The 40,671-nt window shown below is 38.3% G+C and carries 39 protein-coding genes (1 of these 39 running past the window's edge); 18 read left to right on the plus strand and 21 right to left on the minus strand.

Features of this window, described 5'->3' with window-relative positions; translation table 11 throughout:
* Positions 1-1,290, plus strand: partial view of a TlpA disulfide reductase family protein gene (locus IM793_RS04580; protein WP_193419922.1) — the 3' portion only. Its footprint begins 624 nt before the window's first position; 1,290 of the gene's 1,914 nt are visible here — the last part of the coding sequence; its start codon lies off the left edge, out of view; the stop codon is at positions 1,288-1,290.
* Between the two features lie 478 nt (positions 1,291-1,768).
* Here IM793_RS04580 and IM793_RS04585 read toward each other — a convergent pair whose 3' ends face one another.
* Both IM793_RS04585 and IM793_RS04590 read right to left on the minus strand, forming a co-directional pair.
* Positions 1,769-2,245: a nucleoside deaminase gene (locus tag IM793_RS04585; protein WP_193419923.1), complete on the minus strand. Its 477-nt coding sequence runs from the start codon at positions 2,243-2,245 to the stop codon at positions 1,769-1,771.
* 103 nt (positions 2,246-2,348) lie between these two features.
* The gene (locus IM793_RS04590; RefSeq protein ID WP_132394949.1) at positions 2,349-2,948 is read right to left on the minus strand and encodes an OmpH family outer membrane protein; all 600 of its coding nucleotides are present in this window, start codon (positions 2,946-2,948) and stop codon (positions 2,349-2,351) included.
* 170 nt (positions 2,949-3,118) lie between these two features.
* Here IM793_RS04590 and IM793_RS04595 point away from each other — a divergent pair, with 170 nt between their 5' ends.
* The 4 genes from IM793_RS04595 to IM793_RS04610 all read left to right on the plus strand — a co-directional run bounded on the left by IM793_RS04595 (position 3,119) and on the right by IM793_RS04610 (position 6,968).
* Complete coding sequence (locus IM793_RS04595) at positions 3,119-3,328, plus strand: hypothetical protein (RefSeq protein WP_193419924.1); 210 nt, start codon at positions 3,119-3,121, stop codon at positions 3,326-3,328.
* A 507-nt stretch (positions 3,329-3,835) separates the two neighbouring features.
* Positions 3,836-5,794 (plus strand): DNA topoisomerase (ATP-hydrolyzing) subunit B, encoded by a 1,959-nt coding sequence (gyrB, locus tag IM793_RS04600; protein WP_193419925.1) that lies wholly within the window; start codon positions 3,836-3,838, stop codon positions 5,792-5,794.
* A gap of 151 nt (positions 5,795-5,945) precedes the next feature.
* On the plus strand, positions 5,946-6,284 hold the full coding sequence (locus IM793_RS04605; protein ID WP_193419926.1) for a PadR family transcriptional regulator: 339 nt from the start codon (positions 5,946-5,948) through the stop codon (positions 6,282-6,284).
* A complete protein-coding gene (locus IM793_RS04610) occupies positions 6,285-6,968 on the plus strand; it encodes a hypothetical protein (RefSeq protein ID WP_193419927.1) in 684 nt (227 codons plus the stop codon).
* Positions 6,969-7,114: 146 nt separating this feature from the next.
* Here the strand turns inward: IM793_RS04610 and IM793_RS04615 are convergent, their stop codons facing one another.
* The 9 genes from IM793_RS04615 to mdh form a co-directional block, all read right to left on the minus strand.
* Positions 7,115-8,041, minus strand: a complete 927-nt coding sequence (locus tag IM793_RS04615) for a bestrophin family protein (RefSeq protein WP_193419928.1) — start codon at positions 8,039-8,041, stop codon at positions 7,115-7,117.
* A 23-nt stretch (positions 8,042-8,064) separates the two neighbouring features.
* The gene (locus IM793_RS04620; RefSeq protein WP_193419929.1) at positions 8,065-8,562 is read right to left on the minus strand and encodes a hypothetical protein; all 498 of its coding nucleotides are present in this window, start codon (positions 8,560-8,562) and stop codon (positions 8,065-8,067) included.
* Between the two features lie 417 nt (positions 8,563-8,979).
* Positions 8,980-10,332, minus strand: a complete 1,353-nt coding sequence (locus tag IM793_RS04625; protein WP_193419930.1) for a cell wall metabolism sensor histidine kinase WalK — start codon at positions 10,330-10,332, stop codon at positions 8,980-8,982.
* On the minus strand, positions 10,333-11,010 hold the full coding sequence (locus IM793_RS04630) for a response regulator transcription factor (protein ID WP_193419931.1): 678 nt from the start codon (positions 11,008-11,010) through the stop codon (positions 10,333-10,335).
* 649 nt (positions 11,011-11,659) lie between these two features.
* Positions 11,660-12,193 carry an SRPBCC family protein gene (locus tag IM793_RS04635; RefSeq protein WP_193419932.1) on the minus strand — a complete coding sequence of 178 codons (534 nt, stop codon included), beginning with the start codon at positions 12,191-12,193 and terminating at the stop codon, positions 11,660-11,662.
* Between the two features lie 64 nt (positions 12,194-12,257).
* A complete protein-coding gene (locus tag IM793_RS04640; RefSeq protein WP_193419933.1) occupies positions 12,258-12,653 on the minus strand; it encodes a group III truncated hemoglobin in 396 nt (131 codons plus the stop codon).
* Positions 12,634-13,077 carry a hypothetical protein gene (locus tag IM793_RS04645; protein ID WP_193419934.1) on the minus strand — a complete coding sequence of 148 codons (444 nt, stop codon included), beginning with the start codon at positions 13,075-13,077 and terminating at the stop codon, positions 12,634-12,636. Before IM793_RS04645 ends, IM793_RS04640 begins: the two co-directional genes overlap by 20 nt.
* A 63-nt stretch (positions 13,078-13,140) precedes the next feature.
* Positions 13,141-13,566: an aspartyl protease family protein gene (locus IM793_RS04650; RefSeq protein WP_193419935.1), complete on the minus strand. Its 426-nt coding sequence runs from the start codon at positions 13,564-13,566 to the stop codon at positions 13,141-13,143.
* Between the two features lie 207 nt (positions 13,567-13,773).
* Positions 13,774-14,712: a malate dehydrogenase gene (gene mdh / locus IM793_RS04655; protein ID WP_121282564.1), complete on the minus strand. Its 939-nt coding sequence runs from the start codon at positions 14,710-14,712 to the stop codon at positions 13,774-13,776.
* Positions 14,713-14,859: 147 nt separating this feature from the next.
* On the opposite strand from mdh, the gene IM793_RS04660 reads away from it, so the two are divergent.
* On the plus strand, positions 14,860-15,312 hold the full coding sequence (locus tag IM793_RS04660; protein ID WP_193419936.1) for a lipocalin family protein: 453 nt from the start codon (positions 14,860-14,862) through the stop codon (positions 15,310-15,312).
* A gap of 393 nt (positions 15,313-15,705) precedes the next feature.
* On the opposite strand, the gene IM793_RS04665 is transcribed toward IM793_RS04660, so the two are convergent.
* Positions 15,706-16,401 (minus strand): DUF6624 domain-containing protein, encoded by a 696-nt coding sequence (locus IM793_RS04665; RefSeq protein ID WP_193419937.1) that lies wholly within the window; start codon positions 16,399-16,401, stop codon positions 15,706-15,708.
* Between the two features lie 555 nt (positions 16,402-16,956).
* Between IM793_RS04665 and dnaE the strand changes: the two genes are divergently transcribed.
* From dnaE to IM793_RS04710, 9 genes are all read left to right on the plus strand, one after another.
* Complete coding sequence (gene dnaE / locus IM793_RS04670) at positions 16,957-21,390, plus strand: DNA polymerase III subunit alpha (protein WP_193419976.1); 4,434 nt, start codon at positions 16,957-16,959, stop codon at positions 21,388-21,390.
* 167 nt (positions 21,391-21,557) lie between these two features.
* Complete coding sequence (gene trxA, locus IM793_RS04675) at positions 21,558-21,878, plus strand: thioredoxin (protein ID WP_029275428.1); 321 nt, start codon at positions 21,558-21,560, stop codon at positions 21,876-21,878.
* A 129-nt stretch (positions 21,879-22,007) separates the two neighbouring features.
* Positions 22,008-23,225, plus strand: a complete 1,218-nt coding sequence (locus tag IM793_RS04680) for a PQQ-dependent sugar dehydrogenase (RefSeq protein ID WP_193419938.1) — start codon at positions 22,008-22,010, stop codon at positions 23,223-23,225.
* A 244-nt stretch (positions 23,226-23,469) separates the two neighbouring features.
* Positions 23,470-24,186: a M15 family metallopeptidase gene (locus IM793_RS04685; RefSeq protein WP_193419939.1), complete on the plus strand. Its 717-nt coding sequence runs from the start codon at positions 23,470-23,472 to the stop codon at positions 24,184-24,186.
* Positions 24,176-24,703 (plus strand): hypothetical protein, encoded by a 528-nt coding sequence (locus IM793_RS04690; protein ID WP_193419940.1) that lies wholly within the window; start codon positions 24,176-24,178, stop codon positions 24,701-24,703. The genes IM793_RS04685 and IM793_RS04690 overlap by 11 nt, the downstream gene beginning before the upstream one ends.
* Positions 24,704-24,978: 275 nt before the next feature.
* Positions 24,979-25,896, plus strand: a complete 918-nt coding sequence (locus IM793_RS04695; RefSeq protein WP_193419941.1) for a DUF58 domain-containing protein — start codon at positions 24,979-24,981, stop codon at positions 25,894-25,896.
* A 66-nt stretch (positions 25,897-25,962) separates the two neighbouring features.
* Positions 25,963-26,424 (plus strand): redoxin domain-containing protein, encoded by a 462-nt coding sequence (locus tag IM793_RS04700; protein WP_193419942.1) that lies wholly within the window; start codon positions 25,963-25,965, stop codon positions 26,422-26,424.
* Between the two features lie 4 nt (positions 26,425-26,428).
* The gene (locus IM793_RS04705) at positions 26,429-26,947 is read left to right on the plus strand and encodes a thioredoxin domain-containing protein (RefSeq protein ID WP_193419943.1); all 519 of its coding nucleotides are present in this window, start codon (positions 26,429-26,431) and stop codon (positions 26,945-26,947) included.
* 804 nt (positions 26,948-27,751) lie between these two features.
* On the plus strand, positions 27,752-29,488 hold the full coding sequence (locus IM793_RS04710; protein ID WP_193419944.1) for a thiamine pyrophosphate-dependent enzyme: 1,737 nt from the start codon (positions 27,752-27,754) through the stop codon (positions 29,486-29,488).
* A gap of 231 nt (positions 29,489-29,719) precedes the next feature.
* On the opposite strand, the gene IM793_RS04715 is transcribed toward IM793_RS04710, so the two are convergent.
* The 3 genes from IM793_RS04715 to IM793_RS04725 form a co-directional block, all read right to left on the minus strand.
* Complete coding sequence (locus tag IM793_RS04715; RefSeq protein ID WP_193419945.1) at positions 29,720-30,190, minus strand: hypothetical protein; 471 nt, start codon at positions 30,188-30,190, stop codon at positions 29,720-29,722.
* A gap of 132 nt (positions 30,191-30,322) precedes the next feature.
* Entirely contained in the window at positions 30,323-31,453 is a 1,131-nt protein-coding gene (gene hppD, locus IM793_RS04720; RefSeq protein ID WP_193419946.1) for a 4-hydroxyphenylpyruvate dioxygenase, read from the minus strand.
* A 160-nt stretch (positions 31,454-31,613) separates the two neighbouring features.
* Positions 31,614-32,780 carry a homogentisate 1,2-dioxygenase gene (locus IM793_RS04725; RefSeq protein WP_193419947.1) on the minus strand — a complete coding sequence of 389 codons (1,167 nt, stop codon included), beginning with the start codon at positions 32,778-32,780 and terminating at the stop codon, positions 31,614-31,616.
* Between the two features lie 511 nt (positions 32,781-33,291).
* On the opposite strand from IM793_RS04725, the gene IM793_RS04730 reads away from it, so the two are divergent.
* From IM793_RS04730 to IM793_RS04740, 3 genes are all read left to right on the plus strand, one after another.
* Positions 33,292-34,290, plus strand: coding sequence for a fumarylacetoacetate hydrolase family protein (locus IM793_RS04730; RefSeq protein WP_193419948.1), 999 nt, complete (start codon positions 33,292-33,294; stop codon positions 34,288-34,290).
* A gap of 198 nt (positions 34,291-34,488) precedes the next feature.
* On the plus strand, positions 34,489-35,376 hold the full coding sequence (locus tag IM793_RS04735) for a flavin reductase family protein (protein WP_193419949.1): 888 nt from the start codon (positions 34,489-34,491) through the stop codon (positions 35,374-35,376).
* Between the two features lie 24 nt (positions 35,377-35,400).
* Positions 35,401-36,006 carry a YdeI family protein gene (locus IM793_RS04740; protein ID WP_193419950.1) on the plus strand — a complete coding sequence of 202 codons (606 nt, stop codon included), beginning with the start codon at positions 35,401-35,403 and terminating at the stop codon, positions 36,004-36,006.
* Here IM793_RS04740 and IM793_RS04745 read toward each other — a convergent pair whose 3' ends face one another.
* The 6 genes from IM793_RS04745 to IM793_RS04770 form a co-directional block, all read right to left on the minus strand.
* Entirely contained in the window at positions 36,007-36,552 is a 546-nt protein-coding gene (locus IM793_RS04745; protein WP_193419951.1) for a C40 family peptidase, read from the minus strand.
* Positions 36,553-36,667: 115 nt separating this feature from the next.
* Entirely contained in the window at positions 36,668-37,030 is a 363-nt protein-coding gene (locus IM793_RS04750; protein ID WP_193419952.1) for a DUF4870 domain-containing protein, read from the minus strand.
* Between the two features lie 51 nt (positions 37,031-37,081).
* Positions 37,082-37,783 carry an SDR family oxidoreductase gene (locus IM793_RS04755; protein ID WP_193419953.1) on the minus strand — a complete coding sequence of 234 codons (702 nt, stop codon included), beginning with the start codon at positions 37,781-37,783 and terminating at the stop codon, positions 37,082-37,084.
* Between the two features lie 60 nt (positions 37,784-37,843).
* A complete protein-coding gene (locus IM793_RS04760) occupies positions 37,844-38,224 on the minus strand; it encodes a type II toxin-antitoxin system VapC family toxin (protein WP_193419954.1) in 381 nt (126 codons plus the stop codon).
* Positions 38,202-38,456, minus strand: coding sequence for a hypothetical protein (locus IM793_RS04765; protein ID WP_132394920.1), 255 nt, complete (start codon positions 38,454-38,456; stop codon positions 38,202-38,204). Before IM793_RS04765 ends, IM793_RS04760 begins: the two co-directional genes overlap by 23 nt.
* Before the next feature lie 31 nt (positions 38,457-38,487).
* Entirely contained in the window at positions 38,488-40,269 is a 1,782-nt protein-coding gene (locus tag IM793_RS04770) for an aromatic amino acid hydroxylase (RefSeq protein WP_193419955.1), read from the minus strand.
* Positions 40,270-40,671 lie beyond the last annotated feature (402 nt).

Consider the following 40,671-nt stretch of genomic DNA (forward strand, 5'->3'; position numbering starts at 1 on the left):
GGGCTGTATTCATTGTTAAAGAAAAAAGCTCAGGCAGACTCGGTAAAAATAATCCTGTTGAAAAAATATCCGACAGGAAATTATGCCTGGGGAGATAATATGAATGTGCTATATGGTACAAAAGATTTTGAAACACAGGAGAAAAAAGCAGCAGACATGATTGCCAAATTTAAATTCGATGCCAGCAGAAAAGCAGATGCCGATAAGTTAAATTCAATTTATGGCATTTTGGCAAACGCAAGTATACAGGCAAAAAATGCCGATAAATTTGAATTTTATGCTGGTAAAGTAACTAATAAACAAAGCAAGGCTAATTTGTATAATTCTTTTGCCTGGCCATTGGCTGAGAAGAAAGAAAACCTGGAGCTAGCAACACAACTCTCTAAAAAATCGCTCGATTTGATAGAAGAGGCTAAAAATGGTGAAGTACCAGTTTATTTCTCTTCAAAAGATGAGTACATAAAATCGCTTGATCGGGCTTATGCCATGTATGCCGATACCTATGCACTATTGCTGCATCATCAGGGTAATAATAAAGAAGCATTGGCTTATCAGGAAAAAGCTAAGGCTTATAATGATGCTAGTGGAAACGAACGGTACATCATGTATTTAAATTTAACGGGTAATAAGGATAAAGCCTATGCTGAAGCCGAAAAGATCATAAAAGAAGGGAAAGCTACTGACTCTTTGAAAACAATCTTCAAAACGCTTTACACTTCATTAAAGAAAGAAGGAACTTACGAAACCTATATCGCCAACTTAGAAAAAGCAGCACTTGAAAAAGAAAGAGCGGAGTGGACCAAAAAAATGATCAATATCCCTGCGCCTGGGTTTTCTTTAACTAATCTTAAAGGGGAAAAGGTAAGTCTAGCAAGTTTAAAGGGGAAGATTGTGATTTTAGATTATTGGGCAACCTGGTGCGGCCCTTGTGTTGCTTCTTTTCCGGGGATGCAAAAAGCCATGGCTAAATATTCAGGTAACCCTAATGTGGTATTCTTGTTTGTAAACACCTGGCAAAATGAAGAAAATAGAGAAAAACTTGTTACCGATTTTATTGCCGAAAAGAAATATAACTTTAATGTGCTTTACGATACCAAAAATGCAAAAGACCCCTCAAAATTTGATGTGGTAAGTGCTTATAAAGTTGATGGAATCCCTACCAAATTTGTAATAGATGGTGATGGAAATATCAGGTTTAAAGCCGTTGGTTTCTCAGGCTCTGATGATGGTGTAGTGAAAGAAATAGATGCCATGGTCGGATTACTGGCTTCTAAAGAATCGAGTAAATAAACGCCTCAATTTAACAACAAAAGGTGCTGAATTATCGGCACCTTTTGTTGTTTAATAATCTACCCGCATTGAAGAAGTTTCTATAATTGATTTTTTGTCCGACTGCACAATCTTGCCTCGGCTCTCCGCCGCCGAAGGACTCTTTCTTTTTGGCATCAAAAAGACCAGCGAAGCTAGCTTGAATGCCATTGAAAATATAAAGACACATGAAAAAACAAAAAATGCCGACTGAAAATTTTTCTTTGGAAGCCGGTAGGTTGGCTGAGGCAGTGGAATCCGAAAAATTTGTTAGGTCGGAACTGAGTGGAACGGAGATACCGTGCTATGGCCTAGCTAGGTGGAAATGCAAGTAGCAAATAAAGTGCTCAACGAAGCTAAATAGATCTCCCTCCTAACTTAATGTTGGGCTTGCACTTCATGCGATTGCCATCGGATCTAGATGGCAATTTTTCTTTTTGGATCTATCAATAATAACTTCTTAATAATCAATCCGCATTGCAGAAGTTTCCCATAATTTGAAAGCTGCCAAAGCTTCATCCCGCATTAGTTGGATTACCGGAAGGCTCCTTTTTTCCATAGGTTTATCTAATTCTTCATAAATAAACTTATCACTAAAACCAATGTTTTCGGCATCTGCCTTGGTATTTGCATAATAAATGGTATCAATCTTCGCCCAATAAATAGCACCCAAACACATGGGGCAAGGTTCGCAACTGGTGTAAATTACACAGCCACTTAAATCGAATGTATTCAATTCGGTACAGGCTAACCTAATGGCCGAAACCTCGGCATGCGCTGTAGGATCATTGGTTGAGGTTACCTTATTGGCTGATTTAGCAATCAATTTACCATCTTTCACCACCACTGCACCGAAAGGACCTCCTATGCTTTCACTTACATTCTGTAAAGATAAATCTATTGCCATCTGCATATATTCCTGATGTTGATTCTCCATTTTATATTCTAATTAGCTCCTCTGTCGTTAAAATTCTAAAATAACAGTACAAAAAAAATGCCCCGATTTATGCGGGGCATTCTGGTTGAAATATATTTTTAGCTTATTTTTTGCTGTATTCAGCGTTTAAGCCTTTAATTACTTCCGAAGTAACATCTAAACTTTCATCAGCAAATAAAATAGAGCTGTTACCTTTTGAGTAAGTTAAAACCATTTTATAACCTTTTCCTTTAGCGTAACCTTTTAAATATTCTGCAACTTTATCATACAATTTTTCGTTTTCAGCAGCTTGCTCATTCTGTAAAGCACCACCAGCATTTTGTTGGTAAGTTTGCAATTCCTGTTGCTTACGCGCTAAACGCTCTTCAGTACTTTTACGCTGATCGGCAGATAAAGTTTGTGCCGATTGTTGGTATTGTGCCACCTCTCTTTGGAAAGCCTGACCTTTAGCCTGCATATCAGCCTGAGCATTTTTGCTCTTGCCTTCAAATTTCACTTTAAGATCTTTGAAGTATTCATATTTTGTAAGTAACGAGTCGGAGTTTACATACACAATTTTCTCAGTTGGAGAAACCGCTGCAGTAGTACCCTCTGTTTTTTTAGTTTCAGTAGTTTTTGTGTCTTTGTTCTGGCATGCAGAGAAAGCAGTTATCAAAGTTGCTGTTGCAAGTAAACCAAAGGTTTTAAAGGTTCTTCTTTCCATTCTTGTTTAATAAATTTTAGCAAACTTATATAAATTAGTTTTGATATGCAATTTAAAGAAACGCCTATTGCGGTACAAGGATGCTTTTGCATTTGGCACAGTGCACAAACGTTTAATTTACTCAACGCTTGCCACTCAATCTGATAGAGGTGATTTGAAAAGCAAAGCCTGTGTTTCAAACGGCTGTTTGCCCCGCTGTCCGCTTTATTTCATGCCCGCTTCCATCGGGTTTAGGTGGCATGGCAGGTACTACTATTTGGGGCTGTAGGGAGGATAGCAAATTTAAAAATACCAAACGTTCCTACGGAACGAAAACACCAATTAAACAATTGGCTACCGATGAATCGTCCCTAACGGGACGGCAGACAAGTATTGGTTAAAAACACCATGGCATGTCGTTAAGTTAGGCTCCGGCGCAGGTAACATCATTTAACCACAGATAAAAAGGATGCACACAGATATAAAAATCTGTGTTTATCTGTGTACATCTGTGGTTAAAACCCTCATCATAATGACACTATGCAGTGACGCGTTGGGCAATTGTTGCTATTGTGAAAAAAGCGTCCCGTAGGGACGCATGCCCGGTAGAAAAAAAATGTAATGTTTTTTCGTTCCGTAGGAACGTTTGGTGAATAATCCGTTCATATTCAGTATTGTTTTGTCCACCTAAACCCGATTGAAATGAAAAGCACCCGCTTCTTCAGCGGGACTTGTAATGGAAAGCGGGAAGAGACACGGATTGGAACGCAGGTTTTGCTTTCTAAACCTGATTTAAACCTGTTTCAATCGCTTTAACAGTAATCTTTTAACAGCTCAAAACTTATCCACATATTAGTTTAAATGCCAAAATTTCCGTATTTTTGATACTTATTGTTTTTAATTAAAATATGAGCGAAGAACAGGATTTAAAGTCAAATTATTCGGCAGATAATATACAGGTTTTAGAAGGTTTAGAAGCGGTGCGTAAGCGCCCTTCAATGTATATAGGTGATACTGGTGTTAAAGGTTTACACCATTTGGTTTACGAGGTTGTGGATAACTCTATTGATGAGGCTTTGGCCGGTCATGCAGATACTATCGACGTTCGGATTTTGGAAGGTAACTCCATCAGGGTTGAAGATAATGGTCGTGGTATTCCGACCGGGATCAATACAAAAGAAAATAAATCGGCTTTAGAAATCGTAATGACGGTTTTACACGCCGGTGGTAAATTTGATAAAGATACTTACAAGGTTTCGGGTGGTTTGCATGGTGTGGGGGTAAGTTGCGTTAACGCATTATCTACCGATTTAAAAGCAGAAGTACACCGCGAAGGTAAGATCTGGATGCAGGAGTATAAAATTGGCGTTCCGCAGTATGATGTTAAAGAAGTTGGGACTACCGATAAACGCGGTACAATTGTAACATTCACTCCGGATGAAACTATTTTTACCCAAACTACTGAATACAAATACGATACTTTAGCCAGTCGTTTACGCGAGTTATCTTTCTTAAATAAAGGAATTAAATTAACGTTAACCGATGAACGTGAGAAACTGGATGATGGTTCTTATTTTTCGGAAACTTTTCTTTCAGAGGGTGGTTTAAAAGAGTTCGTAGCCTTTTTAGATGATACCCGTACTTCGATTTTGGCAGAGCCGATTTATATTGAAGGTATTAAAAATGGTGTTCCGGTTGAGCTGGCTTTCCAGTATAACGATAGTTACTCGGAAAATGTGCACTCTTATGTAAACAACATCAATACCCACGAGGGCGGTACACACATTGCTGGTTTCCGTAGGGGTTTAACCCGTACTTTAAAAAACTATGCCGATAAGGAAGGTTTATTAAAGAACGTAAAAATGGAAATTACCGGTGATGACTTCAGGGAAGGATTAACAGCAGTAGTTTCGGTAAAAGTACAGGAACCACAATTTGAGGGACAAACCAAAACCAAACTGGGTAACAGTGAGGTAATGGGATCGGTTGATATTGCAGTAGGAGAGGCTTTGGGTAATTACCTGGAGGAAAATCCGAAAGAGGCCAAAATGATTATCAATAAGGTAATCTTAGCGGCTACAGCACGTGCAGCGGCCCGTAAAGCCCGCGAGATGGTACAGCGTAAGAGTGTAATGGGTGGTTCAGGTTTGCCTGGTAAATTGGCCGATTGCTCAGACAGTGATCCGGAAAGATGTGAGATTTACCTGGTAGAGGGTGACTCGGCGGGTGGTACCGCTAAACAAGGTCGCGATCGGAACATTCAGGCCATTTTACCATTAAAAGGTAAAATCCTGAACGTAGAGAAAGCGATGGAGCATAAGATCTACGAAAACGACGAGATCAAAAATATGTTTACTGCTATTGGGGTAAGTATTGGTACGCCAGAGGATAACAAAGCATTAAACATGACTAAACTGCGTTACCACAAGATTGTAATCATGACGGATGCGGATATCGACGGTTCGCACATTACTACGTTGATCTTAACTTTCTTTTACCGTTACATGAGGGCATTAATCGAAGCAGGTTATGTTTATATTGCTTCGCCTCCACTTTATCAGGTTAAAAAAGGTAAAGAATTTGAATATTGCTGGAATGACGTTCAGCGCGATGCTGCTGTACAACGTTTAAAAGGTGCAGGTAAAGAAGACAGTGTGCATATTCAACGTTATAAAGGTTTGGGTGAGATGAACGCAGATCAATTGTGGGAAACTACTTTAAACCCGGCTACACGTACTTTATTACAGGCCACTATCGAAAGTGCTGCAGAGTGCGATCATACTTTCTCTATGTTAATGGGCGATGAAGTTGCTCCACGCAGGGAATTTATCGAACGTAATGCAAAATATGCGAAGATTGATGCTTAACCCATTAATCCCGTAAAGGGAAATTTAAAATACCAACCCTCTTCAAGTTTAATCTTGGAGAGGGTTTTTTGTTGCCTGGAATTTAATTTTATTATATAAAAATTATATACATAGATTTCTTATGTATATAATTTTGCTATATATTTGTTTCATGGCGATCAATAACGAATTGTTTAAAGGTACTTTACAAACTATTATTTTGAATCTGTTATCTGAAAATGAAAGGATGTACGGGTATGAAATTACGCAAAAGGTGAAATCGATAACTCAAGGCGAATTATTGCTGAAAGAAGGTGCTTTATATCCTGCTTTGCATAAACTGGAGGCTGATGGATTGTTGGATACTGCTACAGAAGTTGTCGGTAACCGTCTTCGTAAATACTATTCTCTATCTAAAAGTGGAGAAAAAGAAGTGGTAAATAAACTACAGGAAGCAAAAGATTTTATTGCTCATTTACAAGTATTATTAAACTTAAAACCTTCTTTCTAGATGAATCTCAATCAAGAACAATTGCATCAAATTAAAGACCTTATAGCGCAGAGCGGTTTTAAAGAGGTTGATGTGCAGATGGAAATTTTGGATCATGTTGCCTCATCAGTAGAAGATAAAATGGAAGAAAACCCATTGTTAACTATTGATGATGCGGTAAGTGAAGCGCATCAGTCGTTTGGCATAATGGGATTCAGTGCTTTTGCAGATGGAATAGCCAATTCAATTCGCGCAAAATACAGCCGTTTGTTCTGGAGATTTTTTTTCTCGGCTTTCGGATATAAATATGTGTTACTGCTTGGTTTCTCAATATTTGGTATTTACAAAATGCAGGACTTACTTACAGCAAATATTTTTTATATATTTTTAGTTATTGGTCTGCTCTGTGTATTTGGAATTATGGTGTTTTCTAATATTAAACCTGCTGTTTATAAGATGTTTGTGTCTTTTAAGTCCGGAACTTCTTTCCTACCTTTTTTAGGATATATTTTACTTTTAACCAATTTTGCCATGAACGATATACCAGCCGAATACACCATTTTTTCTGTTAATGTACAGCAATTAACGGTGTCACTTTCTATCATTTTATTTATGCTCTATTTTAATGCTGCTATTAGAACAGCTAAGGTTAGTATTAAGGAAACTAAGTCATTAATTAAGAAATATAGACTCTTATATAATTAATTGTAAAAGCAAAGGCCATTCAAAAAAATGAATGGCCTTTGTCTTATTTATACACTATGAACCATCGATTCTTTTTATCCAAAAAGAAAGCTAATGGTATTTAACTAACCACCTCAAATTAATGAGATTTATCTTAAGAAGGGGTATTACAAAATGTAATACGACCCAACCGGAGCCAGTTCTGTTTGAGGTTTGTCCTCATATATTTTATTATCATCTAACATCTGGCAAAGATCGCGTTCAATAGTTCTGCAGATGGTTGTAGTTGGGGTATCCGTCGGTTTATTCTCGAAAGGATCCTGAAGATGAACGGCCATTTTTTCCACCAATAAAAAGAATGCTGCAATAGCAACCACTAAAGGAACTTCCATGTAACCAAAGTATTCGATCAATCCGAAAGGCAACAATACGATGAATAAATGGATAGACATATTGATATACTTGCTATACGTAACGGGGAAAACGGTGTTTTTAATTCTTTCCGATCCACCCATGTGGTTACATAAACCTGTTATCGTTTTGTCTATTTCTATCTGCTGGTATTTATTGATCCAGCCTTCCTGTAATGCCTTTTTTAAATCCATGGCATGTAACTCCAATATGGTTGTGGTTACATTTTTACGTTTCTTAACGAAGGCGACTTCTTCTGCAGAAAGGTATTCTTCCAAACCTTTTCGTGCATTAAAACCTCTAAGCGATTGACTTAAGGCATAACACCAGGCAATCTGTCGTTTAATAAACCTGGCTTTAAACTCCTCAATTTCGTCTAATCCATAAGGATTCTCAGTGAACGACAATATCTGGCGGGAGAGGGTTCTCGAATCGTTAACTATGGCGCCCCAAAGAATCCTAGCCTCCCACCATCTATCGTATGCCTGGTTAGACCGAAATGCCAATAGAAGCGAAATAATTGTTCCTAGTAAAGCTGGTACAGCAACAGGAATGGAAATGCGGGTAACGTGAAAATTCTCGTACAATACCACAATACCTATAGAGTAACCAATAACAAACAGGAGTTCTTTTTTGATCTTTCCGAATATATAGGTGAGCGGAATATTATTTCGTAATAGCATAATATAAAGTTTGAAGGTGATAATTAAGAATTTACTTCTTGCAACTGTGTTTCGTGTATTTTTGTGTCAATTAAGTTTTCGCTGGCGTGAACTGTCAATGCGTTTAATTGAATTACTGCACAGCCTGCACGTTCCGTTAATATTTTTGGGTCGATGCTATATTTGTTGATTGGCGTGAAATTGTATTCTTTTAAATAAGCAATGCATTCTACATCAAAAGCTTCGATAAAGTTTTTGAAAGCCGCAACTGTACTTCCGTAAAAATATTCTATCCCAATTGTATTGATCTGAGTAGGATACTTTGTTTTGGCTTGATTTATTTGCTGATAAAATTCGTCACTCACATTTTCATAATCGCGGCTGCGGCGACTCAACATTAACATATCAGTGATCGAATCTGATAGTTTAAAGGCATGTACGAAAATGATGTTCAGACTTTCATTTTTTTGATGTTGAACCAATGCATCAATAATTTTAATACTATCTAATTTAAAGTCTGTTGGAACTAATACTGTTTTCATCGCTATATCTTGTTTAAATGAAGTGAAATATTATTTATACAAGTTTAGCGCGATGTTATTATAGCGAAATAAGAGCGAGATTAGAATGAGATTAGAGCGTACTCTTTTTTGGAGTTAACGGTTTATTGGTTCATTCGTCAATAGTTCATTTTTGCAATAGAGACGCACATGATTTTTATGATGATTGCTCTATTGATAAATTGTTCAATTGTGAGGGAGTGTGTACTTAAATACTGCTGTGCGGCTATCAGAACTAAAAAAAACTTAACATTCTTAATTTCTCAATGATCAAAGAATGTAGGGTGAAAGGGGAATAATAACCATGAGTAACATCGAATTAAGCAATGGGCTGAAAACTAAGCTATCAACCATGAACTGGTTACAAGTGGAAAATAAACTAAAGAGCCATTAAACAAACTAACTCTTAATTGGCAATAAAACCTTAATCTCTGTGCCAACACCTTCTTGTGATTTAATGCCGATACTGCCTCTGTGCAAACGGATGATATTGAGTGAAAGTGGTAAGCCAACGCCATAACCTTTAAAATCGGAAGTGTTCGATGCCCGGTAGAAAGGTTCAAATATGTGTTGAATATCGGTTTGTGGAATACCGATACCCCGATCGGTTACAGCGATAGAAAGCATATTCGCATTACTTTCTATACTAATGCTCACCAAATTCTCATTAGAATATTTGCAGGCATTATTTACAATATTGCTGATGGCCAGTTTCATCAGGTTTTTATTTACCCTAAGCGAAAGCAGTTCCTCATCATCTGGAAGTTTGCTGAAATCGATCTCTATTTTACTGTTGGGATGTACCTGGTTTACGGAATCTTTAATTTCCCATAAAAGTTCGTCCATTCTCACTTCTTCCCAGGGCTGGTTTTTTCCGTTGAAACCCGATTGTGCCAAACCTAATAAACTGGTTAAGATATGTTCCAGCCTTTCTGCCTCATCTTTAATTTTTGATAATGCTTTTTCCTGTTTAGCCTTATCTTCTATGGTTTTCATGGCCAGTTCTACCTCTCCGCTAATGATGGTTAAAGGTGTTCTCAGTTCGTGTGAGGCATTACTGATAAAATTATTCTGCGTTTCGAAAGCTGTTTCCAAACGGTTGAGCATATTGTTGAAGGTTTGGGCCAATTGCGACATTTCATCATTTCCTTTTTTAACATCTAACCTTAAATGTAAATTTTCGGCCTTTATTTTTTTTACACTCTTAATGATGTTTCGAAGCGGCATTAACATGTAATTGGAAAATTTCCATCCCACCACAAATGATAATATTACAGAAAGAAAAAAGCCAATAATTAAAATTCTTTGCAGATCTTTTAACTCCCGGAAGCCGACAGGATCATTTGCAGAAACGATAACGAGATAGCCTCCGTTCGAATTTTTAAAGAATTTACCGGCATAGAAGTGATTTTCGGTGCGGTAGCGGGCTACATAACCGGCTTTTATCCGATTATAAAAACTTGCGGGTAATTCGCGGTCTAGTTTATTGGTTGGTTTGCCTGCTTCAATGATATACTCTTTTTCAGATGGCAAACGCTCCAGATACCTATTGCGCATTTTCGCATAAACTTTGTTGTTGTCATCTTCGTATAGTTTAATCTGAGCGGCAATGTTAACCCTGGCTTCCAGGCGTTTATAAAAATCTTCGAAGGCGAAGTCGTTAGAAAAATACCAAACAAAACCACTTAATAGGGAGATAATAATTGCCGATAGAATGGCAAAGAGTAAAGTGATTTTTTTTGCTATCTCCATTTATTTTTCCCTTAATATATAACCTAAGCCTACAGCAGTATGGATAAGTTTTTGATCGGCATTTTTATCTATTTTTTTGCGAAGGTAATTAACATAAACATCGACCACATTGGTGCCAAGGTTAAAATCTATATCCCAAACGTTTTCTAAAATGTCTATCCTGGATAAAATTTTAGATTTGTTTTTGGCCATGTACTCAATTAGCCGATATTCTGTTGCTGTAAGTACAATTTCCTGTTGGTTTCGTTTTACTGTTTTTGCACTCAAATTAATCTGGAGATCTCCTACCGAAATAATCTGATCTTGTGAAGCCGAGCCCTGATATCGCCTCAATAACATTCTGACCCGCGCAAAAAGTTCAGCAAATTTAAATGGCTTTATTAAATAATCATCTGCACCATTATCCAGTCCGTTTACCACATTTTCGGTCGTACCCAAAGCCGTAAGCATAATAATGGGCGTATTTGGCTTTTGTTCTTTAATAATTTTACAAAGTTCCAATCCATTTATTCCAGGTAGCATGATATCAAGAATAATCAGGTCGAACTGATTTTCTAAAGCCATCTGTTTCCCGATTAAACCATCAGGGGAAATACTTACGGTAAAGCCCTCATCAGTTAAACCTCTCGAAATTACAGATACAACGCTCGGTTCATCTTCTACTAGTAATAAATTCATTTGTTAGCAAGTAATCTAAAAAATAGGGAATTACAAAATCTTAATAGGTAGTTAGTCGGTTTTTAATGTTTTTTAACGCAAAGCCGACACAATTGTTTGAATTATTGCAAATTGAAGCAAAAATAATCTCTCTTCGAGAGACTAGGAATATTATTTCTTTTTTTTAACCACAAAGATCACAGAGTGTAGGCACAGAGGGCACAAAGTTTTTATGATTTATTCGTCATCTTGATCCGATAGCTATTGGATCAAGTGAAGCGTAATGGAGAGATCTATCAAGGCAGATTTTGCTTAGCAGAGCCTTCGCGTCTCGACTGGGTTGTACATTGACAGCATCCAATACCGAGGTCGTCATTCCCGCGCAGGCGGGAATCTTAAGGCGCTTGTATTAAGATTATTCATGAGTTTTATTTTTCAGAGCATTCATGAGCACTTCGTGGTTCCCAATCGACCCGATATCGGGTTGGGAATGATGATTCCTCGCAGCCTATTGATTTTTATGAAATCAATTATCTCTCAGCATGACAAGTATTTCTTCAAAAATGCTACGTGTTTTTCCGTGCTTCCGTGGCTAAAAAATAAAAGTATTTGACTCATAAGTCTTCGACTTCGCTCAGACTGACAATGCTATATTACCGTGGTTAAAACTCTAAACTCCTTTCTCCGATTTTTCTTTCAGAGATTTTAACCCATATTCAAAATCTTTACCGATCATTTGATCCATAAATAAGCCAAACCATTTATTGATTATTCCTTTGCTTTCTCCGCTCATTGTCCAGGTTACTTTATTTCCATTTCCGGCTTTCTCTATATCGAAGCGGGTATCTGCAATACTCTCCATAGGTTTGATAAATTTTAATTCCATATCAACCATTTTATTAATTTCTACTTTATTAATCAGCATTTGTCCGGTGCCGTTTTTTTCTCCATTCCATTGATAAAGGTGACCAGGCTGAGCCGTAGTTCCCGTAATGGTGATCTTAGCTTGTGGATCCATTTTTGACCAGGCGTTCCACTTGTAGAATTCATTATAATTGGCAATGTTTTTATAAATAACACTGTCTGGTGCAAGAATCGTGATCGTCCGATTAACGGAGTAACTTTTTGGTAGAAAAAAACTGCCTCCAATAATGATTATTGCCAATACAGCAATAATGCCAACAAAGATTTTCAGGAATTTCATAATTGATTTAAGTTTGGTTACTTAAATTTATAAAGAAACCAGGCTAAATCAAAACAAAATTTTCTTACACGATTTTGATCTTCGACGGCGGAGAATTGATTTTAAAATGCATCAAATCAGCAATAGACTGCGCTTTTTGTTTAATCAGCTCTGCATTGGAGCCTTCAAACAAATCGTCGACCGTATTGAAGAATATCGTCTTCCAGGTTTCAAATTCTGCTGTTTGCAGTGATGTCTTATCATTTAATGCAAAATGAACCAGCATGGGGTTGCCTTTGTAAATGGCCTTTCCAAAAAGGATACTTTCCCAGAAATCGTACATCTTAGGTAAATGGTGCACCCAGTCTACTTTGGCAACCTCGGTAAATATGGGGCCGATTTTATTATTCTCTTGAACCATCCCATAAAAGGTATCGACCAGTTGTATGATATCTTCCCTGTTATGAATGTCTTTTTTCATTGTGCAATGATTTTAAATTTAAAAAACCGAGAATAACCAAGGATAGAAACTTCACCATGTCGATAATGATGTACAGAATATGATGATAGCTTTTGATCGGAGCATTGCCTGCCAAAACCAGTTTTGCCCTTTCATCGAGCACTGGTAATAGCCAAAAAGTGTCTGCCATTAAAAGGATGGTAACCAGGAAAAGTAAAATGCTCTTCATATTGTTTAAAGGCGTTGGTAGTGAGCAGCCTAAAATAACTACCAGCAAGACGATCTCAACTTTATTAAGGGCCTGGAAAACCAATTGACCGATGCCTAAACCAAGTGGAATTGTAATGCCCGGAGCCTGAAATTTTAAAGGCGCTTCCAAAAAACTAATTCCGGCGAGGTGCCCCGCCCAGAAAATAATGCAGAAAATTCCAATTAACTTTTTCATTTGATTGCAAATATCAGTTAAAGTGACACTTCAAAAATGACTAGCGTCATAAAAGTGGGGATTTTACCTGTAAAGCCGCAATTGAAGTTTATTGTAATCTATAATCGCTTTGTATTGCATTAAAATATCGCCGCCAATAATACCCATAATAGGCGGGTGACCGAACTGTTGGTAGGTGTCGCTAACCGATTGCAGATCGAAAGCAACGGTTTCGTAGGCTTTGATTTTTAAGGTGCCGATTTTCACCTCGGGTATAGTGGCCTGGATGGTGGTTGTCGTGGTGAAAAGGGTGGCTGCGTTTATCTCGTCTGATACCTGAAGCGTTTCAGATAAATGTTGTTCAATTATAGATTTATCGAACACGCTCCGCGATGCACCGGTATCCACAACAGCGAGGTGTTTTTCTTTAAAAACAATAATTTCCACCAAAAGGTGGAAGCCGTCATCCTGTAGGTTTATTAGTTTAAGCGGGATTGAAATTGATCTCATTGTTTTTTGTGTGCTTTTATGCTTAGGTACGAAGATGCTTATATATCCTCATAAATAGATGAATATAAAAGGATGGTCGTCATTCCCGCGCAGGCGGGAATCTTAATACAGTAGGCTTTAAGATTCCCAATCGAGTTGGGAATGACGAATCGAGGAAGGCTATTATTGTAATTTAATGTTCGCTAAAAACTAATTTCCAGAATGATGTTAAACCAGTTTCATTTCAGCCAGTACACTATTCATATTTCTTACTGCATCGGCACTTTTATTAAATGCGGCCTGCTCATCTTCTGTTAGTTTAAAATCAATAATTTTTTCCCAGCCGCTACGGCCAATAATTACCGGCACACCTAAGCAGATATCTTGTTGTCCGTATTCTCCTTCAAGCGAAACGCAACAGGTGAACAATTTTTTCTCATCACGTAAAATGGCTTCAACCAATGCAGCACCTGCAGCACCAGGTGCATACCATGCCGAAGTTCCGATTAAACCCGTTAAAGTAGCACCGCCAACCATAGTGTCAGCCGCAACCTGATCGAGCGTAGCTTTATCCAACAAATTGCTTACTGGTAAACTTTGGTAAGTGGCTAAACGGGTTAGCGGAATCATGGTGGTATCGCCGTGACCGCCGATTACAAAACCCTGTAAATCGTTCGGGTTGCAGTTTAAAGCCTGCGATAAGTAAAATTTGAAACGTGAACTATCCAAGGTTCCACCCATACCGATAATGCGGTGTTTAGGTAAACCTAACGATTTTAAGGCGAGATAAGTCATGGTATCCATCGGATTACTGATCACGATAAAGATCGCCTCTGGAGAGAATTTTAAAATATTTTCGGCAACGCCTTTAACAATACCTGCATTAATGCCGATCAGTTCTTCGCGGGTCATTCCTGGTTTACGTGGCAAACCCGAAGTAATAACTACCACATCAGAACCAGCGGTTTTGCTGTAATCGGCAGTTACCCCTGTAATTTTCGTGTCGAAGCCCAAAAGGGTAGCAGTTTGCATCATGTCGATTGCTTTACCTTCGGCAAAACCTTCTTTAATATCCAATAAAATAAGTTCGTTCGCTAATTCTTTGCGGGCAATATTATCTGCACAAGTGGCACCAACTGCGCCTGCGCCAACAACCGTTACTTTCATATATTTATATTTTTAGTGGTTTGCTATCGTTAATCTCTATCGAAGGTAGAAATAAATATAAGGTTTAAAAACGCTTTTCAAAACTTTATAATTTAATCGCGGTTTACTTAGTAAATACAAAACAGCGATTTTTTGTTCTAACAAATTATGGAAAACAAACCCATTTCTAATATCGATTACAAAGCCTTTGAGGGTAAATGGTATTCTTTATATTCTATCCCCACCTTAATGGATAAACATTGGAAGCAAACCACCGAAACTTATACGTTGGCGGACGATGATCATTTTGATGTGTACACCACTTACCATAAAGATGGAAAATCCGAAGAAAAATCGATTACTTCAAAGCTATTTTTTGACGAGGAAAAAGCTAATGGTGACATGAAAGCCCAGTTTTTATGGCCTTTTAAGATTGGTTATTGGATTATAGAACTGGCTGATGATTATAGTTATGTAGTGGTTGGGCATCCCGATGAAAAATACCTCTTTATCATGGCCCGTGAACCTAAAATGGAAGCCGATTTATTGGTGCATATTATAGAAAGGTGCAGGCAGAAAGGATACGAGGTGAGTGAGTTGGTGAGCCAGGAGCATTTTTAAACAGTTTTCAGTTGGCGGTTTTCAGTTTCGCTTTACTAAAATGTTTGTCATTCTGAGCACAGCGAAGAATCTCATCATTATTTTAAGATTTATTAATTCAGTATGGAAAGCAGTTGCCGCAGCATTTAGGTTAATTCAATCCCGCCCCCGCTTCTGCCGATTGAAAAAATCGGCATCCCGCTACGGTCGGGTTTAGGTGGCACCGACTGTGCTACTATCCGTAATAAATAAACCCGGTTGCAATGGTAGCTGCCGACTTCACGCCGGCACTATAAACGGAGCGGAACTGAAAGCCCGATGAAAAACCGAACCACTCATTTCCAAAAAATAAGAGGATAAAAAAAGGTCAAAATGATGATGAGTTCGGTACTAATGCTTTGAAAAGCCCTATCTTTAATTGGATGGTTTTGTAATTTTCTTGATCTCGTCCAGCGTATATACTTTATAAACAAAACCAAATCGCCTGGTGTTCTCTTCAACTGTTGTATCGAAACCTGCCTTCTTACGTCTTTGGTTTACATTTTTAGCATCTCTGATAGGGATAACATATTGGAAAAACTCCTTTTTACCTGTTTTGGAGTTAACAATCTGCAGAGAATAAACTTGTGTGCCATAAATCTGTTCCTTCCCTTCATTGCTTAGTTTTCTATCCAGCATCATGGCGGCATATTTAAAAGGTAATTCCCCACTCTTGCCCGCTTTTTCAATCAGCGGGTAATATTTTGGAATATTGCCAGGATTATGCTGTATTACATAAAATACTGCTGTATTTGTTGGCTCGCCAACAAGTGTTTTTCCTGGATAACCATACTTTGCAACAATGGCTTCAACTTTTTTAAGATGAATGGAATCTATTTCCTTCATTATCATCCATTGACTTTTTTTAAGTACCTCTTTCGAATAATTAAATAATGCTGCAATAGTGTCTTTTCTTTTTTCAGAGGTTTCTGTATCTCCAAATTCTCTAATACCTTGATCAAGTTGTAAAATAGAATCGAGTTGCTTTTTTAATTCTACATTAATCTGCTTTTGCGCAGATGCCATTGAGATCGTTCCAAAGATGAAGATAGAAAGTAAAATGAATTTCATGGCGTATGTTGGCAATTTTGACTTTTAGTATATTCCTAAAATAATAGTTTTTTGATTGATATCTTTCTTGTTAAGCAAGTTTAACTTAATTTAACAAGCCGCTGGCATATCTTCCTCATTAAAAATGTTAAATACGAGATTAATTAACGGCCCCACTTAGATGCATTCAGGTGACTCAGGTGGTCAATATTATTTAGAAAAGACGGGTTCGGTGCTTTTAGGTTATGAAAGTCCCGCTATCCGCTTCAAAGCCTTGGCTCGTTCCTCACCTGCGGGTTTTACGCTGCTATCGGGTTTATTAAACAAAAGTCATTTGTTTTTAACATCCAGACTTCTCAGGGTTTTCAAAACCTGCGAGGTTTGTTGCCTAATCCTCGTTTGCAAACGAAGACTATTTTAAGTTCTGTGTACATACTTTTGCATTGCAATAACGGAATATGTTTTCTTCTTTTTTACCACATTTTGTTGATAAAACGATGACAGCATCAACCCTCAAATTCCCTATTTTTGAAGAACCGTTATTATTCTACAACGGTTAATTCTTTGCCGCACAATATGTACTTAATTTTTGATACTGAAACCACGGGTTTGCCCCGCAATTACAATGCACCGATTACCGATACGGATAACTGGCCGCGTTGTATACAAATTGCCTGGCAATTGCACGATGAGATGGGGAGATTGGTTGAACATCAGGATTATCTGGTTAAACCAGAGGGATTTAATATCCCGTATGATGCTGAACGAATCCACGGTATTTCGACCGAACTGGCTGCAGAGCAGGGTATCAGTTTTGACGAAATGCTGGCCAAGTTTAACGAAGTTTTAAACAAAGCCAAATTTGTTGTAGGCCAGAATGTTGGCTTTGATGTGAACATTATGGGTTGCGAATTTCACCGTTTTGGTGTAGCCAACCGCCTGGCCGAAATGCCTGTTTTAGATACCTGTACAGAAGTTACCGCGCAGCTTTTACAATTGCCTGGAGGTAGGGGAGGTAAATTTAAACTGCCAACTTTAACTGAGCTGCACGCTTATTTGTTTGGTGCTCCTTTTAACGAAGCCCACAATGCTACTGCCGATGTGGAGGCAACCACGCGTTGTTTCCTGGAGCTGGTAAAAAGAGAGGTTTTCAAAAAAGAAGAACTGCTTGTTGATGTTGAATATTTCCCGCGTTTCAGGGAAGTAAATCCTGGCACTATTGAAGGTGTTGGTTTAAAACACATCAACCTAAAAGCTGCATCTGATGAAATCCGCAAACGCCAGCAAAAAACGGAAGGCAGCGGAATTTCTAAACAAACGCTGGCAGGTAATAAACAAGAACTTGCGGCGGCCACTTTTGTGCATTTGCATAACCACACCCAGTTTTCGGTTTTGCAAAGTACCATCAGTATTCCCGATCTGGTAAAAGCGGCAGCTGCACAAAAGATGCCTGCGGTAGCCATGACCGATCATGCGAATATGATGGGGGCTTTTCACTTTGTGAACAATGTTTTAAACCATAACAAAGCTGCCGAAGCTAAAAACGCAGCCGCTATTGAAGCGGGCGAGCGCCCAACTGAAGTGGTAATGACGCCTATCGTTGGGGTAGAATTTTTTGTTTGTAATAATCATTTAGACCGCACAGCAAAAGACAACGGTTACCAGATGGTATTGTTGGCGAAGAACAAAAAAGGCTATCATAATTTAGCTAAAATGTCGTCTATTGCCTATACCAAAGGTTTTTATTACGTTCCGCGTATCGATAGGCAGGTAATTGAACAGTACAAAGAAGATATTATTGTGCTTTCGGGAAACCTTTCGGGAGAGATTTCGAATAAAATATTAAACCTCGGCGAAAATCAGGCAGAAGAGGCTTTACTTTGGTGGAAAGCTCAATTTGGTGATGATTTTTACGTAGAGGTAATGCGCCACAACCAGGAAGATGAAGATCGTGTAAACGAAACTTTGATTGCCCTGGCCAATAAACATGAGGTTAAACTGGTAGCCACCAATAACACCTATTACATAAATAAAAAGGATGCAAACGCGCACGATATTTTACTTTGTGTAAAAGACGGTGAAAAACAGGCTACGCCGATCGGTCGCGGTCGCGGTTACCGTTATGGATTGCCAAACCAAGAATACTATTTCAAATCGGGCGATGAAATGAAGGCGCTTTTTGCCGACCTGCCCGAAGCGATCACAAATATTCAGGAAATTCTTGATAAAATTGAAATTTACAAACTTGCCCGCGAAGTACTCTTACCGAAATTCGATATTCCTGAAGAATTTTTGGTTGCCGAGGATGAAGCCGATGGTGGAAAGCGCGGGGAGAATAAATTTTTACGCCATCTCACTTACGAGGGTGCCAAAAAACGTTATGGCACGTTAACCCCCGAAGTAACCGAACGTTTAGATTTTGAATTACAAACCATTGAAAAAACAGGGTATCCGGGTTATTTCCTGATCGTACAGGATTTTATTGCTGAAGCCCGCCGGAGAGACGTTTCTGTAGGTCCGGGGCGTGGTTCTGCTGCCGGTTCGGTGGTTGCCTACTGCCTGTGGATTACCAATATCGATCCGATTAAATATGATCTCCTTTTTGAGCGTTTCTTAAATCCCGATCGTGTATCCATGCCCGATATCGATATCGATTTTGATGACGAGGGCCGGGGCCGCGTAATGGAATACGTAATCAATAAATACGGTTCCAGCCAGGTAGCGCAGATTATTACCTACGGAACCATGGCGGCAAAGTCTTCTATCCGTGATACGGCCCGTGTATTGGATCTGCCACTTTTCGAGGCCGATAAAATTGCCAAGCTGATTCCGAATATGAAGCTGGCCAAAATCTTTACCCTCGATGAAAAGAGTTTAAAAGATGCTTTGCGCCCGGATGAATACGAACGTGTAGTAGAGCTAAAAAACTTAGGCAGTTTAAAAGATTTAAGTGCCGAAACCATACAACAGGCACAGATTTTAGAAGGATCGTTAAGAAATACCGGTATCCATGCCTGCGGGGTAATTATTACGCCGAGCGATATTACCAATTTTGTTCCCGTATCGGTAGCCAAAGATTCTGATCTATATGTTACGCAGTTTGATAACTCCGTTGTAGAAAGCGCGGGTTTATTAAAAATGGACTTCCTGGGGTTAAAAACCTTAACCCTGATTAAGGATACTGTAAAACTGGTAAAGAAACGACATGGCATTGACCTTAATCCGGATGATTTCCCGATTGATGATGTAATGACTTACGAGCTTTTCCAGCGTGGCGAAACTATCGGTATCTTCCAGTACGAGAGTCCGGGTATGCAGAAGTACATGAAAGAGCTTAAGCCAACGGTTTTCGACGATTTAATTGCCATGAACGCACTATATCGCCCGGGACCAATGGAGTATATTCCAAGTTTCGTTCGCCGTAAAAATGGTGAGGAAGAAATTAAATACGATTTGGATGCCTGCGAAGAATACCTGAAAGAAACTTATGGTATTACCGTTTACCAGGAACAGGTAATGCTTTTATCGCAGAAACTGGCCGGATTTACAAAAGGTGAGGCCGACGTACTGCGTAAGGCGATGGGTAAGAAACAAAAAGACGTTCTGGATAAAATGAAACCTAAATTTGTGAAACAAGCAGCCGAAAAAGGTCATGATGCCACAACTTTAGAAAAAATATGGAAAGATTGGGAAGCTTTTGCATCCTATGCTTTCAACAAATCGCACTCTACCTGTTATGCCTGGATTGCCTATCAAACGGCCTACTTAAAAGCACATTATCCTGCTGAATATATGGCTGCGGTACTTTCCAATAACATGAGTGATATTAAACAGGTGGCTTTCTTTATGGAAGAATGTCGCCAGATGAGTGTTACCGTATTAGGTCCGGATGTGAACGAATCTGATCTTAAATTTTCAGTAAATGCCAAAGGCGAAGTTCGTTTTGGAATGTCGGCAGTAAAAGGTGTTGGCGAAAAAGCGGTAGAAAGTATTATCGAAGAAAGACTGGCAAATGGACCTTACAGTACTGTTTACGACTTTGCCAAGCGTTCTAATACCCGCATTGTAAATAAAAAGGCTTACGAGAGTTTTGTATACAGCGGCGCTTTCGATGCATTTGGCGGACACAGGGCGCAGTATTTCTATATCGGCCCTAATGATAAAATGAATGGCATTGAAAAGATTATTAAATATGCCAACGATTTTCAGAACAATGAAAGCACTTCGCAGGCTTCGCTTTTCGGTGGATCAAAAGCCGATCTGATTTTAGAGCCAAGTTTGCCTGTTTCTCCGGAGTGGGCTTTAATGGACAGGTTGAAATATGAAAAAGATGCGATCGGGATTTTCCTTTCCGGTCACCCATTGGATAACTATAAACTCGAACTCGATAAATTCTGCACCCATGGTGTCAGGCAGCTTAGTATCATTAACAAGGTACGCATGGGAGATAACAATGAAGAGGTTCTGGCCGAATTCGAAAAACTTAAAAACCGTGAGCTTTGCGTAGGTGGCTTAGTGGTAGTGGCATCGCAACGCATTACCAAAACAGGTAAACCTTTCGGAACTTTTGTTTTCGAAGACTATGAAGACGCCAGCGAAATGGCCTTGTTTGGTGAAGATTTTCTAAAATTTAAATCGTTTTTAACCGAAGGGTATTTCCTGCAAATCAGGGGAAGGGTAGGTGAACGTTTCGGAAAAGCAGGCGATTGGGAGTTTAAAATTACTGCAATCAACCTGATGTCCGAACTGCGGGATAAATTAGCGAAGAGTTTAACGATCCAAGTACCTATTGAGCGGGTTAACGATCAGTTAATGAGAGAAATTGAGGCGATATTAGCAGACAATAAGGCAAACTCCGAACAGCAGAACTGCCAACTTAACTTCGCTGTTTTTGATAGCGAAAAGCAGATTATGCTCGATTTACCTTCGAAAAATTTAAAAATAAACCCCAACAACAAGTTCTTAGAACAATTGATGGGGATGAATGTTGTAAATTACAAGCTTAATTAAGCATAGGGCATGGAGTTTAAAGCATAGATTGTTTTTACTTTTTGCTTTTTACGCTATGCGCTAAGCGCCCCGCACTCTGCTCGTACCTCAAAATAATGTCAAATTGACATTACAGATGTTATGGCATTACAATTGAATACATATATTTGAACATAAAAAAAATAATTATGGCATTAGAAATCACAGATGCAAACTTCGAGGAGCTTGTATTAAAATCAGATAAACCCGTATTAGTAGATTTTTGGGCAGAATGGTGTGGCCCTTGTCGCATGGTTGGTCCGGTAGTAGAAGAAATCGCAAAAGAATATGATGGCAAAGCGGTAGTTGGAAAAGTAAACGTAGATAACAATCCTCAAATTTCAATGCAGTTTGGTATCCGTAACATCCCTGCTTTATTATACTTTAAAGATGGTCAGGTTGTAGATAAACAAGTTGGTGCTGTTCCAAAATCAGTATTGGCTGAGAAATTAAACAAGCAATTGGCTTAGTTTAAGCTTAAAGCACAAAAATCAAAGCCCAAGGGGGCTTGTAACATATTTAAAACCCAGGTTCATTTGATGGATTTGGGTTTTTTATTGCAAACATAATTTTGTTTCTTTAATAAAAAACTAACAATCATGTCTATTCACTTATTTAACAATAAAACTTTAGGGATTTTATTGGCAGGTTTAGCAATAAACTGTGCAAATATAGCCTGTGTATCGGCGCAGAATCCTGTTGAAACCAATGAGCCCTCGGCTGATTACAAGCCTGCTTTTGTCGGACAAACCAGAATTGCAGGTATAAAAACCAAAACTCCTTTGGATATTTCCATCATCAATGAAAAATTAGAAAATCCATGGGCAATTTCGGTACTTCCCAATGGTGGTTTCCTGATTACCCAAAAACAGGGTACCATGGTGATTCTTACCCCAGATGGAAAATTAAGTAAAAAAATCACAGGTCTACCAAAAGTAGATCCATCTGGTCAAGGTGGTTTACTGGATGTAACCTTAGATCCAAACTTTGCAAAAAATAGAATGATCTATTGGGCTTATTCAGAGCCTCAGGATAAAGGCGTTTTATTGGCCATTGCCAAAGGTAAACTGGCTGCAAACGAAACTTCGATAGAAAACCAGACCATTATTTACCGTGCTACGCCTGCTTATACGGGTAAACTTCAGTACGGATCGAGAATTGTTTTTGATAAAAATGGAAATTTATTTATAAGTACAGGTGAACGTTCCGGTAACGATATCAGGATCCAGGCACAATATTTAAATTCTTCATTAGGTAAAATTTTGCACCTTACCCCAGAGGGAAAAGCGGTTGCAAATGGTCCGTTTGCTGGTAAAGCCGATGCCCGACCTGAAATTTATGCCTATGGACTCCGTAATCCGGATGGTTTAGCCATTAATCCGTCAACGGGCGATTTATGGGAAGCAGAATTTGGACCTAAAGGAGGTGATGAGGTGAATATCATCAAACCGGGTAAAAATTACGGCTGGCCAATTATTACGTACGGAACAGAATATAGCGGTAAAAAAGTTGGAGATGGTATTCAGCAGAAAGAAGGAATGGAACAACCGGTTTATTACTGGAATCCAAGTATTTCGCCAGGTTGTATCGCATTTTATAATAGCAACAGCATTGCCGAATGGAAAGGCAATTTATTTGTAGGTGGTTTGGGCGGTTCGCACATTATCCGTTTGGTAATTAAAGATAATAAAATTGTTGGCGAAGAGCGCTTGCTGGAAGGTAAGGGTGAGCGTTTCCGCGATATCGTAGAAGGAAAGGACGGAGCACTTTATTCAGTAACCGATAACGGACATTTGTATAGGATTGCAAAGAAATAATATTTGATAAAACTGTTTGATGAGCCACCAAACAAGGAATCAAAGATAAATCAAAAATATTTTCCAATAATACCCCGCAGGTTTAACTTGCGGGGTATTATTTTATCAGTTCTGTCCAAACCCTGCAGGTTTTTAAAATTTAAAAGGTTTGGATATTATGGCATTTTAATTGCTGTAAAATTATTATTCCCTATTATTTTATTGTGATTTAATAATTAGTTGTCAAAACATTAATAACATAATTATGGAATATTCTTTAAAGGAAAAAAGGAATGCAGGTATTTTATTTACTTTTTATGATCCTTTTAAATCATTTCAGAGTTTTAACTCATGTTCATACTCCAGTTCTTCAATAATTTTAATTATTGATACTATTCGTAAAAATTATGTAGTAGAAAAAAAATCTGCAAAAGGTGGAGTGGATATAGATTATTATTATCTCGATTCGGGAATAATTTGGGATAGAAGAAGAGTGATAAAGTTTAACAAAAAGGCAAACTCTTTGCTATTAATTGTTGAAAATGGATTACCGAGACATTTAAGGCCAACTTGGGATGATAGAACAAATAAAAGAATTTTAACTTTAGATAGAAGATTGCAAAATCCTGCAAGAGAATTTATCAATACAGTTGAAGAGGAACTTGGGATACAATTGAGGATTGTACAAGCGTTGAGAACGATTGCCGAACAAAATGCGTTATATAATCAGGGGAGAACAACTCCAGGTAATATTGTTACCAAGGCAAAGGGTGGTTCAAGTTACCATAATTATGCTTTAGCTATGGATGTGGTAATTGTGAAAGAAGGCCAGGCAGTTTGGAGTATTTTGCCAAGAGAAGTCGTTCAAATTGGAGAACAACTCGGATTTGAATGGGGAGGGAATTGGAAAGGTTTTAAAGACTATCCACATTTTCAGATGACTTTTGGGAAAAGTATTAAAGATTTAAAAAATGAAAAATAGCATGAAGAGACTTCTAATATTGTTAATTGCTGTTATTTGCAGCAGCCATAACACTTTTTCAGCTGATAAAAATCCTGTTAATTATGCTATAGATAGCGTGGCTATAATAAAGAAAATCAAATCTGATTTTGCATCAATCAACAAAAAACTGAAGCTTTATAAAAAGAAAAAAAGAGATGCTTTCGGAATGTCGGCGGAAGGTGGTGAAGTAACTGGCTATTATAGTAAAGGCGCACTTAAAAAGATACATTGTGTTTTTTATGGCGAAACCGGAAAGGCCGAATCTGATTATTATTTCAACAACAGTGGTTTGTTCTTCTTATATAAGAAAGAAGTATTTTACAATAAGCCAATTTCTTTAAAAGGGTTTAAAATAAAAAGTAGCATAGAAACCCGTTATTATTTGTTTGGAGATAAGGTGATTAAAACTATAGTAAAGCCCAGTACTTTAGTATTACCATACGTTGAAATAAAAGCTGGGCTTGAGCAAATTATGGATATTTTAAATGAAAAATAGGTTTTAGACCTCACAGGTTTCACAAACCTGCGAGGTCTTTTTTTATCATTTTAAATCGGTAGGTTTTGCGTTAGGGATTGTAAGGGTTCAGTACCGATCCTTCATCGGTACCGGAGCGCAGCCCAGCCCTGCAAAGCCCGACCCTTGGGGAACGCCCATATCAATTAACAGTTTGCAATTTTCGGTTTGCAGTTGGTTGTTGTTTTGCCTTTGAAACTTCGGAAGTGTTGGCTAGTTTTTCATTTTTTTAATAAATCTTTTACTAGCTTTACGATATGCAGGCTGTAAACTACGAGAACGAAACAAGCTATGGTAACTTAGAATTGCTCGCCCAGCAAGTGGTAGAAGGTTTTATTACGGGTTTGCATAAAAGTCCATTCCATGGCTTTTCGGTTGAGTTTGCGGAACACCGCCAGTATAATAATGGCGATAATGTTAAAAATATCGACTGGAAATTATACGCCAAAACCGATAAACTTTATAGTAAACGTTTCGAAGAAGAAACCAACCTGCGTTGTCAGTTTGTGATTGATGTTTCCTCATCAATGTACTTTCCCGAGCCGAAAAATAATAAACTGATTTTCTCGATACAGGCTACGGCATCTTTGATGTACCTGTTAAAGAAACAACGCGATGCCTTTGGTTTGAGTTTATTTACGGATGAAATACTATTAAACTCTCCGGCAAAATCGACTACGGTTCATCAAAAATATTTATTTACCCAATTAGAAGAACTGCTGCACAAACCGAAGATAAATGCACAGACTAATTTAAGCGAGGCACTGCACCAGGTGGCAGAACTAATCCACAAACGTTCTTTGGTAATTGTGTTCAGTGATCTCTTCAATACGCATACTAGTGCAGATAAAACCGATCAGTTTTTTGATGCGTTGCAACACCTTAAGTTTAACAAGCACGAGGTTGTGGTTTTTAATGTGGTTGATAAAACAAAAGAGGTGGATTTTAATTTTGAAAACCGACCATACCAGTTTATTGATATGGAAACTGGCGAAACGATTAAAGTACATACCAACCAGGTAAAGGAAAATTATACCGCAGCTGTTTCCAGTTACCGCCAGCAGGTTGCGCTAAAATGTGCTCAATATAAAATCGACTTAATCGATGCCGATATGAACGAAGGGTTTTTCCCAATCCTTCAGTCTTATTTAATCAAACGGCAAAAATTAGGTTGAAATTTTGTTACAAACAACGCAGTTTTAGCGATGTTTATTAAGTGATTTAAATTTAAACTCAATAATATGTTAGAAAAAGGCGCTACAGCACCAGATTTCGAATTGAATGCTACTCCCGATCAGAAAATAAAACTTAAAGATTTTAAAGGCAAAAATGTTATCCTGGCTTTTTATCCTGCGGATTGGAGTCCGGTTTGCAGCGACCAAATGGCACTTTATAACGAAATGTTAAAATATTTCAGCAAATATGATGCACAAATTTTTGGTGTTTCTGTAGACAGTGTCTGGTGCCACCTTGCTTTCGAAGAAAACAGAAAACTACATTTCCCGCTACTGGCTGATTTTGAACCAAAAGGTGCTGTGTCTAAAGCTTATGGTGTATATGATGATGAAGTTGGTGAAAGTAAACGGGCACTGTTTGTGATTGATAAAGAAGGGAAAATTGCCTGGAGTTATTTATCACCAGTAGCCGTTAACCCTGGTGCCGATGGTATTTTGGATGCATTGGAAGAACTAAGTAAGAAATAAAGCGATGAGTGTATTAAAACCCGAAATAAACAGTCAGGATCATATTCAAGGTGATGATTCGGCAAGTATTGCCATTGTTGAGTTTGGTGATTACCAATGTCCATACTGTGGAGATGCTTATCCCATCATGAAGGAAATTGAAGAAACTTTTGGTCATCAGATCAGATTTGTTTTCCGCCATTTTCCTTTGACAAATGCGCATGAGTTTGCTTTTCCTGCTGCTATTGCTGCAGAAGCGGCAGGTTTACAGGGTAAGTTTTGGGAAATGCACGATGCGCTGTACGAAAATCAATACCGCCTGGATGGTGAGCTGTTCGACGAACTGGCCGAAACGATTGGTTTAGATTTAGAGCAATTTCAGAAAGATAGTGCTTCAGAAGATATCAAAACTATTATAGAAGACAATTTTGATAGTGGTATGCGTAGTGGCGTAAACGGAACACCTTCATTTTATGTAAACGGAACCAAGTTTGACGGAGGTGCAACCGATTTGTACCAGATGCTTAAGGAAAGTACGGAGTGATTTTAGAGAAGTCAAGTTTTTAAAACTTGACTTCTCTTTTTACAGAAAATCAACCTCTTTTTTTTAGAAAAATAGCTTGGAACGCTTGATTTTGATCTGGTAAACCAAAATTTAACAGGTATAACATTAAAATTAGTAGGTAGCTTAATTTGTTTTCATAAAGATTAGATAGAAGGAATTTACTTAGGCTCGATTAATATTTACTTGTATTAACTAACTTTTGAACTCCTGTTTTTGACCCAATCGTCATGCTGAACTTGTTTTACAAGTATGAAGAGTGTTTCAATTGTCTGGTAGCTACTACGTGGTCAGCATCTTTCCTGCTAGATAGACCCTGAAATAAATTACCTGAGGTGAGCTCGTTTAAGGCTCGGTTTACCGCGTAGCTTTCCGCTACGCTATAGGTCAGGGTGGCGGTTATTATTAAAAATATTTATAGAAACCTTCAAAATATTTCACTAATTCGAACTGAGGTTATTGATTAATTTAATAAAAAAACCTCATGTATTTTGCAATACATGAGGTATCAGATAAGGGTAACCGGAAAACTAAAAAACTAATTATGAGTTTTTAGAATTTAACAAAAATGAAATCGCTTCGTATTTTGTTATATCAAAGGTGCACTTCATTTATGAAGTTTTAGTGAAGAAACTTCATGCTGCTATTATAGCTTTACTTATGTTACAATTGATGGTATAAAGTCTTTGCAAGGTCAGATTGGTTCTTTTCTGCTTTAGTCTAAAACAATATATCAGCTTCCGCTATTTATTAGCTATATAAAATCCATCATTAAAAAATAATTTCATGGGTAAAAATGTTGCAGAACAACTGGTTGAAATGCTGGTAGAGGTTGGTGTAAAAAGAGTTTATGCCGTTACCGGAGACAGTTTAAATTATTTTAACGATGCTGTAAGAAGAAATGGCAAAATAAAGTGGATCCATGTGCGGAATGAAGAGGTTGGAGCTTTTGCAGCGGCGGCCGAAGCTGAACTTGACGGGATTGCCTGTTGTGCGGGCAGCTGTGGTCCTGGCCACGTGCATTTGATTAACGGTCTTTACGATGCACACCGATCACATGTTCCGGTAATTGCGATTGCCTCAACCATACCAACAGGAGAATTTGGAATGGACTTTTTTCAGGAAACAAATACCATAAAATTATTTGATGATTGTAGTTACTATAACCAGGTAGCCACCACTGCGGAGCAAGTACCAAGAATGTTTCAAACGGCTGTTCAGCATGCTGTTCATAAAAAAGGTGTTGCCGTTTTTGGTTTGCCTGGCGATGTGGCACAACTGGATGCGGTGGAGAGCGTAACTGCTATGCAATTGTTCAACAATAAGCCAGTAATCCGCCCTTCCGACCAGGAGCTGAAAGATTTATCAGACCTGCTTAATGGTGAAAAGAAAATTATGCTTTACTGTGGTATAGGTGCCGCCGAAGCACATGATGAAGTGGTAGAATTAGCAGGTAAATTAAAGGCGCCTGTGGGGTTTTCGTTCAGAGGCAAAATGGGGATACAATACAATAACCCTTATGAAGTGGGAATGACAGGACTTTTAGGACAGCCATCTGGCTATCATGCCATGCACGAGGCTGATGTAGTGCTTCTGCTGGGAACTGATTTTCCTTATGTAAATTTTATGCCTGTAAAGAACAAAATTGTACAGATTGATGAAAAACCCGAGCGTTTAGGCAGGAGGGCTAAACTTACCATGGGTTTATGTGGGAGCATCAGCGATTCGATAAAAGCATTGTTGCCGCTTCTTACCGAAAAGACAGATGAAGGGTTCTTAAAATCTCAATTAGAATTTTACCAGAAAGTTAAAGAAGCACAGCAGGTTTATGTTAAAGATCAGGGTGAGGAAAATAAAATCCAACCTGAATTTGTAGCTGAAACCATAAATCGTTTAGCAGCCGATGATGCCATTTTTACGGTAGATACGGGAATGTGTTGCGTTTGGGGAGCACGTTTTATAGATGGAACAGGCAAACGTAAAATGTTGGGATCTTTTAACCATGGTTCTATGGCCAATGCCATGCCAATGGCTATCGGAGCGGCATTGGCACATCCAGAACAACAAGTAATTGCGCTTTGCGGTGATGGTGGCTTATCAATGCTCTTGGGCGATCTGGCAACCATTAAACAATATAACCTGCCTATAAAATTGATTGTTTTTAACAACAGGGCCCTGGGAATGGTGAAGTTGGAAATGGAAGTTGATGGCTTGCCAGATAATGAAACAGATATGATTAACCCTGATTTTGCATTGGTTGCGCAGGCCATGGGCTTTAAAGGAATAACTGTGGCGAAGCCTGAAGAAGTGGAAACAGCAATCAGTCATGCATTAAGTGAGGAAGGACCAGTCTTGTTAAATGTGATGACCAATCCAAATGCTTTAGCCATGCCACCAAAAATAGAATGGGCACAAATCAAAGGCATGACAGAATCGATGGCAAAATTAATGCTGGGGGGTAAAATGAGTGAGGTTTTTGATACGATAAAATCGAATTATAAACATTTGGGAGAAGTGTTGTAGTTTAGAAAAGTTTCGTCATTCCCAACTTGATTGGAATCTTAATGCATGTTATGTTTCATAAGCATTAAGATTCCCGCCTGCGCGGGAATGACGAGCTAAATAAAAAAAACGTCATCTCGACTGAAGAGCAGCGGAATGGAGAGATCTATCTAAACAGATTTAGCTTCGCTGAGCACTTTGTGGCTCTCAGCTTAGTTATATATCTCTCGAAATGACGACATTAATTAAAAGTTATTTTCTCTTATAAAGTCCTTGCAGCTGTGTTAACGCAGCTATCAATTTGTCTTCATCGCCTGCTAAACAATAATATTTTATTCCGTTTTTATCATTATCAGGCTCTCCATCGCGTTTAGTAAAAACCGGGTAGATTGATTTAATATTTGCGCTATTCTGTTCCGGACTAACCTTGAACCCGTTCCATGTCTGTATTTGGGATGTGTAGCTGTTTTCTTCTTTGGCACGATCTGAACTGGCAAATGTTTTTCCAATTGTAAAAATACCGAAATTCATTTCCTCATCGATATAAAACGAGTTAGCAGTAATTTTAAATTCAGTCGACGTGCCGTTCTGTAAAGTGATATTCGTTCCACCGATAGCTTTTGCCAGCAGTTGGTTGATGGTTTTGACAATTTCGGCCTTTGGTTGCGCGAAGCCGCTGAATGATGCTGCCAGTAATAAAACCAGCGTGATTTTTGTTCTCATAATGATTAAGGTTTAAATATTTGTGTGTAACTAAATTTAGTTATTTTATTGGTTCAATTACATACCTAAAAATGAGTAAATAAAAAAGGCAACCAGATCACTGATTGCCCTTAGTTTAAATTACGGATGGTATTACAAATTACCCCTTAATTCCTGCTCACGCTCTAACGATTCGAATAGTGCTTTAAAATTACCGGCACCAAAACTCTGCGCACCTTTACGCTGAATAATCTCGAAGAAAAGGGTAGGGCGGTCTTCAACAGGTTTGGTGAAAATCTGCAATAAATATCCTTCTTCATCGCAATCGACCAAAATGCCCAGGCTTTCCAATAAGGCTATTTCTTCGTCAATTTTGCCTACACGCTGAGGCATCATATCATAATAAGCTTCTGGTGGAGCACTTAAAAATTCAACGCCACGTGATTTTAATTCTTTAACGGTTTTAACAATATCTTTTGTCGCTACGGCAATATGTTGAACGCCTTCGCCCTCATAATATTCCAGATACTCTTCAATTTGCGATTTCTTTTTGCCTTCTGCTGGCTCGTTAATCGGGAATTTCGAAAAGCCGTTCCCGTTACTCATCACTTTACTCATCAAAGCCGAATATTCGGTATTGATTTGCTTATCGTCAAAAGATAGAATATTTACGAATCCCATTACATCTTCATACCATTGTACGGCTTCATTCATGCGGTTCCAACCTACATTACCCACACAATGATCAATATATAAAAGGCCCGCATCAGCTGGCTGATAATCACTTTCCCATACCCGGTAACCTGGCATAAAAGTTCCGGTATAGTTTTTACGCTCAATAAACATGTGTACTGTTTCGCCATAAGTGTAAATACCGCTCATTTTAACTTCGCCATTTTCATCAGTTAAAGTCTTAGGCTCCATGTATGGTTTAGCACCACGTTTTGTGGTTTCTTCGAAAGCACTATAGGCATCGTCTACCCAAAGTGCCAATACTTTTACCCCATCACCATGTTTTTTTACATGCTCTGATATTGGATGATCAGATTTTAATGCTGTGGTTAAGATCAGCCTGATTTTACCCTGTTGCAATACATACGACGAACGATCGCGTACCCCAGTTTCCGGGCCGGCATAAGCCAGGCTTTGAAACCCAAATGCCGTTTTGTAGTAGTGAGCCGCTTGTTTAGCGTTGCCTACATAAAATTCAATATAATCTGTTCCGTTAATTGGCAAAAAATCTGGTGCCTTAGCTATCTTTTCTGCGAATGTTTGTGTTTCCATTTGTTTTTATTTAAGTCCGAGGTCGGAGGTCCGAAGTCGGATGTGATATGTTGTTTTTAAATGTTTTAAGGTTGTAAAGTTTAAATGTTGGATAATTGCTCGTTATCTATTTCATCTGCACGTTATCTTCGGACCTCGGTCTCCAGACTTCCGACTAGTTTTATTCTATGTTAATCTGCCAGCTTTTGTGGTAATTTTCGTCTTCAATATCCACGGCGTCCTGTGTAAGCATTAAAGGCTTAAAAGGATCGATCATTACTGCCAGCTCATCAGTTTTTTCTTTTCCAATTGATTTTTCTACAGTACCCGGATGTGGCCCATGTGGAATACCGCCTGGGTGTAGGGTAATCTGTCCTTTAACCACACTTTTGCGGCTCATAAAATCACCATCTACATAATAAAGCACCTCGTCGCTATCTACATTGCTATGGTTGTATGGTGCAGGAATAGAATCGGGATGATAATCGTATTTTCGGGGAACAAACGAGCAAACCACAAAATTGTGTCCTTCGAAAGTTTGGTGAACCGGAGGTGGTTGGTGCAGGCGGCCTGTTATCGGCTCAAAATCGTGGATAGAGAAAGCATAGGGATAATGATAACCATCCCAGCCTACATAATCAAAAGGATGCGTACCATAGATATATGGGTAAATTAATCCCTGTTTTTTAATCAGCACCTTGAAATCGCCGTATTCATCAAAGGTTTGCAGGTTTTCGGGTAGTCTCAAATCACGCTCACAATACGGCGCATGTTCCATTAACTGTCCAAACTGGTTTAAATATCTTTTTGGCGGTCTTAGCGGACTAAAACTTTCTACAATAAACAACCTGTTTTGTTCGGTATCAAACTCCATCTGATAGATGGTTCCCCTTGGAATGATCAGATAATCGCCATAAGCAAACTTAATTTCTCCGAATCCAGTTTTCAGCTTGCCAGAACCTTCATGTACGAAGATCATCTCGTCGGCCTGACTATTTTTATAGAAATAGTCGGTCATTGATTTTCTTGGCGCAGCCAGAACGATATGCAAATCGCTGTTTACCAGAACGGCTTTTCTGCTTTCTAGAAAATCATCTTCAGGTTTAATATTGAAACCAATTAAACTGGTATGTTTCAGGTGTTTTTCGCGTGCAATTTTTGGCTCAACACTATAAGGCTCGCCCAAATGTTTTACCATGGTTGGCGGGTGACAATGATAAACCAATGAATATAAACTGGAAAAACCTTCGGTTGATACCAATTCTTCGGCATAGAGATTTCCATCAGGTTTACGAAAAACCGTGTGACGTTTAGCTGGAATCTGCCCCAATTTATGATAAATAGGCATAATGATATGATGTTATGGTTAGAAAAGAAAAAATCCTAATGAATTAACAATTAAAACGGCTACGCGTTTCAATTAAAAAGAAGGGTGAATGAAATTACAGTGAATACTGAGCCATGATCAGCTTGGATAGCATCTTATATCGACGGGCTGCAATAGCGTCGTTTACCAGATTAATATGTAATGCTTTTAAGATCATGGTTTTAATGGTACTAAGGTAAGTATTTTATTTAAAAGTTAAAATTTTAATGCGATATATACACTTCAGAGAGAGCCGCACCGTTGGTTATTGCCAGAGGTTAACATTTTGTATTGGCTGCTAGCGCACCAATAGGGATATTGCGTAGGTTATTGATTGATTGATCGATTACGCTCTAACAAACATTGTAACCAAAGATTTTCCATTAAATTAAATCTAACCTTCAGAAACATATCTTTTTAAAATAATAACGCTTAAGTTTTATTTTGAATAGCCTAATTGCTTAGCTTTACCGCGTATTTAACCAAATCATATATGAAACTAGTATCCTATAAAACCGAAGACAGGGAGCATCTTGGTGTGTTTGTAAATGGGCATATCTATAATTTAAATAGCTGCGATAAACTTATTCCTGACAACATGAACGAATTTTTGCAGGGAGGAGAGGTATTAATGGAAAGGGCGAAACGCATTGATGATCAGATTAAAGAAGGAAGTCTGGAGGCCAAAGAAGAAATTTTTTATGAGATTTTGGCGCCCGTTCCACATCCAACCAGCTGTCGTGATGGTTACGCTTTCAGGCAACATGTTGCTGCGGCACGTAGAAACAGAAAGGTCGATATGATCCCTCAATTTGATGAGTATCCAATCTTTTATTTCACTAATCACAACGCTATTCAGGGTACAGGAGAAATAGAATGCATGCCAGATCATTTTGATAAACTGGATTTCGAATTGGAGCTTGCTATTGTTATCGGTAAAAAAGGAAGAAATATTAAAGCCGCTGAAGCTGATGAATACATTGCAGGTTATATGGTGATGAACGATATGAGCGCCCGTACTTTGCAGATGGAAGAGATGTTGTTGAATTTAGGCCCAGCAAAAGGAAAAGATTTTTCTACCGTAATTGGTCCATGGCTGGTAACGCCTGATGAATTATTGCAGTATAAGGTTGCTCCTAAAGAAGGACATGTAGGTAATGCTTACGATCTTAAAATGACCTGCAGAGTAAACGGTATCGAAGTTTCAAAAGGAAATGCTGCTGATATGGACTGGACTTTTGCCGAAATTATAGAACGTTGTGCTTATGGAGTAGATATCCTTCCAGGTGATGTAATTGGCTCCGGAACAGTGGGTACGGGTTGTTTCTTAGAGTTAAACGGTACTGGTTTACTTAACGATCCAAATTATAAAGTACAATGGTTACAGCCAGGTGATGTTGTGGAGATGGAAATAACAGGGCTTGGTGCTTTGACCAATACGATTACGAAGGCTGATACGGATTTTTCGATTTTAGCGTTGAAGAAAAATTAAAATAAAGTCGTCTCAATCAGATAGTTTCGGATTTAGTTCAAATCTTATATAAAAGTCGTCATTTCGAGCGGAGTGCAACGAAGTCGAGAAATCTATTATAGATATCTCCATTACGCTACGCTTCAGTCGAGATGACGACATTTTTCGAGTTATAACTTCTTTTAAACTATTGCGTTCAACATTTAACTCAATAAAACCTTGCTGACCCTAAATACCTCCGATTTAACCCCTGTAGAGCTACAAAACTACCTACAGTACGCAATCGCTCCGCGACCGATCTGTTTTGCCTCCACTATTGATGCCGAAGGAAATATAAATTTAAGCCCCTTCAGTTTCTTTAATATGTTTAGTACAAATCCACCCATCTGTATTTTTTCCCCGTCGAGAAGGGTGCGCGATAATACGACCAAACACACTTTAGAGAATGTTCATCAAGTAAAAGAGTGCGTGATCAATATTGTAAACTACGATATGGTGCAGCAGATGAGCCTGGCCAGTACCGAATATGCCAAAGGCGTAAACGAGTTTGAGAAAGCTGGTTTTACCATGTTGAAATCTGATCTGGTTCGGCCGCCAAGAGTAGCCGAGGCTCCGGTACAGTTCGAATGTGTAGTGAATGAAGTAATTTCGTTAGGCGATAGACATGGTGCAGGAAACCTGATTCTGGCTGAAATAAAAGTAATCCACATCAACGAAGAAATTTTAGATGAAAACGGCAGGATAGATCAGCATAAAATCGATCTGGTAGCCCGTTTGGGTGGCGATTGGTATTGCAGAGTTACAAAAGATAATTTGTTTAAAGTGGCAAAACCTTTGGCTAAATTAGGTATCGGGGTTGATCGTTTACCGCAATCAGTCCGCTTTTCGAAAGTGTTAACCGGAAACGATTTAGGTATGCTCGGTAATGTTGAGCAAATACCCACAGATGAGGAAATTGATCTGATCAACACAAATCCCGAAGTTAAAGAAGTCCTCGATGCTACAATTGGCGACAGTACCACCCGCGAAAGGGAACTGCACGAACTGGCTAAAAAGTTTCTTTTTAATGGAGATGTAGAACTTGCTTTAAAGGTTGTTTTGCTTTAAATTTATTATCGTAATCTTTAAGTTATGCATACAATTGTTCAGGTAGACCAATATATTATCAATTCGGCAGAGTTTGCCATTCCGATTTTGGATCATTTAAGGAATCTGGTGCATAAAGCCGATGCTCGTATTGAAGAGAAAATTAAATGGGGGATGCCTTTTTTCGATTATAAAGGCACGGTTTGTCACATGGCTTCCTTTAAGAATCATTGTGCCTTTGGCTTTTGGAAAGGCTCGTTAATGCAAGATGAGTATGGCATTTTTAAAGAACATTCGGAAGCAATGGGTTTAATGGGTAAAATAATCTCTTTTGATGACCTGCCATCTGATGAAATTCTGATCGCCTATATTCAACGAGCCATCCAATTAAATGAGGATAATATAAAACTGCCACCAAAACCAAAAGCTACTGAGAAGAAAGAACTGGTTATACCTGAATATTTTATGGAAGCTTTACAAGAAGACCCTGAAGCTTTAGCGGTATTTCAGAATTTCAGTCCATCCAATAAAAAAGATTATGTATTGTGGCTTGAGGAAGCTAAAACGGAAGCAACCAGAATAAAAAGATTGGAAACCACTCTGGCGTGGCTTGCAGAAGGCAAAACGAGAATGTGGAAGTATAAAAAATAACTAAAGGATACTTACAATTTTCATGAAACGGGCTTTATAATGACCGTCAAGATCGGTAATGGTTACCTGATGCGCTTTACCTGAAGAGGCATGAATAAATTTGATCCCGTTTTCATCAATAGAATAAACAATCCCAACATGACCGATTCTTCTTATTCTTGAATTACTGCCTGTGAAAATCAATACATCGCCTACTTTAGCATTTTCTAAACTGGTTTCTTTACCCGCATAGCTAAACTCTCTTGAAGAACGTGGAACTTTAAAGCCAAAATTGCTAAATACATAACTTACAAAACCAGAGCAATCGAAACCAACTTTCGGGTTACTTGTAGCATAACGATAGGGGATACCTAACATACTTTTTGCAAAATCGATAAGGGTTGTGGAGTTTGTGGAAGAGTTATTTTCCGTAACTGTTGTAGCTTTTGGAAGGCTTGCAACTAATTTTTTTACCAGTTCCTGGTATTGCGCGGGTAAGATTGTTTGGGCTTTTCCTGCCGTGGCAGACAAAATGAAAAACAAAATCGGGACTATTATTTTCTTCATATGTTGGAGCCAAAGATATAAAAAATATCTAAAGTCAGTTAAAATGTTGAAAATGAGTTAAAACAAAAAGTCCGGGTTAGCTTACCCGGACTCGAATTAAAATATTTGGCCTCGATTAAATACTTGGGAACATGGTTTGCGCTTTGTCGCCGATTAACGGAAGCGGTTTTTGCTCACCATTATTCGCACTTATAGCACCTATGATGATCAAAATAATGTAGGCAATGTAAACTACAAAACTTAAATAACCAATTAGAGCGATTGGCACAATCATGATCAATATAGTTACCGCTACATAAAGTACAATCATACCCAAATGAAGCAATAATGACTGTCTTAAATGATAGCTGGATAGCGCTGTTTTGTTGTCTTTGTACATCGCAAAGTACGATATCAGCCATCCGAGTAGAAAAATGTAGCTAACAACAGCAGCATTTTTTCCACTGTCGACTGTTTTAAAAGGAGAATTTGTTTCCATAGATTTTTTTAGTTTTTCAATTACTGCCGTAAATTACTAAAAATTATCATATTATGGTGTAGTAACTGCTACTGGTAAAATTTTTCCATTAAAAAATTTATGTCCTGTTTTTGCAAAATCGGCCACATACTTCCCCATTTCAAAAGCCATAACCGGGCTTTGGTAGCCAGGGAAAGCGGTTTCGAGCATTTCTGTCTGGGCCGATCCTAATGCAAGGCAATTAATTTTAATTCCGGTTTCAGCTAATTCAAAAGCCAAACATTCTGTTAAGGTATGCAAGGCGGCTTTACTTGCCGAATAGGCAGAAAGTCCGGGGAATTTAACACTTCCCTGAAAGCCACCCATACTGCCGATATTAACAATGTGGCTTCCACTTTGCATTAAAGGCAAAATATGCTGAATCATCCTAAAATGTGAGATTACATTGCTCTGTAACATCTCGCCCAGATCATTTTCTGTAGTTTCTAAAAAAGGTTTATTAATTAAAGCGCCCGCATTGTTGATCAGGATATCGATTGTACCCAAACGTTCTTTTAAAAAAGGAATCAGCGCGGCATAATCATCGTTTACAATGTCGAATTCTACCGGTAAAAGGGTGCAATCTGGATTAATGCCTTTAGCAATTTCTAAGAGTTTGCGCAGCTTATCTGCTGAACGGGCAATGGCAACAATCTTGTTTTCTTTATGTAAGCTAAACTCTAAAGCCGTTTCGAAACCGATTCCGCTGCTGGCACCTGTAATTATAATGTTCATTAAAAGGAATTAAAAATTGTTGTAAAGTTAAAAGATTGAAGATATATGAATTAAACGTTTTTATAAATTTAGCGGGTTAACAAGTGTAACGGTGCCATTTATTTTTTCAAAATCAGCAATATTATTTGTTAAGAGTTTCCCATTCATTACTTGCGCTGTAGCATAAATAATAGCATCTGGCAGTTTGATTTTGTTAGTTTTTCTGATAGCTATAGTCATATTTACTATAGCATCATTTAAAGGTATAACGTTTAAAGAACCAATTAACTCGCTGATGTATTTTTCTTCCCGTCTGTCTTTAAATTCATATCCAAGTAATTCCATTTTTGATATTATGGAAATACAATAAATGATATTTTCTGCAAATACTTTTTCGGGAGCTAAAAGTTTTTTAGATAAATAGATAACAATGTTCGTATCAAATATTACGTTCCCATTCATCTCTTAAATCACTTTGCCATTTAGATGGGTCTTTAATATCCTTAAACATTAAATTGCCTTCAGTATTGTCAATTGCTTTTTTTAATTTCTGATAGGATCCCCTAGGCTCCTCAACCATATTGGGCTGATGGGTTTTGATATCAACATCTTCTACAAAAGATAATGCCTTAAGCATCTTTTCAAGAAGCGCAGCATTTTGTTCGTTATCTACTTGTACTGTGATAGTTGTCATAACGTAAAGTTAATGAAATTAAAGCGATTAATCAATCTTCCACAAGGAGCTGACTTACCGGATTTTTAATCACATGTAAGCCATCATTAATCAGTTTAGTATGATCCAACTCTTTACCCGCTTTGATTTCCAGATAAACCTGAATTTCCTTTTCCAGCTGATGATAAATCTTTTTATGGTAAATAATCTCAAGAATTTCTAAGGCACAAAGCCAATCCTGACGGTGGTTTGTTTTTAGTTGTAAGAAAATTTCGCCAAGCTGGTCCAGGTTTTCGCCACTTTCCCTAATCTCTCTAACTGTTTGGTATAAGCCGTGCAGTTTTAAGGTTTTATCATCATAAGTAATTTTATGCGTTTTCTCCATGCTAATTAAAGTAATCTCCTCGTAAGCATCTTTGTCGGCAGCTCCATTAAAAACTGAAACAATGGTTTCGCCTATGGCCATATCATAAATGCCCCATTCAGGTTTAAAAAGCATGTTTCCGTTATTTTCGGTAACCGTACAATCGTCAAAGGCAATTAAAATCAGTTTATCTTTTTCGGTAATAATATCCTTCACTACTCCCGCAACTTTAATTCCGCTTTCAAATGTAAGTTCAGCTTTTTCGCCAGTAATTATCCCCAAGGCCTGTAATTCAACCGCGCTATAATCTTCCAGTGCTTTTGCCGCATCTTTTAACCGACCAACCGGCGAAGAAAAACCATCAGCATGGTAATCCTTCCCGTGGCCAGCCAATTGTTTACCATTAAACGCCAACGCCGAAGCACCAGTTGTTTTAATAAAAGTTACCTCATCTTTTGTGCCGACACCTATATCCGTAAATACACCACTTACCTGTAAGCCTGAACTATAAACAGCTGTGGCTACGTTTTTACAGGCAATCGCTTTCATAATACTTTCTGTTCCACCTTTCCTAAAGGCCATGGTATTGGCAAATTCTTCCAGCACATCAATCAAGTTTTGGAATGTTTCGGTTACAAAAAGCTGCGGTTGTGGTTTGGTAATGTCGTAGGCGTAATTAATCGTATCGATATTGTACCAAAGTTTCGCTACATCATTTTGCATGCAGGTTGCGCTTTCGCCAATGGAAGAAAGCAAGCCCGCGCCATAAATTTTTGGGTTTTCTAACGTACCAATCAAACCATATTCAACTGTCCACCAGTGTAAGCGACCAAGTAAAGCCATTTCAGAAGGCTCGCCCATATTTTCACTAATGTAGCGCAATTCTTTTTCTGCCCTGGCAATCTCAAATTCATCAGCATTTACAGCTTCTTTTAAAATCGATAATTTCCTGATGGCTTCGTAAAGTTCAAAATCTTTCGCCGAAAACATGGCTTTTGCACCAATCGAACCGAAATAGCTTAAATAATTATTGTAGTCGGTATCGGCAATAATAGGTGCATGACCAGCACTTTCATGTATAATATCTGGTGCCGGCGTATATTCGATGTGATTAATCTGGCGGATATCTGCAGCAATTACCAGTACCCTATAGGCCTGATATTCCATAAAAGCAGCTGGAGGAATAAAACCATCAACAGTTACGGCGCCCCAACCAATCTTACCCAGATTATCGTTCATGGTTTGCAGGTCGGGAATGTGCTCAATACTTAAACCCGCCCGCTGTAAGCCTTTTATGTAAGGGTAATAAGCTACATTTTTAAGGTAACTGTAATTCTGGCGCATTACATAACGCCACACCGCTTGATCGATTGGTGTGTATTTTTCGTAATTCTGGTCAACAATAAATTGTTTTAAATGATTGGGCAATTTTGCTACCTGCGCATTATTAAAATCATTAAAATGGCTCATGGTTATTTATGAAATAAGTTGGTCGGCAGCTAAGTTAGGATGTTGTTTTTATCTTATCAAGAAAGCAACTGCATAAATTGACAGATTACCGTAATAAAGGTTTCGGGTGGTTAAAATGATGGATTAATAATTAGGAAAGGTGCTGTCGCATTTCATTGGTGAGGTGCTGTCGGGCTGTTCGCTATATCCCCGATGAAGGATCGGGGGATGCCGCTTCCATCCCGTTTATTCACAAAGGCTTGTGCTGATGAAGCTGGTTTTTTCCTGCACTTTGCTAAAAAACGAAAATAGCAGCAGTACCGTGGCCACCTAAACCCGACTGGTGCGTAAAGCCCGGAACGAGGCACTTGTGGACTGCCCCCTAAAAGTTGGACACTTTAAGAGGAGCATTTTATGAGCAGA

The sequence above is a fragment of the Pedobacter sp. MR2016-19 genome, assembly GCF_014947265.1.
Lineage (GTDB): Bacteria > Bacteroidota > Bacteroidia > Sphingobacteriales > Sphingobacteriaceae > Pedobacter.

What these genes read in the sequence shown, in the direction of transcription:
- IM793_RS04585 (WP_193419923.1), bottom strand. Translation starts at nt 2,245, where the DNA reads ATGGAGAATCAACATCAGGAATATATGCAGATGGCAATAGATTTATCT.
- IM793_RS04590 (WP_132394949.1), bottom strand. Translation starts at nt 2,948, where the DNA reads ATGGAAAGAAGAACCTTTAAAACCTTTGGTTTACTTGCAACAGCAACT.
- gyrB (WP_193419925.1), top strand. Translation starts at nt 3,836, where the DNA reads ATGAGCGAAGAACAGGATTTAAAGTCAAATTATTCGGCAGATAATATA.
- IM793_RS04605 (WP_193419926.1), top strand. Translation starts at nt 5,946, where the DNA reads ATGGCGATCAATAACGAATTGTTTAAAGGTACTTTACAAACTATTATT.
- IM793_RS04610 (WP_193419927.1), top strand. Translation starts at nt 6,285, where the DNA reads ATGAATCTCAATCAAGAACAATTGCATCAAATTAAAGACCTTATAGCG.
- IM793_RS04615 (WP_193419928.1), bottom strand. Translation starts at nt 8,041, where the DNA reads ATGCTATTACGAAATAATATTCCGCTCACCTATATATTCGGAAAGATC.
- IM793_RS04620 (WP_193419929.1), bottom strand. Translation starts at nt 8,562, where the DNA reads ATGAAAACAGTATTAGTTCCAACAGACTTTAAATTAGATAGTATTAAA.
- IM793_RS04625 (WP_193419930.1), bottom strand. Translation starts at nt 10,332, where the DNA reads ATGGAGATAGCAAAAAAAATCACTTTACTCTTTGCCATTCTATCGGCA.
- IM793_RS04630 (WP_193419931.1), bottom strand. Translation starts at nt 11,010, where the DNA reads ATGAATTTATTACTAGTAGAAGATGAACCGAGCGTTGTATCTGTAATT.
- IM793_RS04635 (WP_193419932.1), bottom strand. Translation starts at nt 12,193, where the DNA reads ATGAAATTCCTGAAAATCTTTGTTGGCATTATTGCTGTATTGGCAATA.
- IM793_RS04640 (WP_193419933.1), bottom strand. Translation starts at nt 12,653, where the DNA reads ATGAAAAAAGACATTCATAACAGGGAAGATATCATACAACTGGTCGAT.
- IM793_RS04645 (WP_193419934.1), bottom strand. Translation starts at nt 13,077, where the DNA reads ATGAAAAAGTTAATTGGAATTTTCTGCATTATTTTCTGGGCGGGGCAC.
- IM793_RS04650 (WP_193419935.1), bottom strand. Translation starts at nt 13,566, where the DNA reads ATGAGATCAATTTCAATCCCGCTTAAACTAATAAACCTACAGGATGAC.
- mdh (WP_121282564.1), bottom strand. Translation starts at nt 14,712, where the DNA reads ATGAAAGTAACGGTTGTTGGCGCAGGCGCAGTTGGTGCCACTTGTGCA.
- IM793_RS04660 (WP_193419936.1), top strand. Translation starts at nt 14,860, where the DNA reads ATGGAAAACAAACCCATTTCTAATATCGATTACAAAGCCTTTGAGGGT.
- IM793_RS04665 (WP_193419937.1), bottom strand. Translation starts at nt 16,401, where the DNA reads ATGAAATTCATTTTACTTTCTATCTTCATCTTTGGAACGATCTCAATG.
- dnaE (WP_193419976.1), top strand. Translation starts at nt 16,957, where the DNA reads ATGTACTTAATTTTTGATACTGAAACCACGGGTTTGCCCCGCAATTAC.
- trxA (WP_029275428.1), top strand. Translation starts at nt 21,558, where the DNA reads ATGGCATTAGAAATCACAGATGCAAACTTCGAGGAGCTTGTATTAAAA.
- IM793_RS04680 (WP_193419938.1), top strand. Translation starts at nt 22,008, where the DNA reads ATGTCTATTCACTTATTTAACAATAAAACTTTAGGGATTTTATTGGCA.
- IM793_RS04685 (WP_193419939.1), top strand. Translation starts at nt 23,470, where the DNA reads ATGGAATATTCTTTAAAGGAAAAAAGGAATGCAGGTATTTTATTTACT.
- IM793_RS04690 (WP_193419940.1), top strand. Translation starts at nt 24,176, where the DNA reads ATGAAAAATAGCATGAAGAGACTTCTAATATTGTTAATTGCTGTTATT.
- IM793_RS04695 (WP_193419941.1), top strand. Translation starts at nt 24,979, where the DNA reads ATGCAGGCTGTAAACTACGAGAACGAAACAAGCTATGGTAACTTAGAA.
- IM793_RS04700 (WP_193419942.1), top strand. Translation starts at nt 25,963, where the DNA reads ATGTTAGAAAAAGGCGCTACAGCACCAGATTTCGAATTGAATGCTACT.
- IM793_RS04705 (WP_193419943.1), top strand. Translation starts at nt 26,429, where the DNA reads ATGAGTGTATTAAAACCCGAAATAAACAGTCAGGATCATATTCAAGGT.
- IM793_RS04710 (WP_193419944.1), top strand. Translation starts at nt 27,752, where the DNA reads ATGGGTAAAAATGTTGCAGAACAACTGGTTGAAATGCTGGTAGAGGTT.
- IM793_RS04715 (WP_193419945.1), bottom strand. Translation starts at nt 30,190, where the DNA reads ATGAGAACAAAAATCACGCTGGTTTTATTACTGGCAGCATCATTCAGC.
- hppD (WP_193419946.1), bottom strand. Translation starts at nt 31,453, where the DNA reads ATGGAAACACAAACATTCGCAGAAAAGATAGCTAAGGCACCAGATTTT.
- IM793_RS04725 (WP_193419947.1), bottom strand. Translation starts at nt 32,780, where the DNA reads ATGCCTATTTATCATAAATTGGGGCAGATTCCAGCTAAACGTCACACG.
- IM793_RS04730 (WP_193419948.1), top strand. Translation starts at nt 33,292, where the DNA reads ATGAAACTAGTATCCTATAAAACCGAAGACAGGGAGCATCTTGGTGTG.
- IM793_RS04740 (WP_193419950.1), top strand. Translation starts at nt 35,401, where the DNA reads ATGCATACAATTGTTCAGGTAGACCAATATATTATCAATTCGGCAGAG.
- IM793_RS04745 (WP_193419951.1), bottom strand. Translation starts at nt 36,552, where the DNA reads ATGAAGAAAATAATAGTCCCGATTTTGTTTTTCATTTTGTCTGCCACG.
- IM793_RS04750 (WP_193419952.1), bottom strand. Translation starts at nt 37,030, where the DNA reads ATGGAAACAAATTCTCCTTTTAAAACAGTCGACAGTGGAAAAAATGCT.
- IM793_RS04755 (WP_193419953.1), bottom strand. Translation starts at nt 37,783, where the DNA reads ATGAACATTATAATTACAGGTGCCAGCAGCGGAATCGGTTTCGAAACG.
- IM793_RS04760 (WP_193419954.1), bottom strand. Translation starts at nt 38,224, where the DNA reads ATGAATGGGAACGTAATATTTGATACGAACATTGTTATCTATTTATCT.
- IM793_RS04765 (WP_132394920.1), bottom strand. Translation starts at nt 38,456, where the DNA reads ATGACAACTATCACAGTACAAGTAGATAACGAACAAAATGCTGCGCTT.
- IM793_RS04770 (WP_193419955.1), bottom strand. Translation starts at nt 40,269, where the DNA reads ATGAGCCATTTTAATGATTTTAATAATGCGCAGGTAGCAAAATTGCCC.